The sequence below is a fragment of the Aromatoleum sp. genome (genome assembly GCF_035254505.1).
Taxonomy (GTDB): Bacteria; Pseudomonadota; Gammaproteobacteria; order Burkholderiales; family Rhodocyclaceae; genus Aromatoleum.
The window spans coordinates 56475-114145 of record NZ_DATFAO010000078.1 but is presented as its reverse complement, the minus strand read 5'-3'; the positions used below and the strand labels follow the sequence as shown (position 1 = coordinate 114145).

49 protein-coding genes and 1 tRNA gene (2 of these 50 cut by a window edge) are annotated in these 57671 nt (G+C 66.2%); 23 read left to right on the top strand and 27 right to left on the bottom strand.

What is annotated here, in order from left to right; all coding sequences use genetic code 11:
* Positions 1–509: the beginning of an XrtB/PEP-CTERM-associated polysaccharide biosynthesis outer membrane protein EpsL gene (epsL, locus tag VJ673_RS15600; protein WP_324127051.1), read on the bottom strand. It extends 688 nt beyond the left edge of the window; the window shows 509 of its 1197 coding nt (coding positions 1–509); the start codon lies at positions 507–509; its stop codon lies off the left edge, out of view.
* 464 nt (positions 510–973) lie between these two features.
* Between epsL and VJ673_RS15595 the strand changes: the two genes are divergently transcribed.
* The 4 genes from VJ673_RS15595 to VJ673_RS15580 all read left to right on the top strand — a co-directional run bounded on the left by VJ673_RS15595 (position 974) and on the right by VJ673_RS15580 (position 4233).
* Positions 974–2371 carry an undecaprenyl-phosphate glucose phosphotransferase gene (locus VJ673_RS15595; protein WP_324127050.1) on the top strand — a complete coding sequence of 466 codons (1398 nt, stop codon included), beginning with the start codon at positions 974–976 and terminating at the stop codon, positions 2369–2371.
* Positions 2372–2485: 114 nt separating this feature from the next.
* Complete coding sequence (gene xth / locus VJ673_RS15590; protein ID WP_324127049.1) at positions 2486–3247, top strand: exodeoxyribonuclease III; 762 nt, start codon at positions 2486–2488, stop codon at positions 3245–3247.
* Positions 3248–3273: 26 nt separating this feature from the next.
* Positions 3274–3945: a Crp/Fnr family transcriptional regulator gene (locus tag VJ673_RS15585; RefSeq protein WP_324127048.1), complete on the top strand. Its 672-nt coding sequence runs from the start codon at positions 3274–3276 to the stop codon at positions 3943–3945.
* A 93-nt stretch (positions 3946–4038) separates the two neighbouring features.
* Positions 4039–4233, top strand: a complete 195-nt coding sequence (locus VJ673_RS15580) for a YgaP family membrane protein (protein ID WP_324127047.1) — start codon at positions 4039–4041, stop codon at positions 4231–4233.
* 48 nt (positions 4234–4281) lie between these two features.
* Here the strand turns inward: VJ673_RS15580 and rsmA are convergent, their stop codons facing one another.
* The 4 genes from rsmA to VJ673_RS15560 form a co-directional block, all read right to left on the bottom strand.
* A complete protein-coding gene (gene rsmA, locus VJ673_RS15575; protein ID WP_324127046.1) occupies positions 4282–5061 on the bottom strand; it encodes a 16S rRNA (adenine(1518)-N(6)/adenine(1519)-N(6))-dimethyltransferase RsmA in 780 nt (259 codons plus the stop codon).
* A 189-nt stretch (positions 5062–5250) separates the two neighbouring features.
* Positions 5251–6234: a 4-hydroxythreonine-4-phosphate dehydrogenase PdxA gene (pdxA, locus tag VJ673_RS15570; protein ID WP_324127045.1), complete on the bottom strand. Its 984-nt coding sequence runs from the start codon at positions 6232–6234 to the stop codon at positions 5251–5253.
* Positions 6231–7547, bottom strand: coding sequence for a peptidylprolyl isomerase (locus VJ673_RS15565; protein WP_324127044.1), 1317 nt, complete (start codon positions 7545–7547; stop codon positions 6231–6233). Before VJ673_RS15565 ends, pdxA begins: the two co-directional genes overlap by 4 nt.
* A 34-nt stretch (positions 7548–7581) precedes the next feature.
* On the bottom strand, positions 7582–10167 hold the full coding sequence (locus VJ673_RS15560) for an LPS-assembly protein LptD (protein WP_324127043.1): 2586 nt from the start codon (positions 10165–10167) through the stop codon (positions 7582–7584).
* Between the two features lie 56 nt (positions 10168–10223).
* Between VJ673_RS15560 and VJ673_RS15555 the strand changes: the two genes are divergently transcribed.
* The 10 genes from VJ673_RS15555 (at position 10224) to hemF (ending at position 21669) form a co-directional block, all read left to right on the top strand.
* Entirely contained in the window at positions 10224–11225 is a 1002-nt protein-coding gene (locus VJ673_RS15555) for an aminoglycoside phosphotransferase family protein (RefSeq protein ID WP_324127042.1), read from the top strand.
* Between the two features lie 17 nt (positions 11226–11242).
* The gene (murU, locus tag VJ673_RS15550) at positions 11243–11923 is read left to right on the top strand and encodes an N-acetylmuramate alpha-1-phosphate uridylyltransferase MurU (protein ID WP_324127098.1); all 681 of its coding nucleotides are present in this window, start codon (positions 11243–11245) and stop codon (positions 11921–11923) included.
* A gap of 56 nt (positions 11924–11979) precedes the next feature.
* A complete protein-coding gene (locus VJ673_RS15545) occupies positions 11980–13329 on the top strand; it encodes an aminopeptidase P N-terminal domain-containing protein (RefSeq protein WP_324127041.1) in 1350 nt (449 codons plus the stop codon).
* Positions 13322–14473, top strand: coding sequence for an FAD-dependent monooxygenase (locus tag VJ673_RS15540; RefSeq protein ID WP_324127040.1), 1152 nt, complete (start codon positions 13322–13324; stop codon positions 14471–14473). Before VJ673_RS15545 ends, VJ673_RS15540 begins: the two co-directional genes overlap by 8 nt.
* 170 nt (positions 14474–14643) lie before the next feature.
* A complete protein-coding gene (locus VJ673_RS15535; protein WP_324127039.1) occupies positions 14644–16416 on the top strand; it encodes a sensor domain-containing diguanylate cyclase in 1773 nt (590 codons plus the stop codon).
* A 93-nt stretch (positions 16417–16509) separates the two neighbouring features.
* Positions 16510–17538, top strand: coding sequence for a tRNA dihydrouridine synthase DusB (dusB, locus tag VJ673_RS15530; RefSeq protein ID WP_324127038.1), 1029 nt, complete (start codon positions 16510–16512; stop codon positions 17536–17538).
* The gene (locus tag VJ673_RS15525) at positions 17535–17771 is read left to right on the top strand and encodes a helix-turn-helix domain-containing protein (protein ID WP_015434564.1); all 237 of its coding nucleotides are present in this window, start codon (positions 17535–17537) and stop codon (positions 17769–17771) included. Before dusB ends, VJ673_RS15525 begins: the two co-directional genes overlap by 4 nt.
* Before the next feature lie 68 nt (positions 17772–17839).
* Entirely contained in the window at positions 17840–19429 is a 1590-nt protein-coding gene (gene purH, locus VJ673_RS15520; RefSeq protein WP_324127097.1) for a bifunctional phosphoribosylaminoimidazolecarboxamide formyltransferase/IMP cyclohydrolase, read from the top strand.
* Positions 19430–19448: 19 nt separating this feature from the next.
* Positions 19449–20726, top strand: coding sequence for a phosphoribosylamine--glycine ligase (gene purD, locus VJ673_RS15515; protein WP_324127037.1), 1278 nt, complete (start codon positions 19449–19451; stop codon positions 20724–20726).
* Between the two features lie 13 nt (positions 20727–20739).
* The gene (gene hemF / locus VJ673_RS15510; RefSeq protein WP_324127036.1) at positions 20740–21669 is read left to right on the top strand and encodes an oxygen-dependent coproporphyrinogen oxidase; all 930 of its coding nucleotides are present in this window, start codon (positions 20740–20742) and stop codon (positions 21667–21669) included.
* Between the two features lie 85 nt (positions 21670–21754).
* On the opposite strand, the gene VJ673_RS15505 is transcribed toward hemF, so the two are convergent.
* Genes VJ673_RS15505 through hemC form a run of 4 tightly spaced genes read right to left on the bottom strand, consistent with a single transcriptional unit; the run spans position 21755 to position 25923 of the window.
* Positions 21755–22933, bottom strand: a complete 1179-nt coding sequence (locus VJ673_RS15505; RefSeq protein WP_324127035.1) for a heme biosynthesis HemY N-terminal domain-containing protein — start codon at positions 22931–22933, stop codon at positions 21755–21757.
* A gap of 10 nt (positions 22934–22943) precedes the next feature.
* Positions 22944–24161 (bottom strand): uroporphyrinogen-III C-methyltransferase, encoded by a 1218-nt coding sequence (locus VJ673_RS15500; RefSeq protein ID WP_324127034.1) that lies wholly within the window; start codon positions 24159–24161, stop codon positions 22944–22946.
* A gap of 23 nt (positions 24162–24184) precedes the next feature.
* Complete coding sequence (locus tag VJ673_RS15495; protein ID WP_324127033.1) at positions 24185–24964, bottom strand: uroporphyrinogen-III synthase; 780 nt, start codon at positions 24962–24964, stop codon at positions 24185–24187.
* Between the two features lie 11 nt (positions 24965–24975).
* Positions 24976–25923 (bottom strand): hydroxymethylbilane synthase, encoded by a 948-nt coding sequence (hemC, locus tag VJ673_RS15490; RefSeq protein ID WP_324127031.1) that lies wholly within the window; start codon positions 25921–25923, stop codon positions 24976–24978.
* A gap of 214 nt (positions 25924–26137) precedes the next feature.
* Here hemC and ppc point away from each other — a divergent pair, with 214 nt between their 5' ends.
* Positions 26138–28885, top strand: coding sequence for a phosphoenolpyruvate carboxylase (ppc, locus tag VJ673_RS15485; protein ID WP_324127030.1), 2748 nt, complete (start codon positions 26138–26140; stop codon positions 28883–28885).
* A 6-nt stretch (positions 28886–28891) separates the two neighbouring features.
* Here ppc and VJ673_RS15480 read toward each other — a convergent pair whose 3' ends face one another.
* On the bottom strand, positions 28892–29653 hold the full coding sequence (locus VJ673_RS15480; protein WP_324127029.1) for a LytR/AlgR family response regulator transcription factor: 762 nt from the start codon (positions 29651–29653) through the stop codon (positions 28892–28894).
* A 193-nt stretch (positions 29654–29846) separates the two neighbouring features.
* On the opposite strand from VJ673_RS15480, the gene argH reads away from it, so the two are divergent.
* The 5 genes from argH (at position 29847) to VJ673_RS15455 (ending at position 34704) form a co-directional block, all read left to right on the top strand.
* Positions 29847–31265, top strand: a complete 1419-nt coding sequence (argH, locus tag VJ673_RS15475; protein ID WP_324127028.1) for an argininosuccinate lyase — start codon at positions 29847–29849, stop codon at positions 31263–31265.
* 328 nt (positions 31266–31593) lie between these two features.
* Entirely contained in the window at positions 31594–32385 is a 792-nt protein-coding gene (locus VJ673_RS15470; protein WP_324127027.1) for a hypothetical protein, read from the top strand.
* Between the two features lie 30 nt (positions 32386–32415).
* Positions 32416–32706, top strand: a complete 291-nt coding sequence (locus VJ673_RS15465) for a hypothetical protein (RefSeq protein ID WP_324127026.1) — start codon at positions 32416–32418, stop codon at positions 32704–32706.
* A 35-nt stretch (positions 32707–32741) separates the two neighbouring features.
* Complete coding sequence (locus VJ673_RS15460) at positions 32742–33602, top strand: HprK-related kinase A (protein ID WP_324127025.1); 861 nt, start codon at positions 32742–32744, stop codon at positions 33600–33602.
* Positions 33586–34704, top strand: coding sequence for a nucleotidyltransferase domain-containing protein (locus VJ673_RS15455; protein WP_324127024.1), 1119 nt, complete (start codon positions 33586–33588; stop codon positions 34702–34704). Before VJ673_RS15460 ends, VJ673_RS15455 begins: the two co-directional genes overlap by 17 nt.
* Positions 34705–34723: 19 nt before the next feature.
* Here VJ673_RS15455 and grxD read toward each other — a convergent pair whose 3' ends face one another.
* From grxD to VJ673_RS15385, 14 genes are all read right to left on the bottom strand, one after another.
* Positions 34724–35050, bottom strand: coding sequence for a Grx4 family monothiol glutaredoxin (gene grxD / locus VJ673_RS15450; RefSeq protein ID WP_324127023.1), 327 nt, complete (start codon positions 35048–35050; stop codon positions 34724–34726).
* A gap of 96 nt (positions 35051–35146) precedes the next feature.
* Entirely contained in the window at positions 35147–35989 is an 843-nt protein-coding gene (gene prmC, locus VJ673_RS15445; protein WP_324127022.1) for a peptide chain release factor N(5)-glutamine methyltransferase, read from the bottom strand.
* Position 35990: 1 nt separating this feature from the next.
* On the bottom strand, positions 35991–37070 hold the full coding sequence (prfA, locus tag VJ673_RS15440) for a peptide chain release factor 1 (protein ID WP_324127021.1): 1080 nt from the start codon (positions 37068–37070) through the stop codon (positions 35991–35993).
* A gap of 57 nt (positions 37071–37127) precedes the next feature.
* The gene (hemA, locus tag VJ673_RS15435) at positions 37128–38381 is read right to left on the bottom strand and encodes a glutamyl-tRNA reductase (RefSeq protein WP_324127020.1); all 1254 of its coding nucleotides are present in this window, start codon (positions 38379–38381) and stop codon (positions 37128–37130) included.
* A gap of 144 nt (positions 38382–38525) precedes the next feature.
* Positions 38526–38601: transfer RNA gene (locus tag VJ673_RS15430), tRNA-Phe, on the bottom strand.
* Positions 38602–38774: 173 nt separating this feature from the next.
* Positions 38775–40493, bottom strand: a complete 1719-nt coding sequence (locus VJ673_RS15425) for a cation acetate symporter (RefSeq protein WP_324127019.1) — start codon at positions 40491–40493, stop codon at positions 38775–38777.
* Entirely contained in the window at positions 40490–40798 is a 309-nt protein-coding gene (locus VJ673_RS15420) for a DUF485 domain-containing protein (RefSeq protein WP_324127018.1), read from the bottom strand. Before VJ673_RS15420 ends, VJ673_RS15425 begins: the two co-directional genes overlap by 4 nt.
* Before the next feature lie 132 nt (positions 40799–40930).
* On the bottom strand, positions 40931–42412 hold the full coding sequence (locus VJ673_RS15415; RefSeq protein ID WP_324127017.1) for a sensor histidine kinase: 1482 nt from the start codon (positions 42410–42412) through the stop codon (positions 40931–40933).
* Complete coding sequence (locus tag VJ673_RS15410) at positions 42387–43073, bottom strand: response regulator transcription factor (protein WP_324127016.1); 687 nt, start codon at positions 43071–43073, stop codon at positions 42387–42389. Before VJ673_RS15410 ends, VJ673_RS15415 begins: the two co-directional genes overlap by 26 nt.
* 323 nt (positions 43074–43396) lie before the next feature.
* Positions 43397–45043 (bottom strand): chaperonin GroEL, encoded by a 1647-nt coding sequence (gene groL / locus VJ673_RS15405; RefSeq protein ID WP_324127015.1) that lies wholly within the window; start codon positions 45041–45043, stop codon positions 43397–43399.
* A 44-nt stretch (positions 45044–45087) separates the two neighbouring features.
* Positions 45088–45378, bottom strand: a complete 291-nt coding sequence (gene groES, locus VJ673_RS15400; RefSeq protein ID WP_324127014.1) for a co-chaperone GroES — start codon at positions 45376–45378, stop codon at positions 45088–45090.
* Positions 45379–45541: 163 nt separating this feature from the next.
* Positions 45542–46243 (bottom strand): glutathione binding-like protein, encoded by a 702-nt coding sequence (locus VJ673_RS15395; protein ID WP_324127013.1) that lies wholly within the window; start codon positions 46241–46243, stop codon positions 45542–45544.
* 52 nt (positions 46244–46295) lie between these two features.
* Positions 46296–46484 carry a zf-HC2 domain-containing protein gene (locus VJ673_RS15390; RefSeq protein ID WP_324127012.1) on the bottom strand — a complete coding sequence of 63 codons (189 nt, stop codon included), beginning with the start codon at positions 46482–46484 and terminating at the stop codon, positions 46296–46298.
* Entirely contained in the window at positions 46481–47110 is a 630-nt protein-coding gene (locus tag VJ673_RS15385; protein WP_324127011.1) for an RNA polymerase factor sigma-70, read from the bottom strand. The genes VJ673_RS15390 and VJ673_RS15385 overlap by 4 nt, the downstream gene beginning before the upstream one ends.
* Positions 47111–47204: 94 nt before the next feature.
* Here VJ673_RS15385 and VJ673_RS15380 point away from each other — a divergent pair, with 94 nt between their 5' ends.
* Together VJ673_RS15380 and VJ673_RS15375 are read left to right on the top strand one after the other, a co-directional pair.
* A complete protein-coding gene (locus VJ673_RS15380) occupies positions 47205–48578 on the top strand; it encodes an HD-GYP domain-containing protein (RefSeq protein ID WP_324127010.1) in 1374 nt (457 codons plus the stop codon).
* A complete protein-coding gene (locus VJ673_RS15375; protein ID WP_324127009.1) occupies positions 48575–50323 on the top strand; it encodes a putative bifunctional diguanylate cyclase/phosphodiesterase in 1749 nt (582 codons plus the stop codon). The genes VJ673_RS15380 and VJ673_RS15375 overlap by 4 nt, the downstream gene beginning before the upstream one ends.
* 16 nt (positions 50324–50339) lie before the next feature.
* Here VJ673_RS15375 and VJ673_RS15370 read toward each other — a convergent pair whose 3' ends face one another.
* Positions 50340–52106, bottom strand: coding sequence for an autotransporter assembly complex protein TamA (locus VJ673_RS15370; RefSeq protein WP_414635664.1), 1767 nt, complete (start codon positions 52104–52106; stop codon positions 50340–50342).
* A gap of 71 nt (positions 52107–52177) precedes the next feature.
* On the bottom strand, positions 52178–55837 hold the full coding sequence (gene putA, locus VJ673_RS15365; RefSeq protein WP_324127007.1) for a trifunctional transcriptional regulator/proline dehydrogenase/L-glutamate gamma-semialdehyde dehydrogenase: 3660 nt from the start codon (positions 55835–55837) through the stop codon (positions 52178–52180).
* A gap of 188 nt (positions 55838–56025) precedes the next feature.
* Here putA and VJ673_RS15360 point away from each other — a divergent pair, with 188 nt between their 5' ends.
* The gene (locus VJ673_RS15360; RefSeq protein WP_324127006.1) at positions 56026–56505 is read left to right on the top strand and encodes an Lrp/AsnC ligand binding domain-containing protein; all 480 of its coding nucleotides are present in this window, start codon (positions 56026–56028) and stop codon (positions 56503–56505) included.
* A gap of 284 nt (positions 56506–56789) precedes the next feature.
* Here the strand turns inward: VJ673_RS15360 and VJ673_RS15355 are convergent, their stop codons facing one another.
* Positions 56790–57671, bottom strand: partial view of a class 1 fructose-bisphosphatase gene (locus VJ673_RS15355; RefSeq protein WP_324127005.1) — the 3' portion only. 126 nt of this gene lie beyond the right edge of the window; only the last 882 of its 1008 coding nucleotides appear in the window; its start codon lies off the right edge, out of view — the gene reads right to left on this strand; its stop codon occupies positions 56790–56792.

The window sequence follows — 57671 nt, the reverse complement described above, 5'->3', positions numbered from 1 at the left end:
CTCGTCGCCCGCGTGAAACCTGCCCCCGTGGCCCAGCTCGGATGCCACCAAAAGTCCGCGCTCGCGTGCGAGCGGACGTAGGTATTCAAGCTCTGCGTCGTGCCGCTCACCTCGTCAAAGCCGAGCAGACTTTCGCGATAGGCGTGGCTCAGATCCCCGCTCCAGCGATTTCCCAATTGCCATTCCCACGCGAATTTCGCGTCCGGGCTGTCATGGTTCAAATTGCTATGAACCGAAAATCGCTCACTCAATAGATTCACGTCGGCGAGAAGATGCTGCCGACCGTAAATCCGGTCGAACTTCATCCCCACGCTCGTCTCGCTCACGGTGTCGTATTGCTTGCCCTCTGGTGCTGTCTTTTCGTCCGCGAGCCGATATAGATTGCTTTCATAACGGAAGCCTTGCCCGATATGAAAATTAAATGCATCCCCTTCGTCGGCGCGGGCTCCGTCAACGAGCCCCATCAGTGACAGGGAAATGACTCCAAGAACTGGCGTTGAACGCTTCATGCCTGGACCTTTATTTGTGTCGGGAGAGTCTAGTGGAAATGGACGGGGCAAAAGGGAAGCTTGTAAGCACATTAAAAAGGTAGATCCTTCCTGAAAGCCGGTAGCCGCCGCCTACGGTATTACCCTCATCAAACGGCATCCAGCCGTGGGAGGGGAGAGAAATAGACGCGCATCACATTGATTCTTTTAACTTTATAAAAATTTCACGCTCTTATGGAGAAAGCGACCGCGGCCGACGAAATGGAATATGCCAAGACCGGGCAAGCCAATTGCAAGAAGATGTTTTATTACAAAGCCACGGGGACTCCTTCGGTCAGTCCGTACCATATGCGTCAATTGATTCTCCTGCCCGATTCTCCTGCCCGATTCTCCTGCCCGATCGCCGCCGACGGGTACGGTAGGTCCATCGGGATCGCCAATTGCAACCGCACGCTGCATCGCGACACCTAAAAACTTTATAAATCATGCAAGCAACGCTGGAAAGTCGAGACAACCTACTGCGCGGCACGTTTACGCTGGCCGGGATTGCAGAAGCCTTTATCGATCCGATTATCATCGTCGCCGTCTTCTATGGCAGTGCCGCCTGGCACGGCGAACGCCTGTTGAGTCCGCCCTACCTCGTCGCGGGCGCACTGGCGTTTTCGCTGACATTCCCGGGGAATATCGGGCTTCACGAGAACGTTCATTCCGCCACGCGCAAGGTCGTGAAGAACTGGCTGCTCTTTGTCGCGATTGCCGGTGCCTTCGGCTACGCGAGCGGCTATTTCCACTATTTTCCGCAAACCCTGCTCTTTAACTGGGCCACGCTCCCGCCGCTGGCGCTGATCGCCGCGCACGCTGCCACGCGCGCGGTGCTGCCGCAGTGGCTGGCCCGCAGCAACGCGCTGCGCAGCGCCGTCGTCGCCGGCGTCAACGATGTCGGCCTGCAACTCGTCCAACAGTTCGGCAGCCACCCCCACCTCGGCACGCGCGTCGTCGGCTTCTTCGACGACCGTCCGCCCGAACGCCTGCCCAAGACCGAGGGCCTGCCGCTTCTCGGCCGCATCGAGGAACTGGCCGACTTCGTCAAACGCCATCACATCGACGCGGTCTACCTCGCCCTGCCGATGGCGACGCAACCGCGCATCCTCGAACTGCTGGACCAATTCAAGGACACCACGGCGTCGATCTACTTCGTGCCCGACATCTTCGTCACCGACCTCATCCAGGGCCGCCTCGACAACCTCGGCGGCATGGCGGTGGTCGCCGTATGCGAGACGCCCTTCACCGGCATCAACCACGTCGTCAAGCGGCTCTCGGACATCGTGCTGTCGGTGCTGATCCTGATCCTGCTGACGCCGATGCTGCTCGCGGTCGCGATCGGCGTCAAAGTTTCGTCCCCCGGACCGGCGATCTTCAGACAGAAGCGCTATGGACTCGACGGCCGGGAGATCATGGTCTACAAGTTCCGCTCGATGCGCGTCTGCGAAAATGGCGGCGAGATCCGCCAGGCGACCCGCAACGACGAGCGCGTCACGCGCTTCGGCGCCTTCATCCGCAGGACCTCGCTCGACGAGCTGCCCCAGTTCATCAACGTCCTGCAGGGGCGCATGAGCATCGTCGGCCCACGCCCGCACGCCGTCGCCCACAACGAGATGTACCGCAAGCAGATCAAGGGCTACATGGTCCGCCACAAGGTCAAGCCGGGTATCACCGGTTGGGCGCAGGTGAACGGCTATCGCGGCGAAACCGAGACCGTCGAGAAGATGCGAAAGCGCATCGAGTACGACCTCGACTACCTGCGCAACTGGTCGCTCGGCCTCGACCTGCGGATCATCGCGCGCACGGCCCTGCTCGTCGTGAAGGACTGCAACGCGTATTGACCGCCGGGCGACGATGGCGGACAGCGGGCCGGCGCTGGCACAATGGCGGCCGCGACGCCGTGCGCACGACCGGCACGGCTCCGCGCCCTCCCTTCATCCCCGGATCCCCCACCCGTGAAGATTGCCACCTGGAACGTCAATTCGCTCAAGGTCCGCCTGCCGCACGTCCTCGACTGGCTTGCCTCCAATCGACCCGACGCGCTCTGCCTGCAGGAACTCAAGATGGAAGACAAGGCCTTCCCCCTCGGCGAACTCGAAGCGGCAGGCTACAAGGCCGTATTCAGCGGCCAGAAGACCTACAACGGCGTCGCCATCCTCAGCCCCGCCCCGCTCGAATCCGTCACCATCGGCATCCCCGGTTTCGTCGACGAGCAGAAGCGCGTCATCGCGGCGACCATCAACGGCGTGCGCGTCGTCAGCGCCTACTTTCCGAATGGCCAGGCCGTCGGATCGGAAAAATTCGAATACAAGATGCGCTGGATCGCGGCGCTCACCGACTGGCTGCGCGAGGAACTGCGCTCGCATGAACGGCTCGTGCTCGGCGGCGACTTCAACATCGCCCCTGAAGACCGCGACGCCCACCCTGATTGGAAGGACGAGATCCACGTCTCCCCGCAGGAGCGCGCAGCCTTCGCCGGCCTCACTGCCCTGGGCCTCACCGACGCCTTCCGCCTCTTCGAGCAGGCCGAGCGCAGCTTCTCCTGGTGGGACTACCGCATGGGCGCCTTCCGCCGCAACTTCGGCCTGCGCATCGACCACCTGCTGCTCTCGCCCGGCCTGCTCGGCCAGTGCAGCAGCTGCATCATCGACAAGACCCCACGCAAACTCGAACGCCCGTCGGACCACGCTCCGGTGATGATCGAACTCGCCTGCTGACCGGTCCGGCGTGGCATGATGAGGCCATGAGCCTCAACGTCACCGAGCTGGACCGCCTCGCGGCCCGCTACCCGATCATCGCCGGCCTGTCCGCGGACGCCCAGCGCCGGGTCCTCGCGACCGGGCGCTGGGCCAAGGTGCCTGCGGGCGCCATGCTCTTCGACGACCGCCAGGCCTGCGAAGGCTTCCCCTTCGTCCTTGAAGGCTCGGTGCGCGTCGTCAAGTGCGCACCCAATGGCCGCGAGCTGCCGCTCTATCGCGTCGCACCCGGCGAGACCTGCATCATCTCCTCGTCCTGCCTGCTCGGCCACGAGGACTACAACGCCCGCGGCATCGCCGAAGCCGACACGCTGCTGCTCCTGCTGCCGAAGGCGGAATTCGACACCCTGCTCGCGGAACCGGTGTTCCGCGGTTTCGTCTTCCACCTCTTCGCCGAGCGCATCGCCGACCTGATGCAACTCATCGAGGAAGTCGCCTTCCGCCGCCTCGACCAGCGCCTCGCCGCGCAACTGCTCGGCAAGGGCCGGCTGCTCCATGTCACGCATCAACAACTCGCCGACGAACTCGGCAGCGTGCGCGAGTTCGTCAGCCGCCTGCTGAAGGGCTTCGCCGCGCAAGGCCTGGTCCGCCTGTCACGCGAACAGATCGAGATCCTCGACCCGGCCAGCCTGCGCCGGATCGCAAGCGAAGGACGTTAGCGCCCGGATCGCTATGTAACCGAGGTTACAGACCCACGGACGCTCCGGTGCTCAAATAGGCTCACGTTTCAGTGAACCCAACCGGAGAAGACCATGAAATCCAACGTCGGCGGAATCGACAAGATCCTTCGCATCATCGCAGGCCTGCTGCTGATCACCCTCGCAGCCCTGGGCATGGGCACGCCCTGGACCTGGATCGGCGTCGTGCCCCTCGTGACCGGCCTGATGGGCTGGTGCCCGGCCTACACGCTCTTCGGCCTCAACACCTGTCCGTTGAAGAAAGCCTGAGCGGTCCCGCGCCAGAATGCAAAAAGCCGGGAGATCCCGGCTTTTTTCTTATTGCCCGCGCGCGCTGATGTGATTCGCGATCGCGACATACTCCGCGACCGAGAGCCGCTCACCGCGCAGCCCGGGATCAAGGCCGAGGGCCGCGAAGTCCTCCTCGCCGAGAAAATCGCGCAGCGTATTGCGCAGCGTCTTGCGACGCTGCCCGAAAGCCGCCGCGACGATGCGCTCCAGCAGCGCCTCGTCCTTCGCACCGAGCTCCGCCGGCGGCAGCGGAACCATTCGCACGATGCTCGAGGTCACCTTCGGCGCCGGCCGGAAGGCCCCCGGCGGCACATCGAAGAGCCGCGCCATGCGGAAGCGGTACTGCAGCATCACCGACAGGCGGCCGTAATCGTCGGTCCCCGGCTCCGCCACCATGCGCATCACGACCTCCTTCTGCAGCATGAAGGTCATATCGGCGACGTTTTCCGCGAAGCTCGCGAGATGAAAGAGCAAGGGCGTCGAGATGTTGTACGGCAAGTTGCCGACCACGCGCAGCGGTGCCCCGAGGGTGCCGAAATCGAACTTCAGCGCATCGCCTTCATGGATCGTCAGCCGCTCGGGCGTATAGCGCTCCTTCAGCCGCGCGATCAGATCGCGGTCGATCTCGACGACGTTCAGGTGCCCCAGCCGCTCGACCAGCGGATCCGTCATCGCGCCGAGTCCCGGCCCGATCTCGACCATCGTCTCGCCCGCCACGGGCCGGATCGCATCGATGATCTTGCGGATGATGTTCGGGTCGGACAGGAAATTCTGCCCGAAACGCTTACGGGCACGATGCTCAGTCATCACTCATCTCTATTGTATTAAGGCGCCCAGCGAAGCCATAAGCGGCATCGCTTGCACTCTGTAGTCCGCGCGATGGCGGCTTTCGGGCCGAGGCGTCCGCCCCGCGCCAACGAGGACCGGAAGCCGCCGTCGCGCGGGCGGGCCGACCGGCACACCGCCCACCGGGGCCCCAGTAAAAACGGAAATCGCTCAGCCGCGCCCCGCCGCCATCCGGATCGCCAGTTCCACTGCAGCATACAAGCTCCCCGGATCCGCCTTCCCCGTCCCCGCGAGATCAAGCGCCGTCCCGTGATCCACCGAAGTCCGGATGATCGGCAAGCCCAGCGTCACATTCACGCCGCCACCGAAGCTCGCATGCTTCAACACTGGCAAGCCCTGGTCGTGATACATCGCCAACACCGCATCGCCCTGCTCCAGCGTATGCGGCACGAAGAGCGTATCGGCCGGCAAGGGCCCGACGAGATGCATTCCCTCGCCGCGCAGCTTTTCAAGCACGGGCGTAATGACCTCGATCTCCTCGCGCCCCATGTGTCCGCCTTCCCCCGCATGCGGATTCAATCCGGCGACGAGGATGCGCGGCGCGGGCAGCGCGAAGCGTTCGACGAGATCGCGATGCAGGATCCGCAGCGTCTCCTCCAGCACCTCCCGCGTGATCGCCGCCGGTACCGCCGCGAGCGGCAGATGCGTCGTCGCAAGTGCGACCCGCAATCCACCTCCGACCAGCATCATCACGACGAGCGGCGTGTCCGTATGCTCGGCAAGGTATTCCGTATGCCCGCTGAAGGGCACCCCGGCATCGTTGATCACGCCCTTGTGCACCGGCGCGGTCACCATCCCGGCGAATTCGCCGCTACGGCAGCCCGCCAGCGCACGGTCGAGCAACGCAAGCACGTAAGCCCCGTTCGCCGGATCGAGCACGCCGGCCTGCGCAGGCACACTCAAAGGCAGATGCAGCACTTCCAGCGCGCCCGACGGCGGCTCCGCCGACGCTTCATACGCGACGACTGGCACTCCATCGCCGGCGCGTTCGCGAATCAGCCCGATGTCACCGAGCACGACCAGCCGCGCCGGCCACGCCCGATCGAGCAGCCGCGCACAAAGCTCCGATCCGACGCCCGCCGGCTCGCCGCTCGTGACCGCCAGGACAGGCTGCTTCGCGACGACCTCGCTCATTCCTTGTCGAGCCGGTATTCGACGTAGGTGCGATCGCGCAGCTGACGCAGCCATTCTTCGTAGGCTTCGTCGGACTTGCGCGCGCGCAGCGCATTGCGTGCGGCGTTGCGCTTGCGCTCGTCGGACACGTCCTGCACGCGGCGCGCCTCGACCATGATCAGGTGCCAGCCGAAAGGCGATTTCACGGGCTGACTCACTTCACCCGGCTTCAGCGCGTCCATCGCGTGTTCGAATTCCGGCACCGTGTCGCCCGGATTCAGCCAGCCGAGGTCGCCCCCCTTCGCCGCAGACAGGTCCCCGGAATTCGCCTTCGCCAACTCGGCGAAGTTCGCACCGTTGACGATGCGCTCGCGCAGGCCGCGCAGGCGGGCCTCCGCCTCGGCATCGGACAGGATTTCGGACGTGCGGATCAGGATATGGCGCGCGCGCGTCTGCTGCATCTGAACCGGACCGGCGTTGCCGCCGCCGCGCTTGTCGACGAGCTTCACGATATGCAGCCCGGCGGCGCTGCGCAGGATGCCGGACACTTCGCCCGGCTTGAGCTGCCCCACCACGTCGGTGAACAGGCCCGGCACGCGATCGCGCGTACGCCAGCCCAGTGCGCCGCCAGTCAAGGCGTCGGGGGCGTCGGAGTATTCGGCGGCGAGACGGCCGAAATCCTCGCCCGCGCGCAGCCGCGTCAGCACCTGTTCCGCCCGCGCGCCGCGCTCCATGAGCTGACGCTGGTTCGCCCCTTCGGGGATGCGCACGAGGATATGCGCGAGCTGGAACTCCTCGTTCGCCACCCCTTCCGGATTGGTGGCAAGGTAGTTGTCGATCTCCGCGTCGGTCACAACCACGCGGTTCTCGACCTCGCGTTCGCGCAGGCGGGTCATCACGATCTCGCTGCGGATCTGGTCACGGAACTGCTCCCACGAGATGCCGTCCTTCGTGAGTGCTGCGCGCAGATCCGACGCGCTCATGCGGTTGTTTTCAGCGATCCGGCTGATCGCGCGCTCGAGCGTCGCGTCGTCGGCCTGGATGCCCGACTCCTTCGCGAGCTGCATCTGCGCCTTCTCGAGCACGATCCGCTCGAGCAATTGCCGCTCGAGCACGTCCGCGGGCGGCAGCTGTGTCCCCTGGCGGTTGAGCTGGCGCGTGATTTGCGCGACGCGCTCCTTCAATTCGACGGTGGTGACGACTTCGTTATTGACGATGGCGGCAATGCGGTCGACTTCGACCGGCCTGGCGGCCGCGGGAGTCGGCAGCAGGACGCCCGTGCATTGAAGGGCAAGAACCAGGGCAAGGCCCGGACGCGAGGGAATTCGGATCATGATCAGTGAAATTCTCGTGAGGAGCGAGGGGCCGTCAGTCGGCGCCGAAGATGCGGTCGCCCACGGGGTCGTTGATCTTCCCGTAGCCGGCGACGCTGCGCCTGAGCAGGTTGATCGGGCTCGAACCGACGCTCGTCAGGCCGTTGAATTCAAGTTGCACGAAGAAGGCCTGCGTCACATCCTCAGGGTTGGTAGCAAAACGGTGCAGCGCGGTGCGGAACACCCAGCAGCCGCCATCGTACTCGATCCCGGCGAGGGATTCCGTAATCCGATTTTCCTTCAGCGAACGGGTGATGCGTCCGACACCGTACCAGCCGCCGCCGAGCGGCCACTGACCGGACAAGTCCAGATCCTGCAGCACGTCGCGCGAGTAGCGGTACGACAGGTTCAGCGCGCGGCCGATATCCGGCGAGTAGCGGACGCGGAAGTTGAAGCGCTCGGTCTGGCTGTCGCGCGGGTTGTACTGCCATGCCGAATCCAGCGAGGTGCTGCGGCTCACGCGGCCGCTGAATACGCCGAGGATGTCCGCGCGCCGACCGGTGCGCGGCGTCTCTCCGGGCAACGTCACCTGCTGGTCGTCGAAATAGAAGCGCTGTCCGACGGTGGCCCGCAGGCGCTCGGCCCCCGTCTCGCCGTCGACGAGGCGGGAGGTCACGGCGGCCGTGACCTGGTTCGCATCGGCGATCCGGTCACCGCCTGAGTACAGGTTCTCGGAGAAGATCTGCGCGAGACCGAAGTCGTAGCGCGCAGAATCGAAGACCGGGATCTCGTCTTGATTGCGGGTCGGCACACGCACGTAATACAGGCGCGGCTCCAGCGTCTGGACGTAGGCCTTGTCGAAGAAGGCGGTGTCGCGCTCGAAGATCAGGCCGCTGTCGAGCGTGAAGATCGGCAGCGTGCGATTGATCGTCCGGCCCTCGGTGAGGGGGCCGCCCGGCACGGCCGGCAGGCCGTTGTCGAGGTCGTAGTGCGTGTAATGCACGCCGAACTTCGGCGTCACGAAGTAGCCGGCGCGCTCGTAGGGCAGCGCGACCTGCGGATACAGCGTGAGGCGACTGCCTTCGGGCTTGTCCTCATCGACGTGCCTAAACTGCACGAACTCCGAGCGCATGATGAAGGACGTACCGCCGGCGAGTTCGTTGCGGTTGGCGTTGAAGGTGAGCTGCGGCAGTCGCTGGTAGGGCGCGACGCCCGAGAGCGTCTGGTAGCTCTGAACCAACGCCGACGCGTTCCACCAGTCGCTCGCGGCATAGGTCAGTCGCCCCTCGCGCAGCAGCGTCGCGCGCGACGACAGCGACACGCGCGAGCTGAGATCCTCGAAGTAGTGCTTGTCCGACACGGCGTTGACGTCGATCGAGCCGAACAGGCCGGGCATCAGGATCTGCTGATGCTGGAAGGAGCCCAGCGCCCGGTCCTCGCCGGTGACGTTGTCGCGCGGCAGCCATTCGATGCGGCTCTCGCCCTTCTCGGTCGGCGTCAGGTAGCGAAATTCGGTCGCGAGCTGGGTGCCTCGACGCCCCATGAAGCGTGGCGCGAACGTCGCGTCGTAGTTCGGCGCGATGTTCCAATAGTACGGAATCGAGACGTCGAGGCCGACTTTGTTCGACACGCCGAAGGTCGGCGACAGGAAACCGGACTGGCGTTGCCCGACGAGCGGGAAGTCAGCCCACGGCCACCATAGCAGCGGGACGTCCTTGAACACGATCGACGCGTTGTGCGCCTCGCCGACCTCGCGGTCGTAGTCGAGGTGCAGCTCACTAGCCTTCACGTACCAGTCGGGATCGCTCGCCTGGCAGGTCGACCACGTCGCATTCTTGAGCTCGTACTGATTTTCGCCCTGAAAGTACATCACGTCGGCATGACCGCCGCCCGACACTTCGCGCTCGGCAGCGGTCGGCTGGCTTTGCTTCTGCCGCGACGACTTGGTGCTGCCGCCGCCTTTCAAGGAGGGATAGCCCGCCCACGGCCCCGTGTGCGCTGCCTCGACGCCGGTCTTCTCGTGCGCCTCGCGCTTGAACCAGTAGTCCGGGGTGTCGAACTGGCCCAGATGCTCGGTCAGCTTCATCCGGGCTTCCGGGCCCGCGATGGAGGCCTCCGTTTCCTTCAGCTGGACGTTTCCGACTGCGTGCACCTCGTCGTCGAGTTCGCGGTATTCGATGCGGTCCGCCGTGAGCACCGTGTCGTCCCGCCGCACCTCGGCGTTGCCCTCGGCAATGGTCTCCACGGAGCGCGTGCCGCGGATGTGGTCGGCACGGATCTCGGTCACTCCGGGCTCGAGCTCCGGCTCCATAGGCACGGGCTTGACGACGACCTCCGTCCCCTTCTTCGTTGTCGCACGCGGCGAGCCGGGCTTTGCCTGGCTCGCCGCGCCGGCGGCGGGCGCAGCTCCACCCCTTGTCGTCGCAGCAGGCGACGTCGACGGTGCAGTCGCCTTGCCGCCGCCTTCGGGCACGAGATCCGGCGAAACGACGAGCGGCGCCAACCCGGCCGGCAAGGCGGAGCTGGAGATACAGCACAGCAGCAGTGGAATCAGCCGCAACTGCGTTCTTAATTGCGATTCGCGCAAGCGCCTTCCCCAATCCTGGATGACGGCCGCCTCTCTCCCCATGCCTGCCGGCATGACTGCGGCCTTTTGATAAACTCGCGGATTTTACACGAAGCGTCGCGGAGAACCCGGTGCAAAGACTCGCCCAACTGAACGACTGGCTGCACGCCCAACTTCCGGGAGCCGAATTCGAACTCGCGCCCGCCTCGGCCGACGCGAGCTTCCGGCGCTATTTCCGCATCCGTCTCGCCGACGGCACGACACGCGTGATCATGGACGCCCCGCCCGCGCACGAGGACTGCCGCCCCTGGCTGCACGTCGCCGAACTCTTCCGCGACGCCGGCGCCCACGTGCCGGACGTCCTCGCGCAGGATCTCGAACAAGGCTTCCTGATGCTGTCCGATCTCGGCAGCACGACCTACCTCGCCGCGCTGACGCCCGACAACGCCCACGACCTTTACGCGGACGCGCTCGGCTCGCTCGTCGCGATCCAGAAGGCGAGCCGCCCCGGCGCGCTGCCCGAGTACTCGCGCGAACTGCTGCTGCGCGAGCTGATGCTCTTCCCCGACTGGTACATCGCGCGCCACAAGGGCGTGACGCTCGACGAGCGCCAGCACGCCACGCTGATGGCGACCTTCGACAAGATCCTCGCCGCGAACCTCGCCGAGCCTCGGGTCTTCGTGCACCGCGACTACCATTCGCGCAACCTGATGTACCTCGCCGAAGGCGCGAGCCCCGGCATCATCGACTTCCAGGACGCCGTCTACGGCCCGCTGACCTACGACCTCGCCTCGCTCTTCAAGGACGCCTACATCCACTGGGAAGAGGACTTCACGCTCGACATGCTCGCGCGCTACTGGGAAGCCGCGCGCAAGCTCGGCCTGCCCGTGCGCGCCGACTTCTCGGACTTCCACCGCGACTACGAATGGATGGGCGTGCAGCGCCACATCAAGGTGCTCGGCATCTTCGCCCGCCTTTACCACCGCGACGGCAAGGACGGGTATCTCCGCGACATGCCGCTCGTGATGGACTACCTGCGCCGCGCCTGCAAGCGCTATCGCGACCTCGGGCCGTTGCTGAAACTCCTCGACCACCTCGACCCCGAACCGGTCGAAGTCGGCTACACCTTCTGAGTCCGTCCATGCGCGCAATGATCCTCGCAGCCGGGCGTGGCGAACGCATGCGCCCGCTGACCGACACCTGCCCCAAGCCGCTGCTGCAGGCGGGCGGCAAGCCCTTGATCGTCTGGCACCTCGAACGGCTGCGCCAGGCAGGCTTCAGCGACGTCGTCATCAACTACGCCCATCTCGGCGCGATGATCGAAGCGGCGCTCGGCGACGGCACTCGCTTCGGCCTGCGCATCCGCTACTCGCCGGAAGCCGAGGCGCTGGAAACCGCCGGCGGCATCCGCCAGGCGCTCCCACTGTTGGGCGACGAGCCCTTCCTCGTGATCAACGGCGACATCTTCTGCGATGCCGATCCGGCGGCACTTCGCGAATGGGGGGCTGGCGTCGGTGCGGACGGCGATCTCGCCCGACTGCTGCTGATCCCGAACCCCGCACACCACCCCGAAGGCGACTTCCGTCTCACCGAGGGACGCATCTATCGCAACGGCGGCCCGCTGCTGACCTTTTCCGGCATTGGCGTATACCACCCCAGCCTCTTCGCAGGCATCGAGGCGGGGCACCGCGCACCGCTCGCCCCGCTGCTGCGCAACGCGATGGATGCCGGCCGCGTCGGCGGCGCACTGCACGAAGGCTACTGGCTCGACGTCGGCACGCCCGTGCGGCTCGCCGAGCTCGACGCACGGCTTCGCAGCAGCGGCGCCTGAACGCCACCTGCCGTCAGCGGTCGAAGCCACAGCCCGACGCATGCAATAATGACCCGATGAACACGCCCCTGGACCTCTCCGCGCTCGACATCGCGCCTTTCCGTGCCCGCCGCGAACGACTGCTCGCGCACATCGCTGCCCAGGGCGGCGGCGTCGCCGTCGTGCCAACCGCGGTCGAGCGCGCGCGCAACCGCGACACCTCCTTCCCCTTCCGCTACGACAGCTATTTCCACTACCTGACCGGCTTCGGCGAACCCGAAGCGGTCGTGGTGCTCGTCGCCGGCGACACGCCGAAGTCGATCCTGTTCTGCCGCGAGAAGAACGAGGAGCGGGAGATCTGGGACGGCTACCGGCATGGCCCCGACGGCGCGCGCGAGCGCTTCGGCTTCGACGAGGCCTACACGATCGGCGACCTCGACCTGCGCCTGCCCGAACTGCTCGCGAACCAGCCCGTCCTGTGGTGCAGCCTCGGCTACGACAACGACTGGGACGCCCGCGTGCTGCGCGCGCTCAACGCCGTGCGTGCCAACGCCCGCGCCGGTACGGTGCCGCCGCACTCGATCCGCGACGTGCGCGCCGAACTCGACGAGATGCGCCTCATCAAGGGCGCGAGCGAACTCGCCGTCATGCGCCGCGCCGGCGAAATCTCCGGCGCCGCCCACCGCCGCGCGATGGCCGCAACCCGACCAGGGAAATACGAATACGAGATCGAGGCGGAACTGATCCATCACTTCCGCCGCGCCGGCAGCCAGTCGCCGGCCTATCCCTCGATCGTCGCGAGCGGCGCCAACGCGTGCGTGCTGCACTACGTCGAGAACGACTGCCTCATGGCTGACGGCGACCTGCTGCTGATCGACGCCGGCTGCGAACTCGACGGCTACGCCTCGGACATCACCCGCAGCTTCCCCGTCAACGGCCGCTTCACCGGCCCGCAGCGCGATATCTATGAACTCGTGCTCGCCGCCCAGACGGCGGCGAAGGCCGAGATCCGCCCCGGCTCGCACTGGAACGCGCCCCACGATGCCGCGGTGAGGGTCCTCGCTCAGGGCATGCTCGATCTGGGCCTCTTGATCGGCACCCTCGACACCGTGATCGAAGAAGGCCACTACCGCCGCTTCTACATGCACCGCACCGGCCACTGGCTGGGGCGCGACGTGCACGACGCCGGCGAATACAAGCGCGACGGCGACTGGCGCCCCCTCGAACCCGGCATGGTCCTCACCGTCGAACCCGGCTGCTACATCCGCCCCGCCTCCGACGTGCCGCAAGCCTTCTGGAACATCGGCGTACGCATCGAGGACGACGCGGTAGTCACCGCCGACGGCTGCGAGTACATCACCGAGAGCGCCCCGCGCACGGTCGCGGACATCGAGGAAGCGATGCGCGAAGGGCGCGACGGTGCATGACCTGCTGATCGTCGGCGCCGGCCCAGTCGGCCTCTCGCTGGCGCTCGCGCTGCGCGGTACCGGCCTGCACGTCGCGCTGGCCGACACCCGTCCGCGCACCGCGGTCACGGAAGATCCGCGCGTACTGGCGCTCGCCCACGGCACCCGCCTCACGCTCGAACGCCTCGGCGTCTGGCCGCAGCTACCGGCGACAGCAATCCGCCACATCCACATCTCGCAGCAGGGCGGCTTCGGCCGCACCCGTCTCGACGCCGGCGACTACGACCTGCCCGCGCTCGGCTACGTACTCGCTGCCGGCGCCCTCGCCGGAGCGCTACGGCAAGCGGTCGACGCCGCCGGCATCCCCGTGATGGACGAAACCGAGGTCACGGCGCTCAAGCCCGGCACCGAACAGGTCGAGATCAGCCTCGCCGGTCCCGGCTCGGCCGTGCACGGCAGCCACTGCACGGCTCGCCTCGTCGCCTGTGCGGAAGGTGGACTGCAGCCCGACACCGAAGGCGTCGTGACGCGCGACTACGACCAGCACGCGCTGATCGGCCGCGTCGCCGTTCAAGCCGATCACGGCCAGGTCGCATTCGAACGCTTCACCTCCGAAGGCCCGATCGCGCTGCTACCCTACGGCAAGGACTACGCGCTCGTGCACGTCGTCCCAGCGGGACGCGCCGCCGAACTGCTGGCGCTCGACGACCGCGCCTATCTCGCACGGCTGCAGACCGCCTTCGGCACCCGCGTCCAGTTCACCGCAATCCGCGACCGCCAGCGCTTCCCGCTGGGCCTGCGCTACCGGCGCGATCCCGTCGGACAGCGCACCGTCTGGCTCGGCAACGCCGCGCAGACGCTACACCCGGTCGCGGGCCAGGGCTTCAACCTGGCCCTGCGCGACGTGTGGGCTCTGTCGCAAGCGCTTGCCGAACATCCCGGCGACCCCGGGGCGGCCGGCACACTCGAGGCCTACCGCAACAACCGCCGCCTCGACCGCTTCGGCGCGATCCACTTCACCGACAGTCTCGTGCGCATCTTCAGCAATGACGTCGGCCCGCTGCATCACGCCCGCGGCGCGGCCCTGTTCGCGCTCGATATGCTGCCCCCGCTGCGCCACTTCATCGCCCGACGCATGATGTTCGGCGCCCGCGCCTGGCTCTGACCGCCGCGGCGCGCCGCAACTCTGGATTGCACTAAGACTTTCGGCGCGATACGCCCTGGCGCTCCGATCGCGCCAACGCCACGCCATGCAAGCGGCCTAGAAGCTATGCCGAAAGTCGAATCGTCGGACGATCCGATTTCCCTACTTCAAGTCGGGTCGTTTATGATGCCATGCAAACAATTTGCGATTACCAGCATCACGTCACGATGAACCACCATATGCGGATTCGCTACAAAATAACCCTTGCCGTCGGCGTCGCCGTGACGATCGTGCTGGTGGCCATGGCGTTCTTCTACACCCATTATCAGGAACAGACAGTTCTCCGCCAGAACGAGCGGACGATGGAGAAGCTGACCGAGAGCGTGGCGCAAGGCCTGCAGGCGGTGATGCTCGCCGGCTCGGCGGACATCGCCGAATCGTACGCGGACCGCCTCAAGAAGGTGTCCGATGTCCTCGATTTCCGCATCCTGCGCACCAACGGCGACGAAGCCTTCCGCGACAACAAGACGATCCTCGCGGTCAACAAGCGGCGCGGAGAGGAAACCTTCGCGCCGCGCGAGACCGAGATGCGGGTGCCAGTCCTCCCCGCCGACGACCCGAACCTGCTGCAGACCGTCGAGACCGCGAAGACCCTGCCGATCTATGAACGCGGCGACGACGGCCACCGCATCCTGACCTTCCTCGCGCCGATCCGCTTCATCGACTCGTGCAGCAAGTGCCACGGCAAGGGCGAAAAAGTGCGCGGCGTCATCAAGCTCACGACCTCGCTCGCCTCGGTCGAGCGCGACATCTACGAAGTCCGCCAGTACGCCATCGGCGCGCTCGCCCTCGCGCTCGCCGCGACGATGATGCTCACCGGCTACATGCTCGGACGCACCGTCGTTGAACCGCTCGAAAAGGTCACCAACGCGATGGCCCGCGTGTCCGGCGGCGACCTCGACCACCAGGTGCCGATCCAGACCCGCGACGAACTCGGCCGCATGGCGAGCAGCTTCAACCGTATGACCTCGGAGCTGAAGACGACCTACGACGGCCTGCGGCGTGAACAGGACAAGCTCACGACGATCATCCATGGCGCTGGCGAAGGCATCATCGTCACCGACAACCACCTCGACATCGTCCTCGTGAACCCCGCCGCCGAGCGCCTGCTCGAAAAGACTGCAGCCCAGATCGTCGAAGAAGGCTTCGTGCATATCCTCGACAACCCGGATGAAATGCGCACCTGGCTCGCGGAAGACGCCGCCCACGCTGCCATCACGACCGAATACAAGGGACGCGTCCTGCAGGTCTTCGCCTCGACGATCCTCGGCAGCGACAACAACGTCGTCGGCTCGGCCGCGCTTCTGCGCGACATCACCGAGGAAAAGCGCCTCGAGGAAGAACTGCGCCGCCTCTCGACCACCGACGGCCTGACCGGCCTCTACAACCGCCGCCATCTCGACACCACGCTCGCGACCGAATACAACCGCTCGAGCCGCACCGGCACCTCGCTCGCGGTGGTGATGTTCGATATCGACCACTTCAAGAAATTCAACGACACCTACGGTCACGACCAGGGCGATCGCGTGCTGCAGGCGGTCGCGCGCAATTTCCACGACGCGCTGCGCAAGTACGACCTCGCCTGCCGTTACGGCGGCGAAGAATTCGTCGGCATCCTGCCCAACACGACGCTCGAAGGCGCTTACAGCGTCGCCGAACGCCTGCGCTGCGACATCGAGGCCTCGGAAGTCGACGGCCTCAAGGTCACGATCAGCCTCGGCGTCGCGGCCTTCCCCGAGCTTTCCGTCGACTCGCCCGAAGGGCTCATCGAAGCTGCCGATGCCGCGCTCTACCGCTCGAAGGAAGGCGGGCGCAACCGCACGTCGCGCGCCGAGCCGCTCGCCGACTCGACTGACGCCGAACCGCCTCCCGACACTGCAGCACTTCCGCCACAGACCGCGTGACACATTCGGCAGGGGGCACGCTTTCGCGTGTTCCCCTAGCGCCGCATGGGGTAAAATGCGCGACTTTCCCCGCGTCTACACCCCATCCCGCCCATGCAGTACGCCGGCTTCACCCTGCGCAACAATCTCGTCGTCGCCCCCATGGCGGGCGTCACCGATCGCCCCTTCCGCCAGCTCTGCAAGAAGCTCGGCGCCGGGCTCGCGGTGAGCGAGATGGTCACGTCCAACTCGCTGCTCTACGGCAGCGCGAAGACGCTCAGGCGTGCCAACCACCAAGGCGAAGTCGAGCCGATCTCGGTGCAGATCGCAGGCGCCGATCCGCAGATGATGGCCGACGCAGCCCGTCACAACGTCGATAACGGCGCGCAGATCATCGACATCAACATGGGCTGCCCGGCCAAGAAGGTCTGCAACGTCATGGCCGGCTCGGCGCTAATGCAGGACGAACCCCTGATCGCGCGCATCCTCGAAGCGGTCGTCGGCGCCGTGCCCGGCACCCCGGTCACGCTCAAGTTCCGCACCGGCTGGAACCGCCAGAACCGCAATGCGCCAATAGTCGCCCGCATCGCCGAAGCCTCCGGCATCCGCGCGATCGCGATCCACGGTCGCACGCGTGCCGACCAGTACATGGGCGACGCCGAATATGACACGATCGCGCACGTGAAGTCTCTCGTCGGCATCCCGGTGATCGCCAACGGCGACATCACCACGCCCCAGAAAGCCAAGCACGTGCTCGACTACACCGGCGCCGACGGCATCATGATCGGCCGTGCCGCGCAAGGCCGGCCGTGGATCTTCCGCGAGATCGAGCACTACCTCGCCACCGGCGAGTTGCTACCCGCGCCGCTGGTGAGCGAAATCCTGCAGGTCTGCCGCGAACACTTGCACGACCTGTACGAATTCTACGGCGAGGACACGGGGGTCAAAGTCGCGCGGAAACACATCTCCTGGTACACGAAAGGCCTGGTCGGCTCTGCCGCCTTCCGCCGGACGATGAACCAGCTACCCGACGTCGCTACGCAACTCGCCGCGGTTGACGAATTCTTCGGCACGCTCGCCGAACAGGACGCCCGCCTGAGTTACGAAGACGAAGCAGAACTCCCGCAGGAACTCGCAGCATGACCCGCCCCAATGAAATCGCCGATTCGGTGCAGCGCACCCTCGACCAGTACTTTCGCGACCTCGACGGCGAAAAACCGTCCGCGATCTACGAAATGGTGATCCGCAACGTCGAACGTCCGATGCTCGAATTCGTCCTGCGGCAGGCCAACGGCAACCAGACCGTGGCCGCCGAGATGCTCGGCATCAACCGCAATACGCTGCGCCGCAAGCTCACCGAATACGAATTGTTGTAATTCCACGCCGGTCCGGCAGCACGCGGCCCCGGCAGCCAGTTTTCCGATTGTCCTTTGCGATCCCGATGATGAAAGTCTCCCAAGCCCTGATCAGCGTCTCCGACAAGCGCGGTGTCCTCGAATTTGCCCAGGCTCTGCACGCCCAAGGCATCAAGCTGCTGTCGACGGGCGGCACCGCCACGATGCTGCGCCAAGCCGGCCTGCCGGTCACCGACGTGTCGGAACACACGGGCTTCCCCGAGATGCTCGACGGCCGCGTCAAGACGCTGCACCCCAAGGTCCACGGCGGCATCCTCGCGCGCCGCGACCTGCCCGAGCACATGGAGACGATCGCCGCGCACGGCATCTCGCGCATCGACCTCGTCATCGTGAACCTCTACCCCTTCGCGCAGACCGTCGCCAAGCCCGACTGCACGCTCGAAGACGCGATCGAGAACATCGACATCGGCGGCCCCACGATGGTCCGCGCCGCGGCGAAGAACCATGGCGGCGAAGCCGGCGGCGTCGGTATCGTCACCGACCCGGAAGACTACGATTCCATCGTCGCCGAACTGAAGTCGAACGACGGCGCGCTGAGCTACAAGACCCGTTTTGCGCTGGCGGTGAAGGCCTTCACGCACACCGCCCGCTACGACAGCGCGATCTCCAACCACCTGACCGCGCTGACCTTCGGCGACAAGGGCGAAGTCGCGAAGCAGGCGTATCCGGAACGCTTCCAGATCGCCTTCGACAAGGTGCAGGACCTGCGCTACGGCGAAAACCCGCACCAGTCCGCTGCCTTCTACCGCGAGCCGAACGCCCCGGAAGGCGCGATCGCGTCCTACCAGCAGCTGCAGGGCAAGGAACTGTCGTACAACAACATCGCCGACGCGGACGCCGCGTGGGAATGCGTGAAGGCCTTCGACGACGGCACGCCGGCCTGCGTCATCGTCAAGCACGCGAACCCCTGCGGCGTCGCCATCGCCGAGTCGCCGCTCGCCGCCTACCGCAAGGCTTTCTCGACCGACCCGACCTCGGCCTTCGGCGGCATCATCGCCTTCAACTGCGAAGTCGACCGCGCTGCGGCCGAAGCCGTCTCGGCTCAGTTCCTCGAAGTGCTGATCGCCCCGGCCTACACAGCGGACGCACTGGCGCTGCTGACCGCGAAGCAGAACGTGCGCGTGCTGACCTGTCCGCTGGGCAAGCCCGCAGGCGCGCTCGACTACAAGCGCGTCGGCGGCGGCCTGCTGGTGCAGAGCGCCGACGCAGCCCGCATCCAGGTGGCCGACCTCAAGGTCGTCACCAAGCGCGCCCCGACCGAACAGGAATTGGGCGACCTCCTCTTCGCCTGGCGCGTCGCGAAGTACGTCAAGTCGAACGCGATCGTCTTCTGCCGCGACGGCATGACCGTCGGCGTCGGTGCCGGCCAGATGAGCCGCGTCGACTCCGCGCGCATCGCCGCGATCAAGGCCGAGAACGCCGGCCTCCAGATCAAGGGCACGGTCGTCGCGTCCGACGCGTTCTTCCCGTTCCGCGACGGCCTCGACGTGCTGGCCCAGGCCGGCGCAACCGCCGTCATCCAGCCGGGCGGCTCGATGCGCGACGCCGAAGTGATTGCCGCGGCCGACGAACAGGGCGTTGCGATGGTCTTCACCGGCTTCCGCCACTTCCGCCACTGATAGCAGCACGGAGAAGGACATGAAAGTTCTCGTCATCGGCTCCGGCGGTCGCGAACACGCGCTCGCCTGGAGGCTCGCCCAATCGCCGAAGGTGACGCGGGTCCTCGTGGCCCCGGGCAACGCGGGCACCGCTCGTGAGCCGCTGCTCGAGAATGTCGCCATCACCGCGATTCCGGACCTGATCGAGCTCGCGCGGCGCGAGCAGGTCGAATTCACCGTCGTAGGCCCGGAAGCCCCGCTCGCCGCCGGCGTCGTCGACGCCTTCCGCGAGGCCGGCCTGCGCATCTTCGGGCCGACCAGGGCCGCCGCCCAGCTCGAAAGCTCGAAGGATTTCGCCAAACGTTTCCTGATCCGCCACAGCATTCCGACCGCCAAGTACCAGACCTTCGCCGACGCCGCCCAAGCCCACGCCTACGTGGATGCGGAAGGTGCACCGATCGTCATCAAGGCAGACGGGCTTGCGGCCGGCAAGGGCGTTGTCGTCGCAATGACGGCCGACGAAGCGCACGCCGCGATCGACATGATGCTCACCGACAACCGCATGGGCGATGCGGGCGCACGCGTCGTGATCGAGGAGTTCATGACCGGCGAGGAAGCGAGCTTCATCGTCATGGCCGACGGCAAGCACGCCCTCGCACTCGCGACCAGTCAGGACCACAAGCGCCTCAAGGACAACGACCAGGGCCCCAACACGGGCGGCATGGGCGCCTATTCGCCCGCGCCCGTCGTGACGCCCGAAGTGCACGCCCGCGTAATGCGCGAGATCATCATGCCGACGCTCGCCGGGATGGCCGCCGACGGCATGCCTTATAGCGGCTTCCTTTACGCCGGCCTGATGATCGACGACGCCGGCCATCCGCGCGTCGTCGAGTTCAACTGCCGCATGGGCGATCCCGAAACCCAGCCGATCATGATGCGCCTCAAGAGCGACCTATCGGACCTCGTCGAAGCCGCAATCGACGGCCGCCTCGACCAGGTCGAGGCCGAATGGGACCGCCGCGTCGCACTCGGCGTCGTGCTCGCCGCCGAAGGCTATCCCGAAGCCCCGCGCAAGGGCGACCGCATCGCCGGCCTGCCGGCGCAGGCCCAGGACGATGCCCACGTGTTCCACGCCGGCACGATCGATCAGGATGGCCACGTCGTCACCGCCGGCGGCCGCGTGCTGTGCGTCACCGCCCTCGGCGACAACGTCCGCACAGCCCAAAAGCGCGCCTACGACGTCGCCGACGCGATCCTCTTCGAGGGCCGCCAATTCCGCCGCGACATCGGACACCGCGCCGTCGCACGCAAGAACTGACCGGGGCAAGCCCATGAGCGTCGTCGATTCCGCCACCGTCAAGGAATACCTCGTCGGGCTGCAGCAACGCATCGTCGGCGCCCTGGAAGAGTTCGACGGCCAGCCTTTCCGCGTCGACAGCTGGGACCGCCCCGGTGGTGGAGGCGGCATCACGCGGGTGATCGAGGAGGGCCGCTTCTTCGAGCGCGGCGGCGTGAACTTCTCGCATGTGATGGGTGCCGGCATGCCGGCATCAGCCACCGCACACCGCCCCGAACTCGCCGGCCGCTCCTTCGAGGCGATGGGCGTGTCCTTGGTCCTGCACCCGCGCAACCCCTACTGCCCCACCGTGCACATGAACGTGCGCTTCTTCATCGCGCTACCGCCCGCCGATCAGCCGGAAGCAGCGCCGATCTGGTGGTTCGGCGGCGGCATGGACCTCACGCCCTACTATCCGTTCGAAGAAGACGTCCGCCACTTCCACCGCACCTGCCGCGACGCCGTGCTGCCCTTCGGCGGCGAAGCCGAATACCGGCGCCTGAAGGAGTGGTGCGACAGCTACTTCTTCCTCAAGCACCGCAACGAAGCGCGCGGCGCGGGGGGCCTCTTCTTCGACGACCTCGGCGCAGACGGCAAGAAGGACTTCGACGCGGCCTTTGGTCTGACGCGCAGCGTCGGCGACGCCTTTCTCCTGGCCTACCTGCCGGTTATCCAGCGCCGCCGCGACAACGCCTGGAGCGAGCACGAGCGCGATTTCCAGGCCTACCGGCGTGGACGTTACGTCGAGTTCAACCTCGTGTTCGACCGTGGCACGCTGTTCGGCCTGCAGTCCGGCGGACGCACGGAATCGATCCTGATGTCCCTGCCGCCGATCGTGAAATGGCGCTACGACTGGCATCCCGAACCGGGCAGCCCGGAAGCGGTGCTCTACGACGAATACCTGAAGCCGCGCGACTGGTGTTGAGCCAACGCCGCGTCGGCCGACACGGAGGCTGAAGCAAAACGGCCGCTCCGAGGAGCGGCCGTTTTGCATTGGAGAAACAGGGGAGTCAGCTCGCTGCCACGAGCTGCGCAGCGGCCCGATAATGGACCTGCGCGTCCTCCGCGCGATCCAGACGCTCCAGCAATCCGGCGAGCGCGAGATGCGTTTCGATCGTCGGCGCGAGGTTCAGCGAGACCTCCAGATAGCTCTGCGCCTTGCCCCAGAGCTGCGCCTCACTGCACAGCCGGCCGAGCGCGAACAGCAAGCCCCCGTCCTTGGGATGCTGAACCAGCCACTTCTCGGCGCGCGCGAGACACTCGACCGCCTCGTCGCCGCCACAGTGCGCATAAAGCCGTGCGAGTCCGCTATCCCACTCCGTTTCGAGGAGCCGCTCGAGAGTCTTGCGTACGAGCGCACCCTGCCCTGCGCTAGCCATCAAGGGAACGGCCCGCTCAACCAGCCGCCGGTCGTTCAATTCATCGGCGGGAATCGCGCGCCAATAAGCCGCCAGCCCATCGCCGTCGCCCGCGAGTTCGCGGAAGCGCTCGATATGAGCCCGACGCAGCACGAGCTGCGCCTGCTCGCCGGAGAGCGCGCGATGCTTGCGCAGCTGACGCGCCAGCCGAATCACCTCTTCCCATTGCGCGAGGGCCGACGCAACCCGTAGCGACAGGCGCAACGCGGCGATGTGACGCTGGCCGGCGAGACGCAGACTCTCGAGCCGTTCAGCCGCCTCGTTGAAATGCCGCCCTTCGACCGCGAGCTCCGCCTCCGTCATCAGCCGCGCGACCCGCGACTCCCCCTCCGTCTCGGTCGCCCGACCGATCCAGATGCGATAGCGGGTGTCGTCGCGCATCGCGTGCGCCGCGCGCGCGGCGACCAGGGCCGAAACGGTCGGTGCTTCGCCGCCATTGAAGGCCGATTCAGCGAGCTTCACGGACTGCGAAAAGCGCCCTTCGAAAAGCGCACGCACCGCGTCCCGCAAGGCACGGCCAGCGACTTCCTTGCGGCGGCGCTCGCGGAATACGCCGACCCGGCCCGGGAGCGCCAGCGTCTTGCTCACGACGCGCAGCACCCCGTAGGTCAGCACGAAACCGAGGACGAGAATCACGATCAGGAGGTTCAGCGAGAGCTGCATCCGCCACGGCGGCAACACCAGCAGCACGTAGCCAGTGTTGATGCTCGCCAGCATCGCCCCCCCGACGGCGAGCGCAAAGATACCGATCAGCCAGATCAAGGCACGCATGTCGGCTCCCTCAGTGCGCGCCGCCGTTCGCCGCGGGCCGCGCCGGCTCGGCGCCCTTGCCCGCAGGGGCAGGACGGGCTGGCGACGACGCGTCGGGCGTCGGCTTGCCGCCGGACTCCGCTCCACGGGCCTGCAACATGCGCAGCGCCGCGATGCTTTCCGTGGGGCCCGGCTGGTCGACGCGTACCTGCGTCGTCTTCAATTCGGTCAGCGCCGCCAAGGCCTTCTGCACCTTCTCGTCGCGCTGGTCGAAGAAGCGCGAAATCCATCCTTCGGCCTGCGCCAGATCGGCCGCAAAGGTGCGGCCGTCGCGGGCCAGCAGCGCGAGTCGCGCGGTCAGCAACCGGATCTTCAGGTTTTCGCGCAGGAAGGTGCTCTGCGCCGGCGCGAGCAGCTCCGGCTCCGACTGATCGAGCCGTTCGACGCGGACCAATGCGGCAAGTTCGTGCCAAATGTCGCGCGCGAGCGCCTTGACGAATTCAAGAGCTGGCACATCGCCGGCGGCCGGAGCCGAGCCAGCCGCCGGGGCGTTCGGCGCCAACTCGCCGGCAAACGCCAGCGGCAGGCTGTCGACCGCTTCGAGCAGGCCTTCAAGACGCAGCGCGATGCCCTGCACGTCGACCTGGGGCGTCGCCTTCAGGCGATCGATGTCGTGCATCAGCGCACGCCGCAGCGGCAGCAACTGGCCGCGATCCTGGGCGGCGAGGCGCGATTCCGCGCCCTGCAGCGCGATCAGCGCCGCATCCGCATTGCCCGCCAATTGCAGCTGCTGCGCGGCAACGCTCACGGCCTGTTCGGCTTCGGCAATCGCGCGATCTTCGCGGTTGCGGGAAAACTCCTGGTACAGCGTCTGCAGCGCCGCCGCCTGCCCTTCAGTCGCAGCGACCTGCGCTTCGAGCGCGCCGATCTTGCCTTGCAGGGACGCGAGCGAGTCCTGCTGCTGCCGCAACAGCGTGCGGGCCTCGCCAGCCGCGGCCTCGCTGCTCGTGATGCGCTGCGCGACCTCAGTGCGCACTTGGGCGACACCGCTGCGCAATTCATACACCTGCCATCCGACGACGCCCACCGCGACGAAAGCGACGCCCGCGAGCAGGCCCGGCCAGCTGGAGCCGCCCGCCGCGCGTGGCGGCGGATTACCGGAAGTCGCCGCGCCTGAAGTTTCGCGGCTGAACGCGGCCGACGCTTCGGCCGCGGGAGGCTGTGTCAGGGCAGATTGTTCTTCGTTCATGACCAGAGTGTAACCGAGGCGTACTAAAAATGAGATTCGAGCGCGACGATGAGGCCCTCGTCGCCAGCCGGCGTTTCGATGACGCGCAAGAAGCCGGCGGCGGCCGCGTGCGCCACGATGCGCGGATGCGGGGCGAATACCGGGACGGTTTCCAACACGATCGACGCGCGCTGGCCCAGCATCTCGACGAGGTTGCCGGCGCCTTCGCTGCTCGTCAGCGTGATCGCGTCGAGCTGCCCGGCTTCTGCGAGCCGCAGCAACGGGGATGGATCGAGCTGCGGGCAGTAGCGCCGATAGCAGGTCACGTATTCGACCTCGGCGCCGCGTGCGCGCAGGGTCTCGCCGAGCAGGTCCCGTCCGCCGTCGCCGCGGAAGATCACGACCTTGCGGCCGGACACGGCGGCGGCCTGGAAGGCGTCAAGCGCGAGCACCGCTTCGCTGTCGAAACCTTCCTTCGGCGCGATCACGTCGTGAAAGCCGAAACCGCACAGCGCACGCTCGCTGCCCTTGCCGACGGTTCCGACTTTCACGCGCGCCGGCCAAGTCCGACGCGCGAGCACGGCCTCGAGCCCGTGACTCACGGCGTTGGGGCTCACGAAGAAGGCGAGCTCGAAAGTATCGAGGCGGCGCGCGATGTCGTCGAGCGGCGCGCTGTCGTCAGCCGCGCCGATCGCCAGCACCGGGAAACGAAGCGCGACACCGCCACGCGCTTCGATCGCGTGGCACAAGCTGTCCGCCTGCCCGGCCGGCCGGGTCACCACGATATGGCGACCCGCCAACGTCCCTGCAGTCAATTCGGGCACCTCGACTGCGATCAGCCGAGTTGCGACAGGATCTCTTCCGCCCCCTGGGCGCGCAGGTCCTCGGCAAGGGCGAGGCCCAGCGCCTCCGCGTCCTCCGGACGGCCTTCGTGTTCGGCGCGGACGATGCGGCTGCCGTCGGGCATCGCGACGAAACCGCGCAGCCAGAGCTTGCCGGCGCGAATTTCAGCGTAGGCGCCGAGCGGTACTTCGCAGCTGCCAGCCAGCGCGCGGGCAACCGCGCGTTCGGCACGAACGCAGGCGGAGGTGTCAGCATCGTTCAGCGGCGCGAGCCAGGCAGCGACTTCAGGACGGTTCGCGAGGCATTCGATACCCAGCGCACCCTGGCCTGCCGCAGGCAGCGAAACTTCGGACGGCAACTCAGAGCGGATGCGGTCGGCAAGGCCGAGCCGCTTCAGGCCGGCGGCCGCGAGGATGATCGCGTCGTACTGGCCTTCGTCGAGCTTGCGCAGACGGGTGTCGAGGTTGCCGCGCAGACTAGTCACGCTGAGCATCGGGTACATCGCATGCAGCTGCGACTCGCGCCGCAGCGACGAGGTGCCGACCACGGCGCCCGGAGGCATGTCGGCAAGACTCGCGTAGCGGCTGGAGACGAAGGCGTCGAGCGGCACTTCGCGCGCCGAGATGCAGGGCAGCGCGAAGGGCTCGGCGAGCTGCATCGGCACGTCCTTCATCGAATGCACGGCGATGTCGGCCTGCCCATCGAGCAGCGCGGTCTCAAGTTCCTTGACGAACAAGCCCTTGCCGCCGACCTTCGCCAGTGGGCGGTCGAGGATCTGGTCGCCGCGGGTGGTCATACCCAGGAGCTCGACCCGGCAGCCGGGATACAGCGCCTCGAGGCGGGCTTTGACATGCTCGGCCTGCCACAGCGCGAGACGGCTCTCGCGGGTGGCGATGACGATGCGTTCGGGCGGGGGAAAGGCGGCGGAAGTAGCGCTCACGATGGGCAGACTCGTCACGTAAGGAATGGATTAGGATAAGTTCGGAAGCGCCGGGATGACGGCAAATTTTCCGCATTGCAACATCAGGGTTCGCGCCAATGGCGGGACCTGAAATAATCATTTTAGCATGGTTGCCTAGATGGCCCTTTTGGGCGCTCTTTTCGGCCCCCTTTTCTGCCGCGCGCTACCGCCCCACCCCAAGGAACGCTGACTCATGACTCAAGACAAGGACGCGCCGCTGCGCGAAGACATCCGACTCCTCGGCCGCGTGCTCGGCGACACCGTGCGCGACCAGCAAGGCGAAGCCATGTTCGGCCTGATCGAACGCATTCGCCAGACCTCGGTGCGCTTCCGCCGCGACGACGACCGTGCCGCGCGCCTCGAACTCGAAGGCATCCTCGACGCCCTGTCGCGCGAGCAGACGATCCAGGTCGTGCGCGCCTTCAGCTACTTCTCGCATCTGGCGAACATCGCCGAGGACCAGCACCACATCCGCCGCTCGCGCGCCCACCTGCTCGCGGGCTCGACGCCGCGCGAAGGCAGCCTCGCCCACGCCCTCGGCCGCGCCCTCGACGGGCGCCACACTCCGGGCGAACTCGCGGCCTTCTTCGACACCGCCGAAGTGACGCCGGTCCTCACCGCGCACCCGACCGAAGTGCAGCGGAAGAGCATCCTCAACTGCCAGACCGACATCGCCCGCCTTCTGGACCAGCGCGACCGCATGGCGCTGACGCCGGAGGAGCGCGAAGAGAGCGACGAGACACTGCGCAGCGCCGTGCTGACACTGTGGCAGACGCGCATGCTGCGGCCTGCGAAGCTGTCGGTGCTCGACGAAGTGGCGAACGGCCTGTCGTACTTCGACAGTACTTTCCTGCGCGAACTGCCGCGCCTCTACGCGCACCTCGAAGACCAACTCGCCGAACGCGACGGAGCCTTGGGCGCACTGGAATTGCCGGCCTTCCTGAAAGTCGGCAGCTGGATCGGCGGCGACCGCGACGGCAACCCCTTCGTCACCGCCGAAGTCCTCGAACGCGCGCTCGCGCTGCAGGCCGGCGTCGCGCTCGGCTTCTACCTCGACGAGTTGCACGCGCTGGGCGCCCGCCTGTCGCTCGCGCAGGGCCTCGTCAGCGCCTCGGACGCACTCCTCGCACTCGCCGACCGTTCGCCCGACCACTCCCCCCACCGCAACGACGAACCCTATCGGCGCGCGATCACCGGCATCTACGCGCGACTTGCGGCGACTCACCGGGCGCTCCTCGGTATCGAGCCGCCGCGTCACCCGGTTGCGCCGGCCGAGTCCTACGCGAGCGCCGACGAACTCGTCGACGACCTCGACACGATCCACCGCTCGCTCGTCGCGAATGGTTCCGCCGCGCTCGCCCGCGGCCGCCTGCGCCTGCTGCGCCGCGCGGTCCGCGTCTTCGGCTTCCACCTCGCACCGATCGACCTGCGCCAGAACTCCGACGTGCACGAGCGCGTCGTCGCCGAACTTCTGTCGACCGCCCGCCCCGAGGTCGACTACCGCGCGCTGGGCGAAGAGGCCCGCTGCACGCTGCTGCTCGAAGAGCTTGCGACGCCGCGCCCGCTCGCTTCGCCGCACGTGCATTACTCGGAAGAGACCGAAGGCGAACTCGCGATCTTCCGCGCCGCGCGCACCGCCCATCTGCGCTTCGGCAAGGCTGCGATCACCAACTGCATCATCTCGAAGACCGACGACGTCTCGGACATGCTGGAGCTCGCGCTGCTGCTGAAGGAAGCCGGGCTGCTGCGCCCGCACGAGCAGGCGCTCGACGTGAACATCATCCCGCTCTTCGAGACCATCGAAGACCTCGCCAACGCCCCGTCGGTGATGGACCGCCTGTTCTCACTGCCCGGCTACATGAACCTTCTCGGCTCACGCGACCAGCTGCAGGAAGTCATGCTCGGCTACTCCGACAGCAACAAGGACGGCGGCTTCCTGACCTCGGGCTGGTCGTTGTACAAGGCCGAGATCGGGCTCGTCGAAGTCTTCGCGCGCCACGACGTGCGCCTGCGCCTCTTCCACGGCCGCGGCGGCTCGGTCGGCCGCGGCGGTGGCCCGAGCTACCAGGCAATCCTGGCCCAGCCCGGTGGCGCCGTGCAGGGGCAGATCCGCCTGACCGAACAGGGCGAAGTCATCGCGGCGAAATACGGCAACCCGGAAGTCGGCCGCCGCAACCTCGAAGTGCTGGTCGCGGCGACCCTCGAAGCGAGCCTGCTGGCTGACCGCTCACCCGCCCCGCGCGCCGACTTCCTCGACACGATGCAAGCCCTGTCGGATGCCGCGTTCTCGGCCTACCGCGGCCTCGTCTACGAGACCGAAGGCTTCGAACGCTACTTCTGGGAATCGACTGTGATCTCCGAGATCGCCGAGCTCAACATCGGCTCCCGCCCGGCCTCGCGCAAGAAAGGCACGCGCATCGAAGACCTGCGGGCAATCCCCTGGGTCTTCAGCTGGGCGCAATGCCGCCTGATGTTGCCGGGCTGGTTCGGCTTCGGCTCCGCCGTGAAGGCGTGGCGTGCAGCGAACCCGGACGACGGGCTCGCGCGGCTGCAGGCGATGTACAAGGAATGGTCCTTCTTTGCGACGCTGCTGTCGAACATGGACATGGTGCTCGCGAAGTCCGACCTTGCGATCGCCTCGCGCTATGCGGGCCTCGTCAAGGACGCGAAGCTGCGCGACGAGATCTTCAACTGCATCCGGGCCGAGTGGCAGGACACCGTCGACGCCCTTCTCGCGATCACCGGCCAGACCGAGCTCCTCGACGACAACCCGCTGTTGAAGCGCTCGATCCGCAACCGCTTCCCCTACCTCGACCCGCTCAATCACGTGCAGGTCGAACTGCTGCGCCGCCACCGCGAGAGCCACGATGACGCGCGCATCCGCCTGGGGATCCACCTCTCGATCAACGGAATCGCGGCGGGGCTTCGGAACAGCGGCTGAAGCGGATCAGATCCCGAGCGCCTGCTTGACCGTCGGCCACTGCCGGCGGCTGACCGGCAGGCGCCCGGCATCCTTGGCGAGCAGGATCTCCCAGTGCGCCTCGCCTTCCTGCTCGCCGGCGCGCTCCACACCGACCACGGCGTTGCGCGCGACGAGGCAATTGCGGTGGACGCGCAGGAAGCGCTCCGCAAATTCGATTTCGAGCTGCACCAGGGATTCGTCGAGCAGGTATTCTCGCTCGGCGGTATGCGCAGTCACGTATTTCAGCTCGGCGCGGAGGAACAACACGTCGACGACCGGCACGAGCAGGATGCGCCCGCGCTCGCTGACGCTGAAGTGCTGGCGTGCGCCAGGGGCGATCCGCTGCAACGCCTCGTCCGCCGGACGCAAGCTGCGCCGCGCCCGTGCGAGCGCCTCTGCGAGCCGCTCCGCGCGCACCGGCTTCAGCAGATAATCGGCCGCTGCCAGCTCGAAGGCCTGCACGGCGTACTGATCGTAAGCCGTCGCAAAGATCACGGCCGGCGGACGCTCGATGCGCCCGAGGTGACGGGCAAGTTCGACCCCGTCCATTACCGGCATCCGGATATCGGCCAGTACGACATCGACCTCGTTCGCTTCGATCAGCCGCAAAGCCTCGACACCGTTCGCCGCCATGCCGACCAGCACCGTCGGCTGGCTCACCACAACATCGCCCAGCAGGTCCCGCAGGCGCGCCCTCGCCGGCGCCTCGTCATCAACGATCACCACCCGCAAGCCGTTCTCGCTCATCGACACCCTCCCCCTGCGTTCGCGCACCCATAGCCCGGGCGCTGCCGGAAGTCCCCCGGCTTTTGCTTTATACTTTCGGCCTTTTCCGCCAGTTGTCCGCATGCGCGGCCATCATGGCGCATCCCCGCCCGCGGCCCGAACTGCGCGACCTTCGCCCAGTCGGCCAAGGCGCAGTCATCGCAAGACGGACATTATGACAGACACCCCCTCCTCGCAGCCCGCCAAGGCCTGGTCCGGCCGCTTCACGGAACCGGTCTCGGACCTCGTCAAACGGTACACCGCGTCAGTGTTCTTCGACCAGCGCATGGCGCACCAGGACATCCGCGGCTCGCTCGCACACGCGAAGATGCTTGCCCGCCAAGGCATCATCGGCGCACAGGACCTCGCCGACATCGAGCGCGGCATGGCGCAGATCCTCGACGAGATCGGGCGCGGCGAATTCGGCTGGAACCTCGACGACGAGGACGTGCATCTCAACATCGAAAAGCGCCTCACCGCGCTCGTCGGCGACGCCGGGAAGCGCCTGCACACCGGCCGCAGCCGCAACGATCAGGTCGCGACCGACATCCGCCTGTGGCTCCGTGATGCGATCGACCAGATCCTCGTATTGATCGGCGACTTCCAGAAGAACCTGCTCGACGTCGCCGAAGCCAATGCGGCAACTCCGATGCCCGGCTTCACGCACCTGCAGGTCGCCCAGCCGGTCACGTTCGGCCATCACCTGATGGCCTACTTCGAGATGAGCCGCCGCGACGCGGAACGCTTCGCCGACTGCCGCAAGCGCGTTAACCGTCTGCCGCTGGGAGCTGCCGCGCTCGCCGGCACAAGCTACCCGATCGACCGCGAGTTCGTCGCGAAGGAACTCGGCTTCGACGAAGTCTGCTACAACTCGCTCGACGCCGTCAGCGACCGCGATTTCGCGATCGAATTCTGCGCCGCCTCGTCACTCTTGATGACCCACTTGTCGCGCTTCTCCGAAGAGCTGATCCTGTGGATGAGCCCGCGCGTCGGCTTCATCGATCTGGCGGACCGCTTCTGCACCGGCAGCTCGATCATGCCGCAGAAGAAGAACCCGGACGTCCCCGAACTCGTGCGAGGCAAGACCGGCCGCGTCAACGGCAGCCTGATCTCGCTGCTGACGCTGATGAAGGGCCAGCCGCTCGCGTACAACAAGGACAACCAGGAAGACAAGGAGCCGCTGTTCGACACCGCCGACACCGTCATCGACACGCTGCGCATCTACGCTGACATGATCACCGGCATCCGCGTGAAGGCTGACGCGATGCGCGACGCGCTCAAGCAGGGCTACGCGACCGCGACGGATCTCGCCGACTACCTCGTCAAGAAGGGCCTGCCCTTCCGCGACGCCCACGAAGCCGTCGCCCTGGCGGTGCGCGCAGCCGACGTGAAGGGCTGCGATCTGCCGCAGTTCTCGCTCGACGAACTGCGCGCGGCGATGGCCCACGTTCCGGGCGCAGCTGAGCGCCTGCAGGACGACGTGTTCAGTGTACTGACCGTAGAAGGCTCGCTCGCCTCGCGCAACCATATCGGCGGCACCGCCCCCGAACAGGTCCGCGCCGCCGTCGCGCGCGCCCGCGCAGGCCTGCAGTAAAGCTGCCCATGCCGCCGCCCGGCGGCATTCCCTTCGGTGCGCCGCCCGGCGCACCGAAATGCTCCGCATGAATCAATTCACGAAGCCCATGACAAACGGCTTGTTCGCGCCGTTCGCCTAAGCTAGCTTGCAGATGTGCGCGCCGGAAACGCCTTCCGCTTTGGAAGTGTCGGTAATTCTTACACTTCCTGGCGCCTACGCATTTGCAGATTAAAAATCGCCATAAAAACAGATACCTGCATTGTAGTAAAAAGCGGCATCGATCTTGCTCGAATTTTCACAGAGTCATGCCTGTTTTACGCACCGATGTTTGCCGACGGAAAAGACAATGCCTACCAATAAAACTCCGATGTCCGGACAAGAGGCGCACGAAGCGCCCGTCGCCGCGACGCCTCCGTTGAGCGTGCGGTCCCGGCGTGGCTTCATCGGCGCCGCCGCAGGCGGTGCAGGCGTCTTCCTGTCCGTTCAGGCGCGCACCGCACTCGGAGCCGTCAGCTGCCAAAGTCCGTCGGCTGCCATCAGCGGCAACCTCAGCGCTCAACCCGCCAGCATCACCTGTACCGGCGGGAATTCGCCGACGGTGTGGAAGCTTCAGGACACCCTCTCCAAGTGGCCGGCCGGCACCACCCCGCCCACCTTCAACACCCCGCTCACCGATTCGCTCGGCTGCAACAACGGGCACTCGATACTGGACCCGGCGTCGGTCATTGACCAGCCTGGCGCCCTCGTCGACAGCATCCTGCCGGGAGCGATTTCCAATACCAGCGCATGGGCAGTGCTGGCGTTTCCGGCCAACTATTCCGGCGGCGTGCTGATGAGCCATCTGATCGCCGCGTGGCTGAACGGCGGGGGTTCCTTCACGAGCTATCCGATCCAGCGCTTTCAGGTGGTGGAAATGTGGAACGCGCTGAAGGCCACGGGAATCTACTGTCCTTCCTCGATGAGTTGCCCTGGCAACACCGGCATGACCGAGAGCGAAGTGATCGCCTTCATCACACAGACCTACGATTTCACCTCCGACCTCGTGTCCGTCTGCACGATTGCCGGCACCAGTACGAACAGTTCGGGCACCACGACGACGACCGGCGGAGGTGGTGGCGGCAAAGGCGGGAAGAAGTAGTCGACGATTAGCTCTCTGTGGACCACGGTCGTGCTGCAGGAATCACCGATCCAAGCTTACCCGGGGCGCTCCCTTGCCCTTTCGCCCGCTTGGGACGGCGACGGAGCGGCGGTTGTCTTCGATCGCAACTCCGGCGACTACTGGATCGTATCGCCCCTTGCATACCAAGTCGTTCGGCGAATCGTCGCGACAGGCCGGGAGGGTGCAACGGAACTCGTTCAGCACCTCACGGACGGCAAAACGAGCGCCACCGACGCCGAAACCGTCGTGATCGGCGTCATCCGTGAACTGGTGCAGCGTGAAATCCTGACGGATGCGTAAGACTTGCCTTGCCCCTCATCGGCGAGGCAACGGCATTGATCGACACCACCCTCCGAATCGCCCCCGTCACGCTGCGGCTGCGCTCGCCGTTCAGATCGGTCCGTGCGCATGTCGATCTCTTCTACCCCGACGCCATCGACACGCGGCGCACGGGCGCCTTCACCGACTTCGACATCCACATCGCACGCGGCGCGGGGATGCGCGCTTGGCTCCGGCCACAAGCCCAGTTCCTACTTGACCACGGCGAGCCCTTCCTGCCGCTCCCGGCGGCGCAGGCAGCGGCGCTCTTCGAATGGGGACTCAACTGGTGCCTCGCGACGCGCCCGCTTGGCTACCTTGTGATCCACGCAGCCGTGGTCGCACAAGACGGCGACGCCCTCGTGATGCCCGGCGTTCCCGGCGCGGGCAAGAGCACGCTGTGCGCCGCCCTGACGTTCCTGAAAGGCTGGCGGCTCCTCTCCGACGAGCTCGCAATCCTCGAGCCCGAAACCGCCCGCCTGCATCCGAACCCGCGCCCGATCTGCCTCAAGAACGCCTCGATCGACATCGTGGGTGCCTTCCCTGGCGCGAGGCTCGGGCCGGTTTACCAAGACACGCGCAAAGGCACCGTCACCCATGCCGCGCCGCCGTCGCAATCGCGCGCGATGGCGGAAAAGACCGCGCGCTGCCGCTGGGTCGTCTTTCCGCGCTACGTCCCCGGCGCCGCACCCTGCTGTGACGAAATTGGGCGAGCGGAAGCCTTCGTCCGCATCGCCGAGCAGTCCTTCAATCGTGACCGCATGGGCGAGACCGGCTTCCACGCGCTGTGCGCGATGCTCGATGAGGCACGTTGCTTCGAGATTGCTTACGACTCCACCGAGCGCGCGCTGGAGCTGATCGATGCCATCACGGGCTGACTCGATGTCGCTGAACGCCTCCGCCCCGCTGATCGCGATCCTGAAGGACCCCGGGTCCGCGCGCCGACTCTCGGACGACAATTGGTCCGAGCTGATCGCGAGCGCCCGGGCGGCCAACCTGCTCGGTCTTCTCGCGGTCCGGCTGCGGCAGGCGAACATCCCGCTTCCACGGCCTCCCCGGCGTCACCTGGACGCCGTCGCCCAACTGAGCGAGCGCCAGTGCCAGTCCGTGCGGTGGGAAATCCACTGTCTGCAGCGCGCGCTGGGGAGCCTGCGCGTCCCGGTGGTGCTCCTCAAGGGCGCGGCGTATGCGATGTCGGATCACCCGGTGAGCCACGGACGACTCTTTGGCGACATCGACATCCTCGTACCCCGCGAAGCGATCGGCGACGTCGAGTTGCGCTTGATGATCGCGGGCTGGACTTCAGGCAAGAGCGACGCCTACGACCAGCGCTATTACCGGCAATGGATGCACGAACTGCCGCCGATGGTGAACGTGCGCCGCGGCACAGTCCTCGACGTCCATCACACCATCCTGCCACTGACATCGCGCCACGCGCCGGACGCGCGCCCCATCATCGAAGCCGCCAGACCGCTCGATGGCTTCACGTCGATCCGCGTCCCGCGGGCCGAGCACCTGCTGATCCACAGCATCGTGCACCTCCTCCACGACGGGGAGCTTCCAAACGGATTGCGGGATCTGTTCGACATCGACGGCTTGATCCGGGCGGGGACGCGCGCGCCAGACTTCTGGCAGCGCGTGGAAGCGGCCGCAACGGAGCTCGGACTGGCTGCGCCGACCGCGCTGGGGCTGACGCTGGCGCTGCAGCTGATCGGCAGCCCGGTTCCGCCCGAAACCATCGAGCGGCTGCATTTACGAGCCGGAAAGGCCTCATCGCCGCTGCTGCATTGGCTCTACAGGCAGGCGCTGAGGCCGGACAACGAGGTCGAGCGCGACGTCGGCGCGCGCATTGCGCGAAGCGTGATCTACCTGCGTGCCCACTGGCTGCGCATGCCTGCCCATCTTCTCGCACGGCACTTGTTGTACAAGTCTGCCGCGCGGCTCAGGAAGACGGAAGGCAGCGCTGCCGGTGCCGCCTGATCAGGCGGCGGAGGGAATCTTACTTCGTCGCGACGCCGGCTTCGGCGAGCATCGATTGCAGTTCGCCGTTCTCATACATCTCGCGCATGATGTCGCAGCCGCCGACGAATTCGCCCTTGACGTAGAGCTGCGGAATCGTCGGCCAGCTGGCGTATTCCTTGATGCCGTTGCGGATGTCGTCGTTCTCGAGCACGTTAACGGAGAAGATATTCGAAACGCCGAGGTTCTTCAGGATCTGCACGGCGGTCGCCGAGAAGCCGCACATCGGAAACTGCGGGGTTCCCTTCATGTAGAGCACGACGGGGTTGCCGGTAACCTGTTCGCGGATGACTTCCTGGATGCTCATGGCACACGCCTCAAAAGTTGAGTAATTAAGTCGGGAAATTCTAGGCATTAGCAGCTGCGTAGTCAACAGCACCGCAACGCAGGGAAAAGGGGCGCGTCAGCGGCCCAGCCACTGACCGCCGGAAACCCGCTCGATACCTGCCAGATCCTTCCACGACGCGATGCCGCTAAAGCCCGCATCGGTCAGCAGACCGCGCACGGCCGCCGCCTGATCATACCCATGTTCGAGGAAGAGCCAGCCGCCGGGCTCGAGATGGACCGGCGCGCCCGACACGATGGCCGCCAGGTCGTCCAGCCCTTGCGGTCCGGACGCGAGCGCCGTCGCCGGCTCGAAGCGCACATCCCCTTCTTCCAGATGCGGGTCCGCAGCTGCGACGTAGGGCGGATTCGCCACGATGAGGTGATAACGTTCCTCGCCCAGCGCCGCGAACCAGTCGCCCAGCACGAAAGAAACGCTCGCGCCGAGACGCGCCGCGTTCGCCATTGCCACCAGCAAGGCCTCGCGTGAGCGATCCACCGCGGTGACGTCCGCCTCGATCAACTCCAGCATCAACGTGATCGCGAGGATGCCGCTCCCGGTGCCGAGATCGAGCACGCGGGTGCTGCGCTTGTCGCCGAAATGCGCCATTGCCAGTTCGACGAGGAGTTCCGTATCGGGACGAGGGATCAGCACTGCGGGCGTCACGTGGAAAGAGCGCCCGAAGAATTCCCGGTCGCCAGTCAGGTAGGCGATCGGCTCGCCCGCCTCGCGCCGCTCGACGAGCAACCGGAACTCGGCCCACTCCACCGCGCCAAGGACCGCCTCGGGAAACGCGATCAACCGCGAAGCCGGGCACTGCAGCACGTATCGCAGCAGAATGCGGGCCTCGGCGAGCACGATGTGCGTACGCGCCCACTTGAGGGCACTGGCGACGTCCGGCGCGGGGTCCACGACCGCCACGTCAGTCGCCCGCCAGCGCGGCGAGCTGTTCGGCTTGGTGCTCCGCCGTCAGCGCCTGGACGAGTTCGTCGATCTCGCCCTGCATCACCGCGTCGAGCTTGTACAGCGTCAGGTTGATGCGATGGTCGGTCACGCGGCCCTGCGGGAAATTGTAGGTGCGGATGCGCTCGGAACGGTCGCCGCTGCCGACGAGGCTCTTGCGCGTTGCCGCCTCCTTCGCCTGCTGCTCGCGTAGCTGAATGTCGTGGATACGCGCGGCGAGCACCGACATCGCCTGGGCGCGGTTGCGGTGCTGCGAACGGTCGTCCTGGCATTCGACGACGATCCCGGTCGGCAGATGGGTGATCCGGACCGCCGAGTCCGTCTTGTTGATATGCTGGCCACCCGCGCCGCTCGCGCGGAAGGTGTCGATGCGCAGGTCCGCCGGATTGATGTTGACGGCCTCGATCTCGTCGGCCTCGGACATTACGGCGACCGTGCAGGCGGAGGTGTGGATGCGCCCCTGCGTCTCGGTCGCGGGCACGCGCTGCACGCGATGTCCGCCGGACTCGAACTTCAGCTTGGAATAGGCCCCGGCACCGACCACGCGGACGATGACTTCCTTATAGCCACCGAGATCCGATTCGCTCGCCGACACGACCTCCACCTTCCAGCGCTGCCGTTCGGCGTAGCGCGTATACATGCGCAGCAGGTCGCCCGCGAAGAGCGCCGCCTCGTCGCCGCCGGTGCCGGCACGGACTTCGAGGAAGAGGTTGCGATCGTCGTTGGGATCGCGCGGCAGCAGCGCGCGTTGCAGCTCGCCTTCGAGCGATGCAATGCGTTCTGCACCTTCCTCGAGTTCGCTCTCTGCAAGCTCGCGCATTTCCGGATCGGACAGCATCCCGCGCGCGCTCTCGCAGTCCTCCTCCGCCTGACGATAGGCGCCATACAGCGACACGACCGGCTCGATCTCGGCGCGCTCTCGTCCGAGCGCACGAAAGCTGTCCATGTCTGCCGCGACTTCGGGCGAGGACAGCTCGCGATCGAGCTCGACCAGGCGAGAGGTCAGGAAATCGAGCTTTTCGCGGATGCTCTGCTTCATCGTGACAGTAGGCGAAGACGCGTCGACGGACGGGCCCTTTGCGGGGCCCGATCCCGCCTAATCGTGGGAATTGAGGTTGAAGAGCTGCTGCAGCATGCGACTCGCGTCGGCCTGCTGCTCGCCTTCGGACTGGTTCAGGAAATGCGTCGGCGCATGCATCAGCTTGTTGATGAGTCCATGGCTGAGCGCATCCAGTACTTTCTGCGGATCCTCGCCGCGCGCGAGCAGCTTGCGCGCGCGTTCGAGTTCGGAAGCGCGCAAGGCCTCGGCGTGCTGGCGCAGGGCGCGGATCGTCGGCACCACATCGCGCCCCTGCATCCAGTGCAGGAAGCCGTCGACACGGCTATTGATGATTTCCTCGGCCTCGATGACCGCCTGCTGGCGCGACTCCAGGCCCGCGTCGACGACCTGCGCGAGATCGTCGACCGTGTAGAGGAAGACGTCGTCGAGCTCGCCGACTTCCTTTTCGATGTCCCGCGGCACCGCCAGGTCGACCATCACCATCGGCTTGTGGCGGCGTGCCTTGACTGCCCGCTCGACCATGCCGAGACCGACGATAGGCAAGGGGCTCGCCGTACAGGACACGATGATGTCGAACTGCGCCAGCACGTCCCCGATGCCATCCAAGCGCATCACGTCAGCGCCATAGCGCCCGGCAAGCGCCAACGCGCGCGACTCCGTGCGGTTGGCAACGGTGATGTGCTTCGGCTGGGCACCCGCGAAGTGCGCCGCACAGAGCTCGATCATCTCGCCGGCGCCGATGAAGAGCACCCGCTGATCCGAGAGTCGCTCGAAGATCCGCTCGGCCAGATGCACGGCCGCTGCGGCCATCGACACGATGTTCGCGCCGATCGCGGTCGTCGAGCGCACTTCCTTCGCCACGGCGAACGTATTCTGGAACAGCTTGTGCAGCAGTGTCCCCATCGTCCCCGCCTCTTCGGCGCGGCGCGCGGCGTCCTTGACCTGCCCGAGGATCTGCGGCTCACCGATCACCATCGAGTCCAGCCCGCTCGCGACGCGGAAGACATGGCGCACCGCGTCGCGCTGCGGATAGGTGTAGAGATACGGGGAAACCTCGCTCAACGTGAGGCTGTGGAAACGTGCGAGCCAGTCCGCGGCATGTTGCGGCTGCTCGGTAGCGAAATACAGTTCCGTGCGGTTGCACGTGGAGAGAATCGCCGCCTCGCGCACGGTCCGCGCCTGCGTCAGATCGTGCAGCGCATCGTCCAGCCGCTCGGGCTGAAACGCCACCCGCTCGCGGATATTGAGCGGAGCGGTGTGATGATTCAGGCCAAGAGCATAGAGTTGCATGCGTGATCGCAGTGGGGGGCTTAAGTTTGCGGATTATAGCACTGCAGAAAACGCGGAAATATTGCCCCCGCGCGGACGATTATGTTGCGCTGATTGCAACGTAAACGAAAACGGGCCAGCTTGCGCTGACCCGTTTTCTGATCCTGGTGGCCAGGGACGGAATCGAACCGCCGACACGCGGATTTTCAATCCGCTGCTCTACCAACTGAGCTACCTGGCCTGGAAGAGCGCGCATTATAGCGGACTTTCGGGATGTGTCAAACAGTTCTGGCGATTATTTGTTTTGCCTTGCCGCGACATTCCATCGCGATGCGACACCCCGGCACAAAAGAAAACGGCAACCCGAAGGTTGCCGTTCTCCGCAGCCCCGTCGCCGGGGCCGATATCACGCAATCAGTGACCCGACGCGCCTTCTGCGCCGATACCCGTTTCCGAACGCACCTTCTGCGCCAGGTAACCGGCACGGTCTTCGGCAGCACGGGCGCTGTTGTCGAGGATCGAGAACAGCCAGATGCCGATGAAGCCGGCGGCCATCGAGAACAGCGCGGGCGAGGTGTAGGGGAACCAGGCCGAGCCCTTCGGATTGCCGAGGGTCGCTTCCCACACCGACGGCGACACGACCGTCAGGACCACCGCAACGATCAGCCCGAGGAAGCCGCCGAAGCAAGCGCCGCGGGTCGTGCAGTTCTTCCACAGCACCGACATGAACAGCACCGGGAAGTTGGCCGACGCGGCGATCGCGAAGGCCAGAGACACCATGAACGCGATGTTCTGCTTCTCGAAGGCGATACCGAGGACCACCGCGACGATGCCGAGGGCGACCGTGGTCATCCGCGACACGCGCAGTTCGGAGGCGGAATCGGCATTGCCCTTCTTGAACACCGTGGCGTACAGGTCATGCGAGACCGCCGACGCGCCCGACAAGGTCAGACCTGCGACCACCGCAAGAATCGTCGCGAAGGCCACCGCCGAGATGAAGCCGAGGAACACGTTTCCGCCGACCGCGTTGGCCAGGTGGATAGCGGCCATGTTGCCACCACCGAGCAGCACCTTCTTCGCGTCGAGGAACTGCGGGTTCGTCGAGACAAGCACGATCGCGCCGAAGCCGATGATGAAGGTCAGGATGTAGAAGTAACCGATCCAGGTGGTCGCCCAGAACACCGACTTGCGGGCTTCCTTGGCATCCGGCACCGTGAAGAAGCGCATCAGGATGTGCGGCAGGCCGGCGGTACCGAACATCAGTGCCATGCCGAACGAGATCGCCGAGATCGGATCCTTGATGAAGGAGCCCGGCCCCATGATCGCCTGACCGATGATGCTCGCCTCCTCAGGAGTCTTGCCCGCCTCGATCGCGACGCCTGCCTTGATCTTGGTGGCCGCCGCGAACAATTGCTCGGGCGAGAAACCGTACTGATACATCACCATGAAGGCCATGAAGGACGCGCCGGCAAGCAGCAGGCAGGCCTTGATGATCTGCACCCAGGTCGTCGCGGTCATGCCGCCGAAGAGCACGTACACCATCATCAGCGCGCCGACGATGACGACCGCCATCCAGTACTCGAGACCGAAGAGCAGCTTGATCAGCTGACCCGCACCGACCATCTGGGCGATCAGGTAGAACGCGACGACGACCAGCGTGCCCGAGGCCGCGAAGGCGCGGATCGGGGTCTGCTTGAAGCGGTAGGCCGCGACGTCGGCGAAGGTGAACTTGCCGAGGTTACGCAGCTTTTCCGCCATCAGGAAGGTGATCACGGGCCAGCCGACGAGGAAGCCGATCGAGTAGATCAGGCCGTCGTAACCGTTTGACATCACCGCCGCCGAAATCCCGAGGAAGGACGCAGCCGACATGTAGTCGCCGGCGATCGCGAGACCGTTCTGGAAGCCGGTGATGCCACCGCCCGCGGTATAGAAATCAGCCGCCGATTTGGTCTTGGCCGCCGCCCACTTGGTGATGAACAGCGTGAAGACGACGAAGCCCGCGAACATGGTGATCGCCGTCCAGTTGGTAGGCTGCTTCTCGGCCTGGCCGAGATCGGCGCCGGCAGCCAGCGCGGCTGCAGACAGCAGGGCGAGCGCGAGTCCGCCACCGATGCGCGTATAGCGACCAATCATTTGCCGCTCTCCTTGACGATTTCCTGGGTCAGCGCGTCGAACTCGGAGTTCGCGCGACGGACGTAGAGGCCGGTGATCAGGATCGTGAACAGAATCACGCCCAAGCCGACGGGGATCCCGACGGTCATCACGCCCTCGCCAAGCCGTTTTGCCAGCATGCCCTTGTCGAACGCGATGATCGCGATGTAGCCGTAATAGACGATCAGCATGATGACCGTCAAAATCCAGCCGTAAGACGAGCGGGTGCTCACGAGTTGCTGGTATTTCGGGTTGGCGACAATTTTCGTCACCAGATCGTTTTGCATGTCTCCCTCCTCCGTGTTTCGGTAGTGGCACCGGGAATTTCCCGGTTGTCGCAACCTTAATCCGGGAGACTTACGGCGCCCTTACGAACGCCAAATGACCCCATAAATAGATTTTTCAGTTAACTAGAGGAGTCAACCGAGGGGGAAGTCACCGTAGACAGGCACCGGCGGCGGCTGGACGCCGCGCGGAAAGACAACCTGCACGAGCGTGCCCTGGCCGCGCGGGTTGGCGTTCAGGGTCACCGTCGCGCGGTGGAGTTCGGCGATCTCGCGCACGATGGGCAGCCCGAGGCCGGAGCCATCCTCGCCGCTGCCGAGGACGCGATAGAAGCGTTCAAACACGCGCTCCCGATCGGCTTCCGGGATGCCGATGCCGGTATCTTCGACCTCGAAAATCGGCGCGCCGGCATGTCGCGCTCGCGCCGTCACGCTGCCGCCCTGCGGGGTGTACTTGATCGCGTTGTCGATGACGTTCTTGACCATCTCCCGCAACAGCACAGGGTTGCCCTCGACGAACAGCGGCTCGGCGCCCCCTTCGACGCCGAGGTCGATACTTTTCGCCTGTGCGCGCGGAAAGAGCTCCAGCGCGACGTCGCGCACGACCACCCGCAGATCGACCTGCTCAACAGCGTACAGCTTCTCGAAGCTCGCTTCGGCGCGCGCGAGCGACAAGAGCTGGTTGATCAAGTGCCCGGCGCGCTCGGTGCTCTTCGCGATGTGCGACAGCGAATTGCGCAAGGCCTCCGGGTCGGTCTCGAGCAGCGCGAGCTCGGTCTGCATGCGCAGGCCGGTCAGAGGCGTGCGCATCTGGTGGGCTGCGTCGGCAATGAAGCGCTGCTGGGCGTGCAGATTTTCCTCGAGGCGCGCCATCATGTCGTTGAAGGAGACGATCAGCGGCCGCACCTCCTCGGGAACGCTCGCCGGCTCGATCGGGGACAGGTCGGTCGGCCGTCGCCGGCGAATCAGGCTCTGCAGGCGGTTGAGCGGCGCAATGCCGCGCGTCAAACCGACCCAGACGAGCACCACGGCCAGCGGGATGATCGCGAACTGCGGCAGCAGTACGCCGGTGACGACGCGCGACGCGAGGTCGCTGCGCTTGTTGCGGGTCTCCGCGACCTGCACCAGCACCAGGGGGCTCGCAGGCTCGGGCCACGGACGCAGGAACTGGTAGGCGACCCGCACCTCTTCCCCCGCAATCACGTCGTCGCGGTAGCTCACATCTTCCGGCAGCACGGTGGCAGGGGGCGACGTCCAGCCGATTTCGCGATCCCCGGTGATCAGCTCGCCGCTTTCGTTCGCGACCTGATAGTAGACGACGTCGTCCTGGTCGGCGCGGAACATCGCGCGCGGCGGAGCCGGGAAGTGCACCGCGACCTTGCCGTCCTCGAGCGTGACGAGCCGCGCGAGCGCCCGTACGCTCTCCGCGAGCGCGCGGTCGTAGGGCTGATTCGCGATGCTGTCGGCGACGTTGTGGGTGACGATGATCGAGATCGGCCACAGGAAGAGCAGCGGCGCGAGCATCCAGTCGAGGATCTCGCCGAACAGGGAGTTCGGCTGCCCCACCACCCGGGTGGCGGTCGTCGCGCGTTCAGCCCTTCGCCGCCTGGGCAGCATCCACGGTTTCCAGGCAGTAACCGAGACCGCGCACGGTCACGATACGCACGCCGCTGTCTTCGAGCTTCTTGCGCAGGCGATGGACATAGACCTCGATCGCGTTGCTCGACACCTCTTCGCCCCAGCCGCACAAGTGGTCGACGAGCTGATCCTTGCTGACAAGGCGGCCCACCCGCAGGATGAACACTTCCAGCAGGCCGACCTCGCGGGCGGAAAACTCGACCACTTGGCCCCCGATCTTGACGACGCGGTCGGCCTGGTCGTAGGACAGGCTGCCGACCTCGATGCAGCGCGCCTGACCCGTGCCGCGCCGCGTCAGCGCGCGCACGCGTGCCTCCAGCTCAGGCAGTGCGAAGGGCTTCGTGAGATAGTCGTCGGCGCCGGCGTCAAGACCGCGCACGCGATCGTCGACACCGTCCTGGGCGGTGAGGATCAGCACCGGCATCGCGGACTTGCGCGCGCGCAGGCGCTTCAGGACTTCGATCCCGGGCAGCTTCGGCAAGCCGAGGTCAAGAATCAGCAGGTCGTAAGGCTGCGACACCAATGCGGTGTCCGCATCGGCGCCTGTCGCCACGTGATCGACCGCGAAGCCGCTTCGTCGCAGCGCGCGGACCAGACCGTCAGCAATGACGGGGTCATCTTCAGCCAAAAGGATCCGCATTGGAATCAGGATGTAAGTTACGTGTAAGCGGGCACGCCTAGATTCACACCCGCTGTTCTCCTTTTACCGGTCAAGAGACGGAGCCCGCCGCCAGCGCGCTCCGCCCCCGGAGCATCCGGCAAGCTAGTCGGATGCTCCGGACCGTCTTTTCGCATATCTGACCGATTATCACACGCTTCCCTGCATGTTGCGCGCATTGCATTGCCCGCGCCGATGCATTTCGCACGTCCTGAGAGCGCCCAAAAGCAAACGGCCCCGCCGAAGCGGGGCCGTCCGTGCCGGGCGCGAACGCCCGGACGATGATCGCAAGGATCAGCAGGGCATTACATGCCCATGTCCATACCACCCATGCCGCCCATGCCACCGGGCATGCCGCCCATCGCGGGCTTGTCTTCCTGCAGCTCGCCGACCATGCAGTCGGTGGTGAGCATCAGGCCGGCCACGGAAGCGGCGTTCTGCAGCGCGGTACGCTCGACCTTGGTCGGGTCCAGCACGCCCATCTCGACCATGTCGCCGTACTCGCCGGTGGCGGCGTTGTAGCCGAAGTTACCCGAACCTTCGTTGACCTTGTTGACGACCACGGAGGGCTCGTCACCGGCGTTGGCGACGATCTCGCGCAGGGGCTGCTCCATCGCGCGCAGCACGATCTTGATGCCGGCGTCCTGGTCGTGGTTGTCGCCCTTCAGGCTGCCCAGGTTGGCGCGGGCACGCAGCAGCGCGACGCCGCCGCCGGGGACGATGCCTTCTTCAACGGCAGCGCGGGTGGCATGCAGCGCGTCTTCCACGCGGGCCTTCTTTTCCTTCATTTCGACTTCGGTCGCGGCACCGACGCGGATCACGGCAACACCGCCGGCGAGCTTCGCCACGCGCTCTTGCAGCTTTTCACGGTCGTAGTCGGAGGTCGCTTCTTCGATCTGCACGCGGATCTGCTTGACGCGCGCTTCGATGCGCTCGGCTTCGCCGGCACCGTCGATGAGGATCGTGTTTTCCTTGCCGATTTCGATACGCTTGGCTTGACCGAGGTCGGCCAGGGTGGCCTTCTCGAGGGTCAGGCCGACTTCTTCGGCGATGACCTGGCCGCCCGTGAGGATGGCGATGTCTTCGAGCATGGCCTTGCGGCGGTCGCCGAAGCCCGGGGCCTTGACGGCGCAGGTCTTCAGGATGCCACGGATGTTGTTCACGACCAGGGTCGCGAGCGCTTCGCCTTCGACGTCTTCGGCGATGATCAGCAGCGGACGGCCGGCCTTGGCGACTTGCTCGAGCACCGGCAGCAGGTCACGGATGTTCGAGATCTTCTTGTCGAACAGCAGGACGAACGGGTTTTCGAGGATCGCGACCTGCTTGTCCGGGTTGTTGATGAAGTAGGGCGACAGGTAGCCGCGGTCGAACTGCATGCCTTCGACGACGTCGAGTTCGTTGTTCAGGCTCTTGCCGTCTTCAACGGTGATGACGCCTTCCTTGCCGACCTTGTCCATCGCGCGGGCGATGATCTCGCCGATGTCGGCGTCGGAGTTGGCCGAGATCGAACCGACCTGGGCGATTTCCTTGTTGGTCGAGCAGGGCTTCGACAGCTTCTTCAGCTCTTCGATGGTGGCGATGACGGCCTTGTCGATGCCGCGCTTCAGGTCCATCGGGTTCATGCCGGCGGCGACGTACTTCATGCCTTCGCGGACGATCGACTGGGCCAGCACGGTGGCGGTGGTGGTGCCATCACCGGCGATGTCGGAGGTCTTGGATGCGACTTCCTTGACCATCTGCGCGCCCATGTTGGCAAACTTGTCCTTCAGTTCGATTTCCTTGGCAACCGACACGCCGTCCTTGGTGACGGTCGGGGCGCCGAAGGAGCGCTCGAGCACGACGTTGCGGCCCTTCGGGCCCAGGGTCACCTTGACCGCGTCGGCCAGGATGTTGACGCCTTCAACCATACGGGCACGGGCGGAATCGCCGAACTTGACTTCTTTAGCTGCCATTCTTCATTGCTCCTTGAATTCGTTTGTCAGAGGCGAAGGGAGGCTCAGGCCTCGACCACGCCCATGATGTCTTCTTCGCGCATGACGAGCAGTTCCTCGCCTTCGACCTTCACGGCCTGGCCCGAGTACTTGCCGAACAGGACCTTGTCGCCGACCTTGACGGCCATCGGGCGGACCTTGCCGTCGTCGAGGATCTTGCCGTTGCCGACGGCCAGCACTTCGCCCTGATCGGGCTTCTCGCCCGCCGAGTCGGGGATCACGATGCCGCTGGCGGTTTTGCGTTCGGCTTCCAGGCGCTTGACGATCACACGATCATGCAAGGGACGGATCTTCATTGACTCACTCCTTATTGTTTCAACAGTGCGGGAACGGTGCCCGCTGAAAATTCGCGCGGGCCGCGGGATGGGAGATGCCGCGGCCGTTAGCACTCACTGCCAACGAGTGCTAATAATAGGGACGGCCCCAGCCGATTTCAAGTGCGGGCAAACGAGAAAATTTTTATCGCCGAACGCTTTGCGCGGTCTGCCCGAAGAGGAGCTTGCGGCTTTCCTCGGTGAAGGCGGGACGATTGCCGAACGGCTCGGCCTGGGCGTAGGCGCGGACGGTCGCCGGCCTGGACGCGATCGCATCGAACCAGCGGCGCAGATTCGGGAACTCGTCGAGCTCCTGCTGCTGGCGCTTCCAGGGGACGATCCACGGGTAGCAGGCCATGTCGGCGATCGAATACTCCTCCCCGGCGAGGAAGGGATGCTTCTCCAGCCGGCGGTCCATGACGCCGTAGAGACGGTTCGTTTCCTTGACGTAGCGCTCGATCGCGTATGGGATCTTCTCCTGCGCATAGAGGCCGAAGTGGTGGTTCTGCCCGGCCATCGGGCCGAGGCCGCCGACCTGCCAGAAGAGCCATTCGGTGACCGACTTGCGCCCGCGCAGGTCCTGCGGCAGGAATCGGCCGGTCTTTTCGGCCAGGTAGAGAAGAATCGCGCCCGACTCGAACACGGGCACGGGCTCGCCGCCGTCCGGGGGTGAGCGGTCGATGATGGCGGGCATGCGATTGTTCGGCGAAATCGCCAGGAACTCCGGCTTGAACTGGTCGCCTGCGCCGATATCGACAGGCCGGATGCGATATTCGAGCGCGGCCTCTTCGAGGAACATCGTTATCTTGTGGCCATTCGGCGTCGGCCAGTAATAGAGTTCGATCATGTGCGTTCCTGTTTAGGACTCCGGGAGAGTGCCGTTCGGCATCAGGAACGGCTCAGGGTTCCTTGTCCCCGTCGCCCTTCGCGAAGCGATGCATCGCGTCGCTGAGGAAGCGCATCTGCCTGCCGAAGTTGCGGCAGCCGTCGCACCAGAGGATGTGCATCCTGAGCGACAGCCTTTCGCGCAGCGTCAGCGGACGGTCGCGTGACTCGCAGTACAGGCGGGTGACGTCGCGGCATTTCATGCCCGTTCTCCGTCGGCGAACCAGCGCATTTCGAGGCATTCGCGCAACCGCATGCGGGCGCGATAGAGCATCACATTGAGGTTGCTCGTCGTGACGCCGACCGCAGTGCAGATTTCATTCGATTCGAGCTCGATATATTCTCGCATCATGAAGACTCGCGCCTGATTCGGCGGCAGACCATCGAGGCAGGTTTCGAAGACGCGCCAGAATTGCTGCTCGCGCAGCGATTCCTGCGGATTGCCCCAAGCCGCGGGGTGGCTGTCGGTCTGCCAGTAGCCGCGCCGGTCGAAGAGCGCCGAGAAGTCCTCGTCTTCCTCGTCGTCGCCCCGCAGGCTGCCGGCATCGACGACGCGCTCCTTGTGGCGCAGGATGTCGGCGATCTTGTTGCGCAGGATCGCGAAGACCCAGGTCCTGAGGGCCGCGCGCCGACTGAAGGAGGCGGCGTTGCGCAGGGCGCCGACCAGGGCCTCCTGCACGGCGTCCTCGGCGAGGTCGCGATCGGATAGCTGAAGCGTCGCAAAGCGCAACATCTGGCGGCGCAGCGCCTCGACGAAGGCATCGTCATGGAGATCGCCGTTTCCGGCGGCGGGCCCCGACGATTCGGCTGGCAATGCAAGATCGCGCATGCGGCCATCTCCTCTTACGCGGCGGGGGGCAGTTTGCGCCATACTATATAGATAAGCCGAGGATCCGGCACGCGCGGGACGAGAGAGAACGGAGATGGCAGCGAAGGGGGCCAAGCCGCCGGCGACGGCTCGACAGGAACTGGTGGCGGCAGCGGACGCCGCGGTCGGCATGTTCGTCGTCGAACTGGACCGCCCGTGGATCGAGACGCCTTTCCTGCTGCAGGGCTTCCTGATCGAGGACGAAGAGACGCTGGCGAAGCTGCGTTCGCTGTGCCGCTTCGTCTATATCGACCGCACCCGCTCGATCGCAGAGCATTACGCGGAAGCAGGCGCCGAAGATGTTGCCTCCACCGTGGGACGTTCCGCGGCGCGGCGGCCGATCCAGTTCGAGGAGCGTCCGGCCGACGAACAGCAGCCGGGCTTTCTCGAAGTGCTGGCGCTGGTGCGCAAGGGGCGGGTCGATGCCGCTGCGGTGCAGCGCCTCGCGGGCGAGGCACGCGCGGACCGGCCGGAAACGCAGTCCGTCGAACGCGAACTGCTGCGAGCGACGCCGAGCTTCGCGCATGCCGAAAACGTGTTCGACCAGGTTCTGGCCGACGTGCGGGAGAACCGCCGGCCGGACCTCGATGAAGTCGCCGGATGCGTCGACAACATGATGCAGAGCGTCAAGCGCAACCCCGACGCGCTGCTGTGGCTGATCCGCCTAAAACGCTACGACCGCAGCAGCTACCACCACGCGCTGGACGTTACCGTGCACATGATGGTGTTCGCCCGCCACCTCGGCTTTTCCGACGAGGGCACGACGGTAATGGGCGTCGCGGGGATGATGCAGGACATCGGCAAGCTGCGGCTGCCCGAGCGGGTACTGAAGAAGGCCGGCCGGCTGAGCCGGCTGGAGATGGAGATCGCGAAGGCGCATGTCGAATTTTCGACGCGGATCATCGAGGAGTCGGGCAATCGCCTGCCCGGTCTGATCGAGATCGTCAGCCGCCATCATGAGCGCCTGGATGGATCGGGCTACCCGGCGGGGCTGGCAGGCCAAAGGATCGGGCTCAGGGCCGAAATGGCGGGCGTGGTCGACAGCTTCTGCGCGATGACCAGCAAACGCGCCTACGACGAGCCTCTGAGCACGCAGCGCGCGCTCGAATCCTTGATCCGGCAGCGCGACGTCAAGTTTTCGGCGGCCGTCGTCGACGCCTTCATCCAGTGCGTCGGCCTCTATCCGGCCGGCACCCTGGTGGAACTGAACTCCGGCGAGATCGCGGTCGTGATCTCGCAAAACCGCGTGCGTCGACTGCTGCCGCGCGTGCTCGTGCTGCTGGGGCCGGACAAGACCCCGAACCTCCATCCGCCCGTGCTGGACCTGCTGTATGCACCGGCGAGGCCCGACGGCGAGCCTTACCGCGTAGTGCGCGCGCTGCCCAGCGGAGCTTTCGACATCGACCCGACGGAGTTCTACCTATCGTGAACGAGCAGCCCCGGATGCCGCCCAAGAACGCCGCCGAAGTGCTCGCGGCCGTCGGTTTCGGTCCGTGCGACACGTCGGTCCTGCAGGCCTTCGCGAGCGCCGTTCCGGCAGCCTCCTTCGAGGCGGCATTCGCCGCCCGCCTCGACCGGCTGGCGCCTCGTGCGCCCTCGACGATCGAAGCGGTGTTCTTCGGCCTGCTGCTCGAGCGCTATCAATGGGGCAAGGCGGAATGGCTGGAGGCGCTGGCCGAATGTTGGCTGGACTGCCTGCACGCGGGCAGCGCCGATTCCCTTGCCGCAACCGCCGCGACAAGCCTGGTTGACGGCATCCGCGACGCGCTCTCGGGCGAGCACAGTCCCGGCCGCGCGGAATACGACATTCTGAGCTCGGGGTCACGTCTCGCCCAGGCGATCCAGGCGATGCTCGCGGGCAGCGCCTACGAGCAGCTCCATCATCGTCTGCGTGCCGGCGACGGGCTCGATCCCGCGACCGGCCTGCCCTCGCGCACCCGCTTCGTGCAGTTGCTGGAACGCTGGCTGAACCGCTCCGAGGCCCGCCAGCTCGGACTCCTGCTGCTGCACGCGGAATGGGAGCCGAGTGGGCAGCACCTGCTCAGTGCACAGCGCGATCGCGTCCGGCGCCTGCTGAGCGACGCGATGCGCAGCGTGCTGCGCCCGCAGGATGTGTTGTGCTCGACGGCCGACCAGGAGTGGGCGCTGATCATGCCCGATCTGCGCAGCGTCGCCCAAGTCCAGCTTGCGGCGCGGCGGTTGGTCGACATTTGCGAGCGCTCGCCGGAACACAACTTCCCGCATCTACGCGGCGCCATTCACGTCGGCGCCGCGCTGGCGCCCGAAGATGGCGACAGCGCGGGCGCGATCGAGCGCGCGGCGCGGGCTGCGCTTCATCGCGCGGTGCGGGCGGACCTGCCGGTCGTGTGCTTCGATCCGGAAATGATCGCGGCGATGGAGCACGAATTCGATCTGGAGCGTGAAATCGCGGGCAGCATGGGAAAGCCGCCGTTCAAAGTCTGGCTGCAGCCACAGGTGGACCTCGCGACCGGGCGCTGCGCCGGGGCCGAAGCGCTGCTGCGCTGGCGGCGCGACAACGGCGAATGGGTGTCGCCGCCGGACATCATCGATATCGCGGGCCGCCTGGGGCTGATGCCGGAACTGACACGCTGGGTGATGGCGCAGGTCGTGCGGATCATCGCCGACCTCGACGCCGCGGGCATCGACATTTCGGTTTCGTTGAACCTCGTCGCTCAGGATCTGCATGAGGAAGACCTCCCCGAGCGTGTCGCCCACGCGCTGGCCGCCTGGCAGGTGTCGCCGAAACGGCTGGTACTGGAGATCACGGAAGGCGCGCTGATCGGCGATCGGCAGCGTGCCGCGCATATCATGGAGCGCCTGCGCACGCTCGGATGCAGCATCTCGCTCGATGATTTCGGCACGGGGTTCTCGTCCTTCGCCTACATGCGCGACCTGCCCGTCAGCGAGCTCAAGATCGACCAGCTTTTCATCTGTGACATGCTCGAGTCGCCGCGTGACCACGCGATCGTCACGACCGTGCGAGCGCTGGCGAGCGGCCTCGGGATGAAGGTCGTGGCGGAAGGCGTCGAGGACCAGGCGACCGCCGACGAGCTGAAACGGATCGGCTGCAACCTCGGCCAGGGCTTCCTGTGGTCCCGTGCGATGCCGCTGGAGGAATTCATCCCTTGGGTCCGCGAACGGCAAGGGCTATAGCGGCTCGCAGCACGTATCAGAACGCGATCGCGACGCCGAAATGCAGCCGCACGCGGCGCTCCTGCTGCCCGTACGCGACATCGAGCGCGATCGGGCCGGCAGGACTCTTCCAGCGCGCGCCGATCCCGTAACCGACCTTCAAAGCAAAGCTCTTCCGGTCGTCGGCCGCATCGCCGGCGTCGATGAAGGTCGCGCCGCCCCACTGCGGCCCGAACCAGTGGACGTATTCGGCGCTCGCCACGCCAAGATAGCGCCCGCCGACGATTGCATCGCCCTCCTTGACGCCCAGGCTCTGGAACGCATAGCCGCGCACCGTTTGCGTACCACCGGTCCGGAAGAGGAAGTCCTGCGGCACGCCGTCGCGCTCCTCCGCGAGCGTGATCCCGCCTTCGGCCCTCAGGATCAAGACGTTGTTGGGCGACACGGTGCGGTAGAACACCTGGCGGCCATAGAAGCGCAGGAAGTCGCGATCCGACAGCAGTAGCCGCGTGCCGCCGCCGACCTGGAACTGCAGGACATTCCCCTGGCGCGGATCGAGCACGTCGTCGACGTGGCGGCGTGTCCATGTCCAGTTCAACGTCGTCGCGATGCGCCGCGACGCTTCGGCGGCTGCCGGCTGACGCATCTCCTGCTGCACCCGCAGGGCCAGGCGCGTCTCGATGTTGCCGTGGGTATTGGTGCGCGCGACGCCGACCGCCTGGGTTTCCACGGTCAGCCCCTCGATGTCGCTGCGCTCGAGGGCCCCACCGACGCTGAAGCGACGCCCGTCGGGATCGGGCGGCAGGAACACGTCGGCGTACAGCGATTGGCGCAACTGCTCGAGCCGCAGCCCGCTGGAAAGCTCCCACGCGCGGTGGAAGAGATTGACGTCGCGCCAGCTGACCTCGCCGCGCAGGCCGTGGTTCGTCGAATAGCCGGCACCGAAACTGAGCTGGCGGGACCGCGCCTCGGACACGTTGACCCGCACCGGCGCGGCCGCAGCAAACGCCGGATCGCGTTCGACATCGACGATCACCGAGGCGAACTGCGGCACGTTCTGCAGAGCGGTCTGCAGTGCGAGCAGCTTGTCCTGGTCGAAGGGCTGCCCCTGGTGCAGCGAGCTGTAACTCTCGACGAGTCCCGCAGGCAGATGCTTCAAGCCGGTGACTTCGAGCGGCCCGAGGAAGAAGCGCGGACCGGAATCGACGACGACCGACAGCCGCACCGAATTGTTTTGCGGGTCGACTTCGGCACGGCTATCCGCGAGATGCGCCGCTGCAAAATCGCGGGCGCCGACGCCTTCGAGCAGGCGGCGCTTGGCCTCGTCCCATGACTGCTGACGGAACACCTGCCCCACCGGCAAGGACCAGCCCCCGCGAAGCACCTTGCGGCGCTCGGCAAACTCGGGACCGTCGTCGTTGATCGCGCCTTCGAATGCGACCTCGACCGCGGTCACGCGGGAAGCCGGTCCGGTTTCCACCGACACGCGCCACAGCTTGTCGTCGTCGCGATCGACTTTCACCTGCGGCGAGAAATAGCCCTCTGTCGCGAGCAGATCGGCGGCTTCGCGACGGGTGCGGCTTGCCAGCGCGACCCGGTCGACCTCGACGGGCGGCAGCGTCGCGCCCTGCGGGCTGAGGACGTAGAGATGCTGCTGCAGCAGCGGCCGGACCGAGTCGGGCGCGGACAGCTCGACGCGTAGCGCCTCCTCGGCGCCCGCCATCGCCGGCCGAAAAAGCGCCACCGCGGCGATCAGCCACAGAAGCGCGACAACCGGTCTCAAGCACGCATGCATACGCCGCATTGTAGCGGGCGCGCACTCGACCGGCTGCCTTCCGGTTACGCTCCGTTACCCTCGTTCGGGCCCGGCAGTGCTCAGTTGCCCATCGCCATCAGGCTGGCATTGCCCCCGGCGGCCGCGGTGTTGATGCTCACCGTGCGCTCGGCGACCAGGCGTCCCATGTCGTAGTCGGGCTGCGGCCGCACCAGCGGCAGGATCGGACCCTCGCGGCGCGCGAGACGCACGCGCCACACGTCGGCCTGGTCGTCGTCGCCGTCGAAGAGCAGCGCGCCGAACTCACCATCGAACCATTTCGCATCGATGCGGACCAGCGATGCGAGCTCCGCCGGCAGCGCCGCAACGAGCTTGACCGTCACCGCACCGTCACCGAGGAGGACGCGGTTGCCGCTCGCGAACGCCGTCAACAACTGCTGGAAGTAACCGGCCATCGATCCCGCCACCGCGGCCACCGTCCCGCGCGGCTTGAAGCTGAGGCTGTTGTCCTCCCCGGTCGGACCGGGCAGCCCCAGACGGACGCCCGCCAGGCGATGCGTCCGGCAGGCTTCGGCACGCGCGCGCAGCGCCGCGACATCATCGCCTTCGACGAGCGCACGCCCCGGGCCGTCGATCCATGCAACGAAGCGCTCGAACGCGTCGGGGGCGCCGCCGGTGGCGAATTCTGCACCGGGGCTGCGACGCAGCAGGCGATGCAGGTACAGCGGGCCGCCCGCCTTCGGGCCCGTCCCGGAACGCCCTTCGCCGCCGAAAGGCTGCACCCCGACGACCGCGCCGATGATGTTGCGGTTCACGTAGATGTTGCCGACATGGGCACGCTCGACGATGGCATTGATCGTCTCGTCGATGCGCGAATGGATGCCGAGCGTCAGGCCATAACCGCTCGCATTGATCTGGTCGACAACCTTCATCAGATCCTTCGCACGGTAGCGCAGCACGTGCACCACCGGCCCGAAGACCTCCCGTTCGAGTTGCGCGAGCGAATCGATCTCGATCAGGGTCGGCGGGATGAAGGTCCCGCCCTTGCAATCCGCCGAAAGCGGCAACTGCACCACTCTCACGCCGCGCTGACGCATCGAGTCGATGTGGCGCGCGAGTCCGGCCTGCGCCTCGGCGTCGATTACCGGGCCAATGTCCTTGCGCACGTCGGCGGTGTTGCCAAGCGAGAGCTCGTTCGTCGCGCCCTTGATCATCTGGACCACGTGATCCGCGATGTCTTGCTGCAGGCACAGCACGCGCAGCGCGGAACAACGCTGGCCGGCCGAATCGAAGCCGGATGCGAGCACGTCGCCGACGACCTGCTCGGGCAGCGCCGTCGAATCGACGATCAGTGCGTTCTGGCCGCCGGTCTCCGCGATCAGCGGGATGTCGCCGCCGCGCTCGGCGAGCTTGCGGTTGATGATCATCGCGACTTCGGTCGAACCCGTGAACATCACGCCGCGCACGCGCGCGTCCGCGACCAGTGCCGCGCCGACGACCTCGCCGCGGCCCGGCAGCAATTGCACGACTGCGTCAGGCACGCCCGCCTCGCGGAAGAGCCGTACGGCCCAGGCTGCGATCAGCGGGGTTTGCTCGGCCGGCTTCGCGAGCACCGGGTTGCCGGCGACTACCGCCGCCGCAACTTGGCCCGTGAAGATCGCCAGAGGGAAGTTCCACGGGCTGATGCACAGCACCGGGCCCAGCGGGACGTGCTGCGCATTGTCGAGACCGCGCGCCTGTTCCGCGTAGTAACGGCAGAAATCGACTGCCTCGCGCAATTCGGCAATCGCGTTCGCCCACGACTTGCCCGCTTCGCGCACCGCCAGCGCGATCAGCGCCAGGCCGTCACGCTCCATCAGGTCGGCGACGCGGTCCAGACACTCGGCGCGTTGCACCGGCGAGCGCAGTGCCCACGCATGGGCCGCTGCATCGGCCGCGGCGACGGCGGTCTCCACCTCGGGCAGCCCGGCCTCGACGACTTCGCCGACGAGCTCGTCCAGATTCGCCGGATTGCGCACCGGCTGCGCCGCTCCTGCGGCGACCACCCCGCCAGCCAACATCGGCGCTGCCACGTGCCTCACCGCGGCGCTATCCTCCAAGGCCACGGTGATCGCCTCGCGCACGGTCTCGTTCGACAGGTCGTAACCCTTCGAATTGCGCCGTCCTGCACCGTACAGGTCCTTCGGCAGCGGGATGCGCGGATGCGGCGAACCGGCGAGCGAGTCAGCAAGCTCGACCGGATCCTGGATCAGCTCCTCGACCGGCACATTCTCGTCGACGATCAGATTCACGAAGCTCGTGTTCGCACCGTTCTCGAGCAGGCGTCGCACGAGGTAGGCGAGCAGCGTCTCGTGGCTGCCGACCGGTGCGTAGATACGGACCATGCGGCGCAGCGCGGGGTCACCGACGATCTGGTCGTACAGCGGCTCACCCATGCCGTGCAGGCACTGGAACTCGTAGTCGCCCGCATGATAGTTCCCTTCGGCCATGTGCATGATCGAAGCCATCGAATGGGCGTTGTGCGTCGCGAACTGCGGATAAATCACGTCGCGCGCCGCGAGCAGCTTCTTCGCGCAAGCGAGATAGGACACGTCCGTGTAGACCTTGCGCGAATACACGGGATAGCCCTCCAGCCCGTCGATCTGTGCGCGCTTGATCTCGGCATCCCAGTAGGCGCCCTTCACGAGGCGCACCATCAGGCGGCGCTTGTTCTTGCGCGCGAGATCCACGATCCAGTCGAGCACGAAAGGCGCGCGCTTCTGGTACGCCTGCACGACGAAGCCGATGCCGTCCCAACCGGCGAGATCCTCGTCCTCGACCAAGGCTTCGAGCAGATCAAGCGAGATGTCCAGCCGGTCGGCCTCCTCGGCGTCGATGTTCAGCCCGATGTCGTAGCCGCGCGCGAGTTGGCACAGCGCCTTCAGCTGCGGCAGCAGCTCGGCCATCACGCGCTCGCGCTGCGCCCAGTTGTAGCGCGGGTGCAGCGCGGAGAGTTTGACCGAAATCCCGTTGCCGTCGACCACGCCGCGCTTCGCCGAGCCGTTGCCGATCGCGTGGATCGCGTTCTCGTAGTCGTCGTAATAGCGCTGCGCGTCGGCTGCGGTCATCGCCGCTTCGCCCAGCATGTCGAAGGAGTAGCGATAGCCACGCCCCTCGCGCTCGCGACCGCGCTCCAGCGCCTCCTCGATCGTGCGCCCGGTCACGAACTGCTCGCCCAGCATGCGCATCGCGAGATCCATGCCCTTGCGGATCAGCGGCTCGCCGCCACGCGTCACGAGCTTCGTCAGCGCACTCGTCAGCCCCTCCTCGCTACGTGTCGCGACCAGCTTGCCGGTGATCAGCAGACCCCAGGTCGCCGCGTTCACGAAGAGCGACGGGCTTTGCCCGAGGTGCGAGCCCCAGTCCCCGCCCGCCAGCTTGTCACGGATCAACCGGTCGGCCGTCGCCTTGTCGGGCACGCGCAGCAGCGCCTCCGCCAGACACATCAGCGCGACACCTTCCTGGCTCGACAGCGAGAACTCCTTCATCAGCGCATCGACACCGCTCGAACGCGCCCGCTTGCCGCGCAGACCGACGACGAGCTGACGCGCGAGATCGTGCACGCGGCGCTGCTGGGGCGCGTCGGCACGAGCCGCTTCGATTAGCGGCGGAACACACTCGGGTTCGGGCGCGCGATAAGCGTCGGTGATGCGCTGGCGCAGCTCGGAACGCGGCGCTGCGGGAAGGGCTGCGAGGGCAGACGGATTCGAGTGGATTGTCATGAGCGAAAGACTCCGCAAGGTTCGCCGGCAGGGTCTCCACCTGCCAGATCGGGTACGGCGGAACCGCCCGCCGAAAGCCTGATTCTTCACCCAAAATCGTAGTTTATGGCTCCGAAATTCGCCTCCAATAAGACATAATTCCGGTCAAACGCCGCCTCTACAGTCATTTTTCCTGCCAGCCGACGATCATGGATCGCATCGATCTCAAAATTCTCGCCGAACTCCAGAACAACGCCCGGATCTCCTTCGTCGAGCTCGCGCGGCGGGTCGGCCTCAGCAAGACGCCCTGCGCCGAACGTGTGCGGCGTCTCGAAGACAGCGGCGTGATCCGCGGCTACTACGCGGACCTGGATCCGGTGGCCATGGACAGTGGACACGTGGTGATCGTGCAAGTGCTATTGAGCGGGACGACCGCGCAGGAGCTGCGCCTGTTCAACGAAGCCGTGCAGCGGATTCCCGAAATCCAGACCTGCCAGATGATCGCAGGCGATTTCGACTACCTGCTGACGGTACGCACCCGCGACATCCACACCTACCGCAGCGTGCTCGGCGAAAAGATCTCCGAGCTGCCGTGCGTCAAGCAGACGCACACCTACGTGGTGATGGAAGTGGTGAAAGACAAAAAGACGATCGACGTGCCCCCGAACGAAGCACGCCGGCCGGCCTGAGCGCTCGACCGGCGGTGCGCGGAGAATTGAAGCCGCAGTCCGTGCTTCCGTGAACCACTTCGCGGCCCGACACCTCTTGCCGGGCAGGCGGTCGCGGCCTTCGGCTTCCCGCTGCGAAACGGGCTGCGGGGGCGGCGACGCAAACTCGCCGGCTTCGCCGGCTCAAACATGCGTCGCCTTGATTCCCCCGCAGCCCATTTCGCATCGGCGCTCACGGACAGCCCGACAAGAGGTATCGGGCCGCTCCGCTCACTGACTGTCGGGATGCTGCCTCTTGGAAGGGATCAGCCCTCGAGGTGGTACTTCGTAACGCGTTCCACTTCCGCCGCCGACCCCAGGACCACCGGCACGCGCTGATGCAGCTTGCTCGGCTGAACATCCATGATCCGCTCGCGCCCGGTCGTCGCCGCACCGCCCGCCTGCTCGACGATCATCGCCATCGGATTCGCCTCGTACATCAGGCGCAGCTTGCCGCCCTTGTCGCGGCACTTCTCATCCAGCGGATACATGAAGATGCCGCCGCGAGTCAGGATGCGATGCACGTCGGCGACCATCGATGCCACCCAGCGCATATTGAAGTCCTTGCCGCGCGGCCCGGTCTTGCCCGCCTGCAGCTCGGTCACGTAACGCTGCACTGGCGGCTCCCAGAAGCGCGCATTCGACGCATTGATCGCGAACTCTTGCGTCTCCGGCGGCACCGTCATGAACGGATGCGTATAGACGAAGCTGCCCATCTCGCGATCCAGTGTGAAGCCATGCACCCCGTTGCCGACCGTCAGGATCAACAAGGTCGAGGGCCCGTACAGCGCGTAACCCGCTGCCACCTGATCGCGCCCCGGCTGCAGGAAATCCTGCTCCGTCGGATCGCCCCCATCCTTGCGCGCCGGATTGCGTAGCACCGAGAAGATCGTCCCGACCGAGATGTTCACATCGATGTTCGAAGATCCATCGAGCGGATCGAACAGCAGCAGATAGCCGCCCTTCGGATAATCGAAGGGAATCTGGTGCACCTCTTCGACCTCCTCCGACGCCATCGCCGCCAGGTGGCCGCCCCACTCGTTCGCCTGTAGCAGGATCTCGTTCGCGATCACGTCGAGCTTCTTCTGCGCTTCGCCCTGCACGTTGTCCGTGCCCGCTTCGCCCAATACGCCGGCCAGCGCTCCCTT

Bases quoted from the DNA above. Each gene is read 5' to 3' on its own strand.
- VJ673_RS15470 (WP_324127027.1), top strand. From the start codon at position 31,594: ATGCCTACCAATAAAACTCCGATGTCCGGACAAGAGGCGCACGAAGCG.
- dusB (WP_324127038.1), top strand. From the start codon at position 16,510: ATGCAGTACGCCGGCTTCACCCTGCGCAACAATCTCGTCGTCGCCCCC.
- purH (WP_324127097.1), top strand. From the start codon at position 17,840: ATGAAAGTCTCCCAAGCCCTGATCAGCGTCTCCGACAAGCGCGGTGTC.
- VJ673_RS15595 (WP_324127050.1), top strand. From the start codon at position 974: ATGCAAGCAACGCTGGAAAGTCGAGACAACCTACTGCGCGGCACGTTT.
- VJ673_RS15360 (WP_324127006.1), top strand. From the start codon at position 56,026: ATGGATCGCATCGATCTCAAAATTCTCGCCGAACTCCAGAACAACGCC.
- grxD (WP_324127023.1), bottom strand. From the start codon at position 35,050: ATGAGCATCCAGGAAGTCATCCGCGAACAGGTTACCGGCAACCCCGTC.
- VJ673_RS15390 (WP_324127012.1), bottom strand. From the start codon at position 46,484: ATGAAATGCCGCGACGTCACCCGCCTGTACTGCGAGTCACGCGACCGT.
- VJ673_RS15580 (WP_324127047.1), top strand. From the start codon at position 4,039: ATGAAATCCAACGTCGGCGGAATCGACAAGATCCTTCGCATCATCGCA.
- pdxA (WP_324127045.1), bottom strand. From the start codon at position 6,234: ATGAGCGAGGTCGTCGCGAAGCAGCCTGTCCTGGCGGTCACGAGCGGC.
- prfA (WP_324127021.1), bottom strand. From the start codon at position 37,070: ATGAAGCAGAGCATCCGCGAAAAGCTCGATTTCCTGACCTCTCGCCTG.
- VJ673_RS15420 (WP_324127018.1), bottom strand. From the start codon at position 40,798: ATGCAAAACGATCTGGTGACGAAAATTGTCGCCAACCCGAAATACCAG.
- VJ673_RS15480 (WP_324127029.1), bottom strand. From the start codon at position 29,653: ATGAGCGAGAACGGCTTGCGGGTGGTGATCGTTGATGACGAGGCGCCG.
- hemA (WP_324127020.1), bottom strand. From the start codon at position 38,381: ATGCAACTCTATGCTCTTGGCCTGAATCATCACACCGCTCCGCTCAAT.
- VJ673_RS15505 (WP_324127035.1), bottom strand. From the start codon at position 22,933: ATGCGTGCCTTGATCTGGCTGATCGGTATCTTTGCGCTCGCCGTCGGG.
- murU (WP_324127098.1), top strand. From the start codon at position 11,243: ATGATCCTCGCAGCCGGGCGTGGCGAACGCATGCGCCCGCTGACCGAC.
- hemF (WP_324127036.1), top strand. From the start codon at position 20,740: ATGAGCGTCGTCGATTCCGCCACCGTCAAGGAATACCTCGTCGGGCTG.
- groL (WP_324127015.1), bottom strand. From the start codon at position 45,043: ATGGCAGCTAAAGAAGTCAAGTTCGGCGATTCCGCCCGTGCCCGTATG.
- VJ673_RS15565 (WP_324127044.1), bottom strand. From the start codon at position 7,547: ATGATCCGAATTCCCTCGCGTCCGGGCCTTGCCCTGGTTCTTGCCCTT.
- VJ673_RS15545 (WP_324127041.1), top strand. From the start codon at position 11,980: ATGAACACGCCCCTGGACCTCTCCGCGCTCGACATCGCGCCTTTCCGT.
- VJ673_RS15385 (WP_324127011.1), bottom strand. From the start codon at position 47,110: ATGCGCGATCTTGCATTGCCAGCCGAATCGTCGGGGCCCGCCGCCGGA.
- purD (WP_324127037.1), top strand. From the start codon at position 19,449: ATGAAAGTTCTCGTCATCGGCTCCGGCGGTCGCGAACACGCGCTCGCC.
- VJ673_RS15380 (WP_324127010.1), top strand. From the start codon at position 47,205: ATGGCAGCGAAGGGGGCCAAGCCGCCGGCGACGGCTCGACAGGAACTG.
- VJ673_RS15585 (WP_324127048.1), top strand. From the start codon at position 3,274: ATGAGCCTCAACGTCACCGAGCTGGACCGCCTCGCGGCCCGCTACCCG.
- VJ673_RS15500 (WP_324127034.1), bottom strand. From the start codon at position 24,161: ATGAACGAAGAACAATCTGCCCTGACACAGCCTCCCGCGGCCGAAGCG.
- groES (WP_324127014.1), bottom strand. From the start codon at position 45,378: ATGAAGATCCGTCCCTTGCATGATCGTGTGATCGTCAAGCGCCTGGAA.
- VJ673_RS15535 (WP_324127039.1), top strand. From the start codon at position 14,644: ATGCAAACAATTTGCGATTACCAGCATCACGTCACGATGAACCACCAT.
- putA (WP_324127007.1), bottom strand. From the start codon at position 55,837: ATGACAATCCACTCGAATCCGTCTGCCCTCGCAGCCCTTCCCGCAGCG.
- VJ673_RS15395 (WP_324127013.1), bottom strand. From the start codon at position 46,243: ATGATCGAACTCTATTACTGGCCGACGCCGAATGGCCACAAGATAACG.
- argH (WP_324127028.1), top strand. From the start codon at position 29,847: ATGACAGACACCCCCTCCTCGCAGCCCGCCAAGGCCTGGTCCGGCCGC.
- VJ673_RS15455 (WP_324127024.1), top strand. From the start codon at position 33,586: ATGCCATCACGGGCTGACTCGATGTCGCTGAACGCCTCCGCCCCGCTG.
- VJ673_RS15410 (WP_324127016.1), bottom strand. From the start codon at position 43,073: ATGCGGATCCTTTTGGCTGAAGATGACCCCGTCATTGCTGACGGTCTG.
- rsmA (WP_324127046.1), bottom strand. From the start codon at position 5,061: ATGACTGAGCATCGTGCCCGTAAGCGTTTCGGGCAGAATTTCCTGTCC.
- VJ673_RS15425 (WP_324127019.1), bottom strand. From the start codon at position 40,493: ATGATTGGTCGCTATACGCGCATCGGTGGCGGACTCGCGCTCGCCCTG.
- VJ673_RS15415 (WP_324127017.1), bottom strand. From the start codon at position 42,412: ATGCTGCCCAGGCGGCGAAGGGCTGAACGCGCGACGACCGCCACCCGG.
- VJ673_RS15560 (WP_324127043.1), bottom strand. From the start codon at position 10,167: ATGCCGGCAGGCATGGGGAGAGAGGCGGCCGTCATCCAGGATTGGGGA.
- VJ673_RS15525 (WP_015434564.1), top strand. From the start codon at position 17,535: ATGACCCGCCCCAATGAAATCGCCGATTCGGTGCAGCGCACCCTCGAC.
- VJ673_RS15370 (WP_414635664.1), bottom strand. From the start codon at position 52,106: ATGCGGCGTATGCATGCGTGCTTGAGACCGGTTGTCGCGCTTCTGTGG.
- ppc (WP_324127030.1), top strand. From the start codon at position 26,138: ATGACTCAAGACAAGGACGCGCCGCTGCGCGAAGACATCCGACTCCTC.